We start from the raw sequence: 57,671 nt of genomic DNA, 5'->3' as shown, positions 1-57,671 counted from the left end.
CCGCATACCGAGATGGTTATCCATACCAGGGCCACGGTGGTGACACTTGATAAAGCGCAGGGCGCTGGTTTGCCGTCCATCCCGCTGGCAGAGCAGGTGAAGCTTCTGGGGGACTCCAGGTTCCAGAACCGGTATATCGAATTTATTTTGCCAACTAGCTATACGGAAGTGACGCCTGAACTCGTTGAGTTTGCTTCACAGTATCCTTTTGACGCTGCCGAAGGGATGTATGAATGGGTCAAACAGCTATCTTCGACGATCTTTGAGCAGTTCACGTACGACCCGGAGGCAACGAGCGTGAATACAACGGTTAAAAAAGCATTAAAGCTCAAACGCGGCGTCTGTCAGGATTATGCGCATCTGATGATCGCGGTCTGCCGTAGCGTCGGGTTGCCATCAAGGTATGTGAGCGGATATCATTTTGTTGGGGATTTGCAGGGAGGTAATGCGGATTTTGAACAGGCTTCGCATGCATGGGTAGAGACGCACATTCCGGGTACGGGCTGGCTGGGCTTTGATCCTACTAACGACACTGAAGTGAACTGGAGATACATTAAGCTGGGACACGGAAGAGACTATAAGGATATTGTACCTGTCAAAGGGGTATACCGGGGTAATGCGGGATCTCTAACGGTCAAGGTGGATGTAACTCGCCTGGATAATTAGAAGTAGAGGGGCTGGCCTGATTGTGAAAATCAGGTTAGTCCCTATTTATGTTTGGGATAGATTAGAAGGGGGCACAAATTGTCATTGATGATGCAGAATTACTGTTATCTTAAGAAAGCTAATGTAGATCCGCTAAAAAACATACATGTTCCGCCCGGGATACGTTCGTTCAATCGCTGATCTGACCTGTACATAGCATTTATAATTATATCAACGGGCTATATCCAGTGCTGCGCCCCTTGCTTTCAAAACAGATGCTCTCTCTCTGGAGGAGATTGGCCAAGCCTTGAAGAACAGTGTTATATAGAGGCTCTGAGCGAAACATTCTGGAGAATGCTAATATTGTAGCTTTAACCGTCAAAGGATAAGGTTAAAATAACAGAATAACACAAACATTGGAGGTGTAATATGATTATTAAAGAAGTAACACTTTGGACAGGGAATTTAGAAAAGACTCGCAGCTACTATAGAGACAAGCTGGAACTTGAGATCTCCGCGGAAGCTCCAGGACAGTTTGCCGTACAGATTGGCACTACGAAAGTAACCTTTCATGCAGTAGACATGCCAGAGAAACCCTACTACCATCTGGCATTTAATATACCGGCGCAGCAATTTGCCGAAGCTAAAGCATGGGCCAAGTCAAGGCTTACGCTGAACGAGGTGAAGGGGGAGGATGAGGTGTTCTTTGAAAGCTGGAACGCACATGCCTTTTACTTTGAAGACCCTTCAGGAAATCTGCTGGAATTCATCGCTCGTCATAATCGGGAGCATCCTGCCGAGGTGCCTTTCTCAGCCAGTGCGCTCCTTGGCGTCAGCGAAGTTGGAATAGTCACCGATGAAGTGCTTCCGCTTGTGAGACAGTTAAACGATTTTGGTATTCCGAGCTGGGGAGAGGTGAGTGAAGGCTTCACTCCAGTTGGGGATGAAACCGGCTTGGGCATTGTGGTAAAAAGGGGCCGTCAGTGGTTCTTCTCCAATCTGAACGCCGAATTTTATCCCCTGGAGATGCTGGTAGAAGGCATCGGAAGACTTTCGTTTCCAGAGTTAAATGTTGTGAACAAAAAAACCAACGATATTGATTGAACTAAAAAACTTAACGTAAGGGGAACGGAATGGAGGGGAAGTTTGGAACTGAAGGTGCAAAAGTGACTGCCTAAAAGCTTTTCGTAGAAAAGCTGGCATCGGAAGCAAAGGCTGTCTCCGGATTTTATCCGCGAATAGCGGTACAATCTAAAGAAATCTGGGAACAACATCGGCCGGGAGTTCAAGCGTTTTCCGCAATGACGATCTAACCCTGTGTAAGAACTCTAAGTTCAATCTATATCATACGTATCGAGATTTCGTGTTGGTCATTTGAATTCTTCTTGGTATACTATTTTTAAGCATGACCTGTATCTTTTCGTTGGTGTGAAGGTTATGGGGAACTGGATATCAAGTTTGGAAGGGTAGGTTCTTACAAAGGAAGCGTATACGTGATGAAGAGGCTTGTTAGCGCAAGCGATCACGCCCCCCTTTGTAGGACTTGCCCTCTTTTCTTTTTTTATAATAATTACTCTTGGATTTTAGGGGTCTACCTCAATATCAGTGCTTGCTTAGCCATGTAACGGACACCAGAGACTTTATTGTCTATCGATTCAAGCATTTAGAAAGATAACGGACTCCAGAGACCTAATGGGCAGTAATTAAGCTCAACAACCACGGTTTGGGAGAAAATAGCGTCGCCCGAGTCCTTTGCATATTCCCGGAGCAGCTTCATGTGCAAAATAACGGCTATACGGTCCGTTAGGTCTCATGCGTGAGTTTCAATCTTTTGAAAGCCGTGGTAACAGGCTCGGGAGCAAATCCTCTGAGCAGATGAATAATGATGATATTAACAGATAACGGAGAGATACGATGGAACAACTTCCAATACACCAGGTGCTGCCTGACCTGAAAAATATACTGGCTTCTAGTACAAACGCTATTCTCGTGGCAGAACCGGGAGCGGGTAAAACTACCGGAACGCCCCCGGCTTTTCTAGATGAGCCATGGATGGAGGGCAAAACCATCCTGATGCTGGAGCCCCGCAGACTGGCGGCTCGTTCTGCTGCGACCTACATTGCTTCCCGATTGGGTGAAAGTGTAGGACAGACGGTGGGTTACCGAATGCGCATGGATACTAAAGTCGGCCCTCAGACACGAATCATTGTCGTTACTGAAGGCGTGCTGACCCGGATGCTGCAAAGCGATCCTACACTTGGCGATGTGGGTCTTGTGATCTTCGATGAATTCCACGAACGCAGCCTGCATGCCGATCTGGGGCTGGCTCTGACGCTGGAAGCTCAGACGGTGCTTCGGGAGGATCTTCGCATCCTGATCATGTCGGCGACACTGGAGACGGAGCGGGTATCAGCTCTGCTAGGGGGCGCCCCTGTAGTAGATTGTCCCGGACGGACTTATCCGGTAGAAACGGTCTATTCGCCTGTTCCTGCGGCTTCCCGCATCGAGAAATCCGCGGCAGCGGCTGTGCGGAGGGCCTTAGCTGAGCAGCCGGGGGATGTTCTCGTGTTCCTGCCGGGGGAACAGGAAATCCGCCGGACCCAACGGGAGCTGGAAGCCGCTATTCTGCCGCAAGAAACGATCCTGCGTCCGCTTTATGGACAGCTGCCGCAGGCTGCACAAGACGCTGCGGTTGCTCCAGCGGTGCCGGGCCAACGCAAGGTTGTGCTGGCCACTTCTATCGCCGAGACGAGCTTGACGATTCAAGGCGTACGCACAGTCATTGATACCGGATTGCGGCGTACACAGGTGTTCTCGCCGCGTACGGGGATGCCGCGCCTGGAGACGGTGCCGGTGTCGAAGGCTTCAGCCGACCAGCGGCGCGGCCGGGCGGGCCGTACAGCTCCCGGCGTCTGCTACAGGCTGTGGAGCCAGGAGGAGCACTACCGGCTCCCGGACGAGAACGTGCCGGTGATCAAGGAGGCCGATCTGACGCAGCTCGCCCTTGAACTGGCCGTGTGGGGCGTGCCGGACCCGGCAGCCCTGCCGTGGCTGGACGCGCCGCCCGCCGCGCCTTACGCGCAGGGTGCGGCGCTGCTGCGCCAGCTTGGCGCGCTGGACGCCAGCGGCGCCATCACCCCGCACGGCCGCAGCATGGCCGCGCTGGGTGCGCACCCGCGCATCGCGCACATGCTGCTGCGCGGGCAAGGGCTTGGCGCTGCCCCGCTGGCCTGCCGGCTGGCAGCGCTGCTGCAGGAGCGGGACCTGCTGCGCGGTCCCGCCGGGGGCGATTGCGACCTCACGCTGCGCGTAGAGGCGCTGCTCCGGTTCGAGCGCTCCGCCGGTGCTGACGGCGGCGGAGCTGATCTTGCGGCGCTGCGCACGGTGCAGCGCGAGAGCCGGAACTACCTGGCGCAGCTGAAGGCCTCGCCAGGGGAAGAGCCGGACAGCAGCCAATGCGGACTGCTGCTGTCGTTCGCCTACCCCGACCGGATCGGGCAGAGACGCGGCGAAGGCGCGTTTCTGCTGTCAGGAGGCCGGGGGGCGGCGATGAAAGAAGGGCAGCCGCTGGAACGCTCCGCGTATATTGTGGCTGCCTCTGTGGATGATCAGGGTACGCACAGCCGGATTTTGCTGGCTGCAGAGCTGAGTGAAGTGCAGTTGCTATCCCACCATGGGGACAGCATCGTGGAAGAAGCCGAAGTCTATTGGGACAAAGATAACGGGAGCGTGAAGGCGCGGCGTCGCACGCGACTGGGTGCCCTTATTCTCAAGGAGACGACTCATGAGCGCCCTTCGGCAGAAGAGGCTGCAGAGGGATTACTGGGGGCCATTGCGTCTGAAGGGCTGGAGGTACTGCCCTGGGAGAAGGGGCCGCAGCAGCTTCGCCAGCGGATGATGTTCATGCATGGTCTGCGAGAGGATTGGCCGGATGTATCTGATTCCGCACTTTTGGAGTCACTTGCTGACTGGCTGGGTCCATATCTGCACGGGATGCGTAGCCTGCGCGATCTTCAGCGGCTGCCACTGGCTCGAGCGCTGGAGGATCTGCTGGATTGGAAGCAGCGTCAGACGCTGGAGCAGGAAGCACCCACCCATATTACCGTGCCAAGCGGCTCGCGGTTACCTATAGATTACGGGAATCCGGCAGCTCCAGTGCTCGCGGTGCGACTGCAGGAAATGTTCGGTCAGCAGGATACGCCGAGACTTGGTGGGGGACGGGTGCCGGTTCTGCTGCATCTCTTGTCGCCAGCAAGAAGACCCATGCAGGTTACATCGGATCTTGCGAGCTTTTGGCGTAATACATATTTCGAGGTCAAGAAAGATTTGAAAGGCCGATATCCCAAGCATTATTGGCCGGATGATCCGCTGCAGGCGGTGCCGACGAGCCGCACCCGGCCTGTAAAATAAGGTCTGTGTTTACAGGCGCTGATGATTCTTCTACTGATTTGTCCTTCGCCGATGGGGTAATAACATAGCGAACGATAATAACGAAGGAGGACTTTTCAAATGACGAAGAAAATCGCAGGTGTGTTTGACACAGAACAGGAAGCGACCCGAGCCATTGAAGGACTTCAAAGCCGCGGGTACCGCACGGATGAAATTTCCATAATTACACGTAATCGTGATGAATTTAAGCATATTTCCGACGAGACCGGAACTATGGCACCCGAGGGTGTTGCAACTGGAGTGGCATCGGGCGGAGTCTTAGGAGGAATTGCCGGGCTTCTGGCCGGTATAGGCGCGCTGGCGATTCCGGGCATCGGACCGATTCTGGCGGCAGGCCCGATCGCCGCTACATTGACTGGTGCAGCCGTAGGCGCGGGAGCAGGTGGACTTGTTGGCGGCCTGATCGGACTTGGCATCCCCGAGGAGGAAGCGAGGGAGTATGAAGGCTATGTGGACCGCGGAAAAATCCTTGTGCTGGTGGAGGACCGCGGCCGTGACAGAGAGGTCCATAGCCTTTTCCGGGATAACCGTTCGTTGAATACACATCGTTATGAAGATCAATACAAGGATCATCCTGATGTTTTGCCGGAGGATACCCGAATAGGAAATTCCCAAGAGAATCATTAAAAACGGGAGCCAAAGACTGCATTTTCTACGAACAACCGTAGATATGCAGTCTTTTTCTTACGCCTACCAACCAAATTTCAACATATGAAAAATTCACAATAGAAAAGACCAAAAACCGGTTCCACTCCTCCCATAACTTCTCCAAAGGCAAACGACTACTCTCCTCAAATACTAATCTCATGGAAAAAGTAGACCCCTTGCCTTTATTTCAGGTTGTGAAAGTTGGAAAATAGTGCTTATACTAGATTCATAGCAGGAATAAATAGGATTGGGTATTTACACATCAGGAGGTGTATCTTGGCATGGCTTTTATGATTGCCCAACGGGCTTTTATTAAGGTGTATCTGATAACAATGGTGGAGCAGCATCGCGGATATGGTTATCAGATGCTGGAGGATATGCGACGGGAATTCAAATCACACGGATACTCTCCTCCGCAGAGCGAGATTTACCGTGCGCTGCACGAGCTGGTGCAGCAGGGCATTTTGTACCGTACCAAGCAGTTGAAGGGGAACGATCCCAAGGTTGATTTTCAGGAAATCGTCCTCTATCACTTCACCTCGGATGGTGAGGAGAAAGCCAAACTTTATAAAAAACAGGTAAAGACCGACCTGGACCGTTGTCTCGGAATTCTGAACAAAGCCGTCACCGATAATTTTTAATAGGGAGGTCTTGAATCTGTGCTATTAGGCTCTCTTATCCCTGGATTTGGAAAAGCTTCGACTCGGGGTGGAGATTAGCAACTTTAGTGATATTTTCAGAGGGCCCGCGCCCTGTTATAATGAGTACTGCTGGAATTATTGCAGTATATACTTGGAGGTATTTCAGATGGACGAACATATGAAACGTCGATTAGACAAACAAAGAAAACTATTCAGCCAGTTAGGCATAACGCTTGATGCCCTTACGATACATGAGAAGGAATTCGGCATGAAGCTTCGTGGATATGATGCGGAGGAAGTAGATACATTTTTGGACAGTGTAATTAAGGACTATGAACGTTTCTACGCTACCATAGCTGATCTGATGGACAAATGGCAGGAACAGCAGCTGGAGCTGCGCGATCTCAAAGCCGAAGCCAAAGCCGCCGTTGCTCCGCCAACCATTGTCCGTGGAATTGACCCGATGGATCTGGAGGATGTCATTCTGAAACTGGAAGCCAACATCCGTCAGCTTAAGGACAGAATCCCGCGCACCGAGAGCTACCTGTAATCTCATAATCCACGCTCACCGGAATTCACTAATGTCAGATGTTGATGGGGGTTAAGCCTTTGGTCGATAGACGGGTATGGAACCTGAAGATTCGCGGCAAGATCGCACTGGGGTATTTCATGATCCTGTTAATGCTTGGACTTTTTCTGCTCGTTGTATCTGCAAGGATCAGCAAGCTGGAAGCTGAGACGGTTTTTCTTAGTGATCACGATATGAAGGTTCATGAACTAACCTATCAGATTGAGAAGAATGTGCTGGATATGGAGACAGGTCAGAGAGGTTATGCACTCACCGGGAAGATGGAATATCTGCCTCCGTATAATAACGGACTCGCGGAGTGGCGCATTAATTATGCTAAGCTGAACGGCCTGATTGCCGACAATCCTGCTCAAGTAAAGAATCTGCAGACGATCATGGTCAATATTGAAAAATGGATCGAGGATGCCGGACAATACGTCATCGATCTTAAGCGGAATGGCCAGAATGAAGCCGTGAACCGCTTTTTTCAAGACGATACCGGTAAATCCATTGTTGATTCCATCCGATCCCAGTCTGAATATTTTCTCGACAACGAACGGGCTCTTACCAATGCACGGATCAACACTCTGAAAGAAGGAAACCACAAATTACTGCTGACGATGTACATTTTATGGGGGCTTGTGGCTGTTTTTGCTGCGGTCATTACCGTATTGATTGCAAGAAGTATCGTGAGTCCGCTCAGCCGTGTTATTCTTGCCATTAACAACATTGCCAGCGGAGGTAATTTGTCTGAACGGGTCAGGGTCAGGACACACGATGAGCTGTATGACCTCGGAGATGCCACTAACCGACTGCTTGAGACTGTGGAACGGGATCAATGGGGCAGTGAGCAATTAAGTGTGATGTCTATTCTGCTTCAGGAAACTACAGATTTGACCGTTTTGTGCAGAACCTTTCTGAACAAGCTCGCATCTATTCTGGAACTGCAATACGGTGCTGTGTATGTACTGAATGCGGAAGAAAGCTTTGAGCGGATTTATTCCTATGCGGGTAGCGATGAGAGTGAGAATTCCGTTGGTGTGAACAAGATTAAGTCCGGGGAAGGTCTGGTCGGTCAATGTGCACAGGATATGAAACTTAGGGTCCTGGAGGATCTGCCAGTGGATTACATCAGTATTAACTCCGGCTTAGGCAGAACCGCCCCGCGTTATCTCACCTTGGCCCCGGTCATTTTTGAGAACAAGACGTTAGCCGTAGTTGAGATTGCCTCGTTGACCAAGTGGGCTCCCTTCCATTTTGAACTCCTATCCAAGCTTGTGAATATGCTGGGTGTCACGTTGAATTCGGTCATGACGCGAATGGAAATTCAGAAGCTGTATGGAGAATCACAGGTTATGAATGAAGAGCTTCAGGTACAGTCCGAGGAGCTCCAAGTACAAGCGGAAGAACTGCAGAGCTACACCAAGGAACTGCTGGCATTAAATGGCGAGCTGGAGATTCAGAAGTCGATGGCGGAGCGCTCCGCGGTTGAACTGGAGAAGTATAACGAACAGCTCGAGCAGAGTTCTCGATATAAGTCGGAGTTTCTTGCCAATATGTCGCATGAGCTACGTACACCGCTGAACAGTATGCTTATTCTTTCCCAACTGCTGTCAGAGAATCGCAACGAATCCCTAAATGAGGAAGAACAGAATTATGCAGCAGTGATTCATTCCTCCGGAAGTGAATTGCTCAGCATGATCAACGATATTCTGGACTTGTCCAAGGTTGAAGCTGGAAAGATGCTGGTTGAGGTGGATGCTGTCAATCTAACGGAGTTGCCTGCTCTCCTGCAATCCTATTTTGGAAAAATAGCTGAGCAGCAAAATCTGGAGTTCACCGTAGTTCTGGATGAAAGTGTGCCGGATTTATTCTACACGGATGAGCTGCGACTTCATCAGATCCTGCGCAATCTACTGTCCAATGCCTTTAAGTTCACCCAGCAAGGTAGTGTAAAAGTGGAGGTGTCCAGGCTGGAAGCTTTCCAATCCCTGAGCTATGCATCAGAGGAGCCGGTGCTTGCCTTTGCAGTAACCGACAGCGGTATTGGCATCTCCGATAAGAATAGCCAGTTGATCTTCGAAGCCTTCCGTCAAGCTGACGGTTCAACAGCCCGCAAATTTGGCGGTACAGGACTCGGACTTTCAATTTCCCTTCAGCTCGCCAGACTGTTAGGCGGCCATATTGCGCTGAACAGTATACCCGGGGAGGGAAGCACCTTTACGCTCTATCTGCCTTGCCTGGAAGAGGAAACCGGGGAGAGTTACATTCCGGGAGCACAATGGTCCGAAACGGCAGTATCAAGTGCAGATGAGCGCATTTCAGCGGAGAAACCTACATATCGGCAGAACTCAGATCAGTTCGATAAGCAATATGAACAACTGCATGGCCGGACCGTGCTTATCGTCGATGACGATATGCGCAATATCTTTGCTCTGGAAAAGGGACTGGAACCGTATGACATGGGGATCTTGACCGCTCAAACCGGCTTTGAATGCCTGCAAATGGTGAGAGAGCATGACGACATTGATATTGTTCTGCTGGATATCATGATGCCGAATCTGGATGGCTATGATACGTTAAGCATTATCCGGGAAGAGCTGCTTCTGACGGAGCTACCGATCCTGGCGATCTCAGCCAAGACGATGAAGGAGGACCGGGAGAAGTGCCTCGCAGCAGGGGCTTCCGGTTTTATGAGCAAGCCAGTAGTGCTGCAGGAGGTAGTCTCTCAGATGTGCAGATTGCTCGCGGAGGGTGAAAGCTGAGACTTCCGCCCGACTTGACAATGTGAAAATTACCATTGACGCCTGCCCGGGTATGATTTATTATGAACCTATAAATGATCATTTATAGTTTAGTGGCGTGTTACCGTAAAGGGCATGAGCCAAGGATTGTCTTATTTATTTGAGACTATTCTTGGCTCTTTTTTATACCTTTCACCTGACAATCACTGGAAAGAGGGGAGATCTTGATACGGGAGCACGAGCAATTTCAAGTACAACGCGTAATCGGCAATAACGTGGTTATGGTGCAGGGAAGCAAGAACGGCAAAGAATATGTCATCATCGGCAAAGGGATTGGCTTTGCGGTGAAGGGCACGGGAGTCATTGAAGGCAATGATCACCGGATCGAGAAGCTTTTTCGCCTGGAAGATCGGGATGAATGGAGCCAATATCAAATTTTGCTGGAAGATATCGACCCTAAGGTTATGAAGATCACAGATGAGATCATCAGCGATATCGGGGAGCAGTTTGCCGGGAAGCTGAATGACAAAATCTACTTGGCGCTCCCAAGCCATATCCAGTTCACCATCTACCGTCTGCGCAACGGGATGGATATTGTCAACCCATTTTTACAAGAAACAAAAATGACCTTCCCGAAAGAATATGAGATCGCTTACAAAGCGGCGGAGAAGATCAATGCCGAATTTCAGGTGCAGATTCCTGAGGACGAGATTGGATTTCTAACTTACCACGTCTACTCTGCTGTTAGTAACGTACCGGTAGGGCAGTTGGTGAAGGCTTCCAACATCGTGAGCGAGTTAATGGACCTGATTCGGGAAGAACGAAACATTACCTTCGAGTACGGAAGCATGAATCATGTCCGGCTGATGATTCATCTGCGCTTTTCGATTGAACGCATTTTACAGGGGTCATTAATCGACAATCCCTTTGTGAAGCATATCAAAAAAGAGTATAAGCGGGAGTATATACTTGCAAAGAAGCTCGGAAAAGCAATGCAAAACTCACTGAGCGTAGAAATCCCGGAGGAAGAGTTATGTTTCTTGGCAATGCATTTGTACCGTCTGTTTCAAACGCTTGAGAAAAACAAATAGCAGCATAAGAGGGAGTGGCATCATATGTTTTCCAAATGGAAATCTAAAAAAGAAGAGAAACGTACTGGACATACCGTAACAATTAAGGCTCCTATGAGCGGGCAAGCGGTTCCATTGGAACAAGTTCCGGATGATACTTTTGCCGGTGGTCATATGGGCGGCGGAATCGCCATACAACCTATAGAAGGGAAATTGATCGCCCCTTTCGATGGGAAAGTTGCTCATATTGTGAAGTCGAGCCACGCCGTCATTCTGGAACATTCCTCCGGCATGCAGCTACTGCTACATATTGGAATAGAGACTGTCAGCCTGAAGGGGAACGGGTTCACTAGTTATGTAGCTACCGGGGATACTGTGAAGGCCGGACAGACGTTGATTGAATTTGATCTGGAGGCTATTCGTGCAGCCGGATGTGAGACCATCTCCCCGGTCATAGTAACGAACAATGGTGAGAACGTACCACAGGTAGAAGGTCACTTTGGCCCTGTGACCGCAGGTGAAGACAGTATCCTTACCGTGGTTTTAACGCAATAAGCAAATAGCTTTACTATCTTGCCATTGAAAGGATGAGAGAATATGTTGGCTTTTCTTCAGAAACTGGGCAAGTCACTGATGCTGCCAGTAGCAACGATGCCGGCGGCGGCAATACTTCAAGGGTTTGGATTGATTGACTATGAAAAAGATTTGCATTTGGGCAGCGCGGTAGGGGGCTTCCTGAACCAGTATGTCGCCCCATTCTTGAATGCAGGAGCAGGTGCCATTTTTGGTAACTTGGCTCTAATCTTCGCTATTGGTGTAGCGATTGGATTCGCTGGTGATGCGGTTGCGGCGTTGTCGGCACTGATTGCTTACATGGTGTTAACCAAGATCCTTGCCATAGTTCCATTGCAATTTTCCTTTATTAATGATGATGTCGTCCTGAATATGGGTGTTCTTGGCGGTATTTTCGCCGGTGCGTGGGCTGCATTCCTATACAAAAAATATCATAATATTAAAATGCCGGATTGGCTCGGCTTCTTCGCTGGCAAACGTTTTGTACCGATCATCACTGCTGTCAGCACCATGGTACTTGCCGTTTTGGTAGGTATGATTTGGAGCCCAATTCAAGATGTAATCAGCGACTTCGGTAACTGGGTGGTAGGACTTGGAGCCTTCGGAGCCTTCTTGTTCGGTACTGCGAACCGTCTCCTGATTCCGATCGGGCTTCACCACGTGATCAATACCATTGCCTGGTTCCAAATCGGGGATTTCACCAATGCCGCTGGCGAACTAGTGCACGGTGACCTGACTCGCTTCTTCGCCGGGGACAAAACAGCAGGAATGTTCATGACCGGATTCTTCCCGATTATGATGTTCGCTTTGCCTGGTGCAGCGCTTGCTTTCATTCATACGGCTAAACCAGAGAAACGAAAACTGGTAGCCTCCATCTTCATCGGGTCTGCCATCGCATCATTCCTGACGGGTATCACTGAACCGCTTGAGTTTTCTTTCATGTTCGTTGCGCCGCTCTTGTATCTGGTGCATGCTTTATTAACAGGTCTGTCCATGGCTGTCATGTATATTCTAGACGTCAAGCTGGGCTTTGGCTTCTCTGCCGGCCTAATTGATTACCTGGTTAATCTAAAAATATCTACCCACCCGTGGATCTTGATTCCGGTTGGCCTTGCATTCTTCGTACTCTATTATGTACTGTTCCGCGCCATCATTACCATCTTCAAACTCAAAACACCTGGACGCGAAGATGATATTGAGGATGAGGTTCAGGAAATCTCAGCAGGTAACGGTAATACTATCTCTGCCTCCTCCAGAGCATCCAAAATTCTGGAGAACATCGGAGGTCCGGACAACATTAAGAACATTGATGCGTGTATCACGCGACTGCGTCTCGTAGTGAATGACGAGAAGGCAGTGAAAGATGCGGCACTCAAGCAGCTTGGTGCTTCCGGCGTGATGAGACTCGGTCAAGGGACCGTGCAAATTGTATTTGGTCCACAATCCGAGCAAATCAAGGATGAGATACAGAAATTGCTGTAAAAAGAAAGATTGATTCACTAGAAAATCACATTTAAATTACTTCAAGGACGAAATTTATAAATTTCGTCCTTGTTTAATGGCTATTATTAGGAAACTTCTCTAAAAAGTTCGGCCCTTTCGTCCGATATAATAATGCAGATATAATGCGCTAACATGAAAGGGCGAGTGAGAATGTCGATTTGGATGAAGACGAAAAGTCGAATTATGAATGAATCAAGAACAAATAAGTCCCAAAGTTATAAGGATTATGAGCAAGAGTTGACGCATCAGCGCAACAAGATTATGAGATTTATTTTACTATTTATTACATTAACGGTCATTCCATTGATTGTGTTCAGTCAGGAAATGACGGAAGCTATAACTACGCTCATTGTAGCGATTATCGCGAATGTAGTCTTTTTTGTGCTGGTACGCAAAAAAGTTGCCGTGCAATTGCTGTCTTACATAGTTGTTTTAATAATAAGTGGATTTATGTTTTTTATTAATTATTTGCAACCCAACTTATTTTCGTATTTGAGTCTCGGGATTCTTCTTGTGTTTTACCCAACGTACAAACCTGTTTTAACCTATGCGATCATTAGCTTTATTCAGGTTAATTATTTTATCCTTTATCCAGCTACTACAGAATTCGCAAACTATGAATGGGCAGATAACATTAAGTTATTCATCGCGTTTGCACTCCTGATTATCTTGTCGATCCTTTCACGGCAAATGATGATGAATGCCTATGAAGGTAGGCTTAACTCCGAGTTGGCCAAAAAGAATGTTGAAGAACTTCTGGATCAAATGAAAACATCGATCACCGAAATGGCAACCTTCAACCGTCAACTGCAGAAGAATGTTATGGTTACTGGAGATATTACAGGTGAATTGACCATTGGGTTTACTGAAATGACTAAAGGTATTGAGAGCCAGACGGTCAGTGTCAGCGATATTTCTATGGCGCTCGGCGATGCTAATACTGCGATTCAACTGGTTGCCGATAATTCGGTAGTCATGCGGGAATTATCCAATACTACTGCCGAGTCAGCGGAACGCGGAAATGAGCAGATTGGGGAACTGTCACGCAGCATCACTGATATAAGCTCTGTAATGGATGATATTACAGCAGCGATGCAGGAGCTGAACGAACAGAATCATAATATTGGTACGATTGTAACAACCATTCAGTCTATCGCTTCCGAGACCAATCTACTTGCCCTGAATGCGGCGATTGAAGCTGCACGGGCTGGCGAGCAAGGACGTGGCTTTGCGGTGGTCTCCACACAGGTCAGAAAGCTTGCCGAGAACTCTCATCAGTCTGCTGAAGAGATCTCTGGTCGTTTGGACGGACTTAGAGTTAAGGTGGAGCAGTTGTCCTCTCAATTGGAGCGAGGCAAATCGATGATCGAAACCAGCGAATCGACGGTCAAGCATTCTGAACGTGTATTCCGCGAATTGTCTGAAATTGCGACTCAGGTTATGAAGCAGGCGGAAGAAGTGGAAGAGAAATCGATCGAGGTCCGCAATTCATCCGAGGTTATTGTCGCTGAGGTGGATTCCATCTCTGCAATAACTGAGCAATCCAGTGCGGCATCTGAAGAGATTCTGGCCAGCGTTGAAGAGCAGAAGATGATGGTTGATGAAGTTGTATCCGGCTTCGAGCGCTTGGATCAACTGATCGGTGATCTGGAGAAGCTGTCGGAGAATAAAGCAACAGAATAATTAGTTAGGCAACGTTCGTGCCATACACTCGGTGAGTGAGAGGTACGAACGCTTTTTTTTATTATATAAGCCGAACAAAAGAAATTAATAAAAAGCGAAGATGAACGAACGTGAGGCTTTTGAACTGAAGGCGCAAAGTGCTCGCCTGAAAGCTTTCCAAAGGAAAACTAATACCGGAACAGAGACTGTCGACAGATTTAAACCACTGGAAGAGATATATTCCCTACACCGACTGTTGACAGATTTCAGCCACTAGGGACGTATTACCCTTCACCAGTCGTCTTCCAAGTGGAAAAGAGGGGCTCCCCCCCAACTAACTGCAATTTTGTACCTTAATTTTCTTTAATATAGGAAAATGAGGGAAATAAGATCATTATTGTATCTTATTTTCGAAAAAACATGCTGAAAGGGGTATACTGGAAAATTTAAGGTACAATATTGCACTTAATCTCCATTTAGCCTTAGCTGCAGAGGAATTAAGGTACGAAAATGCCCTTAATTACACTTCGACTTCATTCCTTTCTATATAAACTCTCTTTTTCTTGGTTATGTTTTGGCTATGTTTGTTATTTTAAATCCGTTCTATATAGATACTGTATTTTTTTGGTATAATCACAGTATTATTTATTCATTTATCTGGAGGGTTAAACCTATGAGTAGAGATACGGCATTGTTAATTATTGATGTTCAGGAGGCGATGTTTTCGTACCCGGGACAAGAGCTGTATGACGGACCGCGCGTTATGGACCGGATCATCTCCTTGCTAGGCAAAGCGCGACAGTCAGGCACACCGGTGGTTTATATCCAGCATACAGAAGATGAAGAATTCACAAGGGATTCTCCGACTTGGCAAATTAGCGCCCGTATTAAGCCCCAAGATGGAGAGACGATTATAGAGAAGCCAACCTGGGATGCTTTTCACCGTACAATTTTGCATGAAACGCTACAGCAGATGGGGATCACTCGATTGATTATTGTCGGCATGCAGACCCAATTTTGTGTAGACACCACAACCAGACGTGCTTATAGCTTGGGCTATGAGAGTGTGCTTGTCCAAGATGCCCACAGTACATTTGATACAGAACAATTGAGCGGGAAAGATGTCGTCAGTCACCATAATGACATTTTGGGAGGGAGATTTGCAGAATTGAAGCTGGAGAGTGAGGTTGAGTTTTAACATGAATAGTATAAAGGCATCGATGAAGCCAATCCGCCGCTCCAGGCTGAGATTATTTGTAGGGAAGCGGTATTTTATTTGGAAGAGATATTGGTTATGGTATACCCGGCGAGGCAAGCTTGCTGTACATCGTTCTGCTGACCGACTGCCTTATACAATCATGGAGCATGCAACACCTCTGCTGCGAAGTCTTCGAAATGTAGATATGCAGTTCCAGTATAATAAAATAACGAATCTGCGTCTCGCGGTGGCAAAACTGGATGGGCTGGTGATCCGGCCGGGTGAGACTTTTTCGTACTGGAGAAGTATCGGAAAACCAAGCAAACGAAAAGGCTATGTCGAGGGAATGGTTCTGCACTATGGAGGCTTTCAGGCAGGGATCGGCGGTGGACTCTGTCAGCTATCCAATCTGATCTACTGGATGACACTGCATACGCCGCTTACGGTCAAAGAACGGCATCGTCACAGCTATGATGTCTTTCCGGATGAACAGCGGACACAACCTTTTGGCAGCGGTGCAACTTGTTCTTATAATTATTTGGACCTGCAGCTTACCAACAATACGGATAGTACCTTTCAGTTAATTCTGTGGCTGGATGATACAAACCTCCGGGGAGAATGGAGATGTACGGAGAAGCCGCTTTACACGTATGAGGTGTATGAAAAGGAACATGTGATCAGCCTGGAGCCTTGGGGTGGATATATACGCAGTAACCAGATCAATCGGCGGTTGATGACCCGCAGCGGTGAAATTGCCGGTGATGAGCATATTACCGACAATCATGCGCTTATGATGTATTCACCCTTACTACATGAAACCACCTCGTCATCATGAAAATTTATGAAAAAGGGCTGTATTTTTTCGTGTTTTGCGATACATTAACATATGGAACTTTACAGTAACGGAAAGGATACTCTCACAATATGACTACCAAGAAGCCACCGATTCCTATTCCGTTGTTAATGCTGATCGGAATCATGGCCATATCTTTTTCATCCATCTTCATTAAATGGTCTGATGCGCCGGCTTCGGTGCAAGGGATGTACCGCTTGCTATTCACCTCGCTGTTGATGCTGCCTTTTGCCCGCCCGCATAGCGGTGCTGTTCATAAGCTCCGTACAACCGACTGGGTGCTGCTTATTTTCTCCGGTGTAATGCTGGCACTGCATTTTTTGCTCTGGATGGGTTCGTTGTCGTATACTTCTGTAGCGAGCTCAACGATGATTATGGCATTAGAGCCGGTATTCATCATGCTGGGTGCTTACGTGCTTTATAAGGAAAGGACAGCAGCTTCCGCTATGCTGGGTGTAGCCATTGCCATCGGCGGAGTGTGCTTCATCGGCTGGGGTGACATTGGGGTTTCTGCCGATAACCTGAAGGGGGATTTACTTTCTGTCGGGGGGACTGCTGCAGTCGCTGTACATATGTTGATCAGTCAGAAGCTTGTAGCCCAAATGCCCTCCTATTTGTACAGCCTGATTGTTTTCAGCGTAGCAGCGGTTGTATTTGCGCTCTATAATCTGGTGATGGGCATTCCTTTCTTCGATTATCCGCCGAAGGAGTGGGGAATCTTCTTGCTGCTCGCCGTGGTTCCCACGGTGTTCGGACATCTCCTCTTTAACTGGATGATGCAATATCTCTCCGCAACCACGGTATCGATGAGCATTTTGGCTGAACCGGTTGTAGCCAGTATTCTGGCTTATCTGCTGCTGAGTGAAAATTTGAGTAATCTACAGTGGGCGGGGGGACTGCTCGTAATGATTGGTATGGCAGTTTATTTATGGGCTGAACGAAAGAAAGTAGACTCAGTGCCACCTGCACTGGAGAATGCGTCTTAATATATATAAGACGAACAAAAGAAAGAAATAAAAAGCGAGAAGGAGCGAAGGGGGAAGTTTGGAACTGTAGGAGCGAAGCGCTCGCCTAAAAGCTTTCCGCAGGAAAGCTCGCACCCGTAAGCATAAGCTCGCCAGATTTCAACCGCTATAAGCGGTTTAATCAAAGAAATCTGGGGACAACAGCGACCGGAAGTCCAAACATTCCACCGTAGTGACGACCGAGCCTTATGTTCGGATCTTTAGTTTGTCGTATATAGGAGCTTTTTTTAACATTAGACAAAAGGAGTCACAACTTAATGAATAACCAGCATCAAGAATCGGAACCGGCTGCAGGCGTACAGGCTGGATCGGTCAGCGAAGAATCCTGGAATGAGGACACCTACGCCGCCTGGATAAGCCGGTTCGGAACCCCGGCGGAAGCAGCAGCCAAACTGGCGAAAGATCCGTTAGCCAAGCTGTTCCCGATCTCATCATACTTTGGCGAGATTAGCGGGAAGAAAATAATAAATCTTATGGGCTCCAACGGTATGAAGGCAGTTGCGCTCGCTTTGCTTGGTGCAGAGGTGACGGTGGCCGACTTCTCCGAAGCTAATGCCCGTTATGCCAAGGATCTCGCTTCGGCGGCCGAAGTACAGTTAACCTATCACGTGTCGGATGTACTGAATCTTCCGGCGGAAGTCGCAGAGTCTTCTTATGATATCGTGTTTGCTGAACAGGGGATCGTCCATTACTTCACAGATCTGGCGCCTTTTATGGATACAGCCTATCGTCTGCTCTCACCGGGTGGGCGGTTCGTACTACGTGATTTTCATCCAATAACTACGAAGCTGATCTCATCCAAAGGGTCTACGGCTAAGGTCCGCAAGCATAAGGTGAGCGGCGATTACTTTGACACAGGGCTGGAGGAGAAAATTGTATCATACTCCAAATACCTGCCTGCCTCAGCGGGCGGAATGGGCGAGAAGAAGAGTGTGGTGCACTGGCGTCGCTGGACACTTGGTGAAATCGTCACGGCAGCAGCTGCCAGCGGACTTGTCATCACCATGCTGGTGGAGGAGCCTAATTTATCTTCGGATGTGTATGATAAAGGAATTCCGAAGACTTTTACACTGGTTGCGGAAAAAGCAGGGCAGGCATAAACCTGCTCCTATATAAATGAAGAAAGGGTCTGGTACATGGCTTTCCATGTGCCGGACCCTTTTTTGTATTATTGCGCCACCCTCTGTGCAAAATAGTCCAGAACCGCTTCTTCCAGCGGAGTTAGCAAGTGATCCTTACGCCAAGCGATGAAAAAACCGCCTTTTTCTGGCTGAATGCCCGGCAGGGGAGCGTAACGCAAGCGGTTCTGTGCGACCTCTCTTTGAATTCCCTTTTTGGAATAGATCGCGACACCACCTGCTTCGCTGACTAGACTTTTGATAAGCTCCGGTGAATCTAGTACGGTACGATTCCACAGACGGACGCTATTGAGCTGTGCCCACTTGTCGGCGATCCCGCGCAAAGCGGAACCGGCAGCATGTTGTACCCAAGGTTCGCGCACGGCTAGTTCAGCGGTCAGCTCAGGACTTTCTTCGAACGGATGACCTGGCGCAAATATCAACACAGGCTCGTCTTGTTCGATCCGCTGAAAATGAAAGGTATCATCATTACATTCGCTGGTGTGCAGCAGCGCCAATGGAGTTTCGCGGACTCGCAGCCGCTCTCTCAGCTCCCGGTCTGCATGCACAGACATGGATAACTCTATACCGGGAAAGTCCATCATGAGCTGTGACATCGCCTTAGGGAGCACATAGCTGCCAGGAATATAGCTGGATTCCAGCTTTAGTTGTCCTTGCGAGGGGGAGGAGAACTGTTTGACACTGCGCTCGGCGTCCGCCGCAAGGGCTACGATTTTTACAGCGTATTGATACAGGGTACGACCTGCTTCTGTCAGCAGCACTCGACCGCTACGATATTGAAACAATGGAGTACCGAGTTCGGTTTCGAGATTCTTCATATGGAAGGAAACAGTCGGCTGTTTGACCCCAAGTTCGGCTGCAACTTCTGTAACCTTTTTGTATTTTTCAATTAACACTACGATGTGGAGTTTCATAATATTCATGATGTTCCCCCGGGAAAATGTTGTTAAAAACGGTGAATATTAAGCAGTTGTTTCTTTATTATAGATTATATCTATGTTGCTATACAAATTATGTTGTTATTTTTATCTTTCATTTTACACAACGAGGACCTTTCTCTAACGAACGAGCCCTAGAATAGGAAGAGTCAAAGGCGACACAATGCTGCCAAGGCAATACAACATGACGTCAGCTTTCACTGCATTTTGTGGTGGTCAAGCGTGTGGGAGCAACTGCTCCACAACAACTTTAGGGGGAGACAAACAATAATGCAATTTAGAAAATCTTGGATCATGACACTGGCTTTAACTAGCGTACTGGCACTTTCGGCTTGCGGAGCAAATAATGCAACAACCAATAATGGTGGAGGTAACACTTCAGCAACAAACGCACCAACAGAAACAAGCGGTACCGAATTAAAAGGTTCGGTTCTGGCATCGGGTTCGACAGCATTGCAGCCGCTCGTTGAGCAAGTTGCAGAGAAATTCATGGAGAGCAACAAAGGCGTAGACATTCAAGTTCAAGGCGGCGGTAGCGGTACTGGCTTGACTCAAGTTGCTGAAAAGCAAGTAGATATCGGTAACTCTGATGTATTCGCAGAAGAGAAGCTGAAAGACGCTGACGCTGATAAAGCAGCAGCACTCGTTGACCACCAAGTAGCCGTAGTTGCGATTGCAGCAGTTACAAACAAAGAAGTTGGTGTTAAAGATTTGACCAAACAACAATTGGTTGACATTTTCACTGGCAAAGTAACGAACTGGAAAGAAGTTGGCGGTAAAGACGAGAAGATCCAAATCATCAACCGTCCAGGCAGCTCCGGAACGCGTGCGACTTTCGAGAGTTTCGCATTGGGAACGAAGACTGAAGACCTTCAAGGATCTATTCAAGAAGATTCCTCCGGTACAGTTAAGAAGCTTGTTAGCGAAACACCAGGTGCTATCGGATACCTTGCACTGTCCTACCTTGATGACTCTTTGACAACACTCAGCTATGACGGTGTAGAACCTTCTGTAGACAACGTTATTGCTGGTAAATACCCAGTATGGGCTTACGAGCACATGTACACAAATGGTGAGCCAAACGAAACGGTTAAAGCCTTCCTTGATTACTTCTTGACTGACGAAGTGCAAAGCGGCGATGTAGTAGAGCTTGGATACATCCCGGCTTCCAAAATGCAGGTTGCTCGTGATGTCAAAGGTAATGTAACGACTAAATAAACATCACGATCAAGCATTCTTCAGTAGAAATTCAATGTGATTAGAGGCGGAATATCCTTCTGCCTCTCTTTTCACTTTAGAAAGAGGGAGCATTTCAAGGTGAAAGCAAACAAATCTCGTATTGAAAAGCATCATATAGAAGATTTCATCGGACGCACTTATATGTCCTTTTGCGTAACGCTATTAATTGTCATCATTGTATCAATGGTGTATTTTGTGGCGTCCAAAGGCCTGTCCACCTTTATTAGCGGGACAACAAGCGTATCTGAGTTCTTCTTTGGTACTAAATGGTCGCCGGACGGGGATACACCATCCTTCGGTGCACTTCCGTTTATTTCCGGATCCTTCCTAGTTACTTTGCTCGCAGCACTGATTGCTAGCCCGCTCAGTATCTGTGCAGCATTGTTTATGACCGAAATCGTTCCAGGTTGGGGAAAAAAGCTGCTTCAGCCGGTTATTGAGCTGTTGTCCGGTATTCCTTCCGTGGTATACGGCTTTGTGGGCTTAAGTGTGATTGTGCCCCTGCTTCGCAATATCTTTCCGGGCCAGGGCATCGGGGTGGCTGCAGGCGCACTTGTCTTATCGGTTATGATTCTACCGACAATTACGAGCGTGGCTGCAGATGCATTGTCTTCTTTACCGCAAAATTTGAAGGAATCTTCGTTTGCGCTTGGAGCTACCCGGTGGCAGACGATTTCTCGCGTCATCATTCCTACAACCCTGCCGGCGATTATGACAGGTGTAGTACTGGGGATGGCCCGCGCCTTTGGCGAGGCTCTTGCTGTACAAATGGTTATTGGTAACGCACCGTTCGTTCCGCGCTCGCTGTTCGAATCGGCTTCTACCCTGACGAGTGTTATTACGTTGGGAATGGGCAATACCACTATGGGCTCACCGCACAATAATGCGCTATGGAGCATGGCACTGGTTCTTATGCTGATGACATTTGTATTCGTCTTCCTCGTAAGACTGCTTGAAAGGAGAAATAAAATTTGAAGCCGAGAACCGCTGACAAAATCGCTACCACGCTTATTGTATTTTTCGCTCTACTTATTGTAGGCATCCTGGTTGGCCTATTGGGCTACATACTGATGCGCGGAATCAGTCACATCAGTTGGGATTTCCTGACCTCTGCACCTCAGAAGATCCGGGCAGGCGGAGGAGTAGGGCCACAGCTGTTTAACTCCATATTCTTGCTATTCCTAACGCTTCTGATCACAGTACCGCTGGGTCTTGGTGCCGGAATTTTCATGGCGGAGTATGCACGTCCTGGCAAGCTTACCGCATTTATCCGCTTGATCGTGGAGGTTCTGTCTTCATTCCCGTCGATCGTAGTGGGTTTGTTCGGGCTCTTGCTGATCGTGAACTATTTCAACCTCGGATTCTCTCTGATATCTGGCGCGCTGGCCTTGACGGTATTCAACCTGCCGCTAATGGTGCGAATTACGGAGCAGGCCTTCCGAACGGTTCCGAAGCAGCAGAAAGAAGCAGGGTTTGCGCTTGGATTGTCCAAATGGAAAATCGTAACCTCAGTCCTGTTCCCTGTAGCTTTGCCAACAATCATTACAGGAACGATCCTGTCGGCAGGCCGGGTGTTCGGGGAAGCTGCAGCACTGATGTTCACCGCAGGAATGAGCAGTCCTCGTCTTGATTTCGGGAACTGGAATCCACTCAGCCCGTCTTCACCGCTGAATCCGTTCCGTCCCGCAGAGACGCTTGCAGTGCACATCTGGAAAATAAATAGTGAAGGCTTGGCTCCCGATGCGGTTCAAATCGCTGCCGGGGCTTCGGCTGTGCTGGTTATTACTGTATTGATCTTTAACCTGGCCGCGCGTTACTTCGGCCGCTTTATTTACCGTAAACTCACAGCTTCTAAGCGTATGAACTAGCAGGTATACCAATTAGATCAGAGAATAGTAGGAGGAGTAAGCGATGGGAGCAACAGCAACCGCAAGCAAAAATTCTTTTCAGACCGAACAATTGAGTATTTTCTATGGGACTTATGAAGCCGTTAAAGGGATCAGCCTGCCTTTTCCGGAAAACACGGTAACTGCACTCATCGGTCCTTCGGGTTGCGGTAAATCCACCTTTCTTCGTTCGCTCAACCGGATGAATGACGAGATTTCGGGTTCCACATCCAAAGGCAGCATCTGGATTGACGGCGTAGATATCAATGCCCCTGGTACAGATGTAATCAAGCTGCGGCAAAAAATCGGGATGGTGTGGCAGAAGCCAAATCCATTCTACAAATCCATCTATGACAACATTGCCTTCGGACCAAAGTATCATGGAATCAAAGGTAAACAAGCATTGGATGAGATTGTGGAGAGCAGTCTCCGTCGTGCTGCACTTTGGGATGAAGTAAAAGATCGTCTGAAGGATTCAGCCCTGGCACTATCGGGTGGTCAACAGCAGCGTCTCTGTATCGCGCGGGCATTGTCTGTAAATCCACAAATCCTGCTGCTGGATGAGCCAGCTTCTGCACTGGACCCGGTATCTACAGGTAAGGTTGAGGAATTGATCAAAGAGTTGAGAGAGGATCTGCGGATTGTTATCGTTACACACAACATGCAGCAGGCTGCACGTATTTCGGATTACACCGCTTACTTCTACCTAGGTTCTTTGGTGGAGCATGATAAGACGGAGAAAGTCTTCTCCAACCCTGAGAATCAAATGACACAGGAATACATTATGGGCCGTTTTGGCTGATTTTTATTAAGTGGAAAACACTGCTCTATCTGAGCGGTGTTTTTTTGTTATGCCGCTAGGGGAGAGGGTTATGAAGCAAGGTTATTTGCAAAGTAAGCAAGGATCATGTATGATTAATTGATAATCATTCTCAATAATATTTTGACCAGGAGGAACTATTTATGACGGAATCACAATCGACATCTGCAAATAGCATTGCTGCCATAATCAAGGAACGCCGCTCGATTAAACAATTCAAATCCGACCCACTTCCGGAAGGGCTGCTCGAAGAACTACTGAATGTTGCAGTATGGGCTCCAAACCATGGACTGCGTGAACCATGGCGTTTCATCGCGTTTAAGGGAGAAGGGGCGAAGTTTCTCGGCGATGCAGCTTTTTCTTTGATCAAGCGTGGAGCGGCCGATCCTGACTTTGCGGCTAAACGTAAAGAATACCTCTCGAATATACCGCTCACTCTAATTGTGGTCATGCCTGAAGATCCGCGCCAGCGGGAATGGGATGATGATTATGGTGCAGTCTCTGCCTTAGTACAGAATTTCCAGCTGGCAGCGTGGGAGAAGGGCGTGGGCACGATCTGGAAGACGGACCCTTACATCTACGCACCTGAATTCCGGAACAAACTTGGTGTGAAGCCAGGCGAGAAGATCGTAGCAATGGTCCACGCCGGTTACCCGGAAGTCGTGCCAGCCAGCCGTCCACGGACTGAGGCAGCAGAGCTGCTGCAGGTGGTTGACAGCTATCCGGAGAGTGGAAGCCTGGAGTAGAATTGTGGTAAAAGAATTAATTGTCAGAGTCCACGTTCGAAACTTTGGAGGTTCCCGTTATTCGGATGCCTATAGAGTGAAGTAGAGCGAACGGAGAAGTTTGGAACTGTAGGCGCAAAGCGTTCGCCTGGAAGCTTTCCACACGAGAGCTAGCACCTGGAACATAGAGTGTCGACAGATTTTAACCACGAGAAACGGGATGCTCCCTTTCACCAGTCGTCTTAATAGTGGAAAAGAGAGGTTATCTCCCCAACTAACGGCATTTTTGCACCTTATTTTTCTTTGATATAGGCAAATGAGGGAAATAAGGGCATTATTGTATCTTAATTTTCGAAAAAGCACGCCGAACTGGCAATTCTGGAAGATTTAAGGTACAAAATTGCACTTAATCTCCAATAACCCTTAGCTGCAGAGGATTTAAGGTACGAAAATGCCGTTAATTTTACTTCGATCCTTCTTATATAAGCGCTCTTTTTTCTTTGCTATGTATGTTTTACAATGCGTTCTATATAGACGATGAAAGCCACTTTCAACCCCCTGAAAAAACAGGGGGTCTTTATTTTTATTTTGCCTAGGCCATATGAATGTGGGAGTTCTAGTGGACTATTAATTTATAGTTTTCTAACGTTTATAGTTTTCTAACGTTTATAGTTTTCTAATGTTTCTAGTTTTTGATTATTACAAATTCTTGAGGGTTTAGGCGAATGTATGCGCTAATTTGTTGTAGACTCCCTTGAGACAACGTCAGGAAGCGCTCAAATAAAAGAGTAACAGTGTCTAAAAGTTCATGATCTTGATCCAAGTCTTTAAAAGTGGCGTCACTCCATTGAACACCTAATCTGCGATTTCTTGCTTCAAGAACCTCTTTGGTTTCGTCAAGCAGGGAGATCATGGAAGTATCGCTGAAGAAATGTAGGCCCTCTGTCACACTAGACCAATACCCCGGTGTATCTAGCAAAATGGATATCCAGGCATAATACTCACTGACCGAGTTTTTAGCATGATCGTACAATACCCTAAACATACACAAGGCCTGTTGTCCCTTGGTGAGTTGAGATATTACTTGTGTTTTTACGGACATCTCTTTTCCGCGAATTTGTTGAAAGGTTGGTTCCATGCAAATCCACCCTAGTCGTTCATCATTCAATGAATCGAAATCATGTTGTTTCACTGCTACTAATGTCATTTAATCGCTCCTTTTTTTGACTATCATGAGCGTCAATCATAAGGGTAAAAAAATTACTGCGGTTTTACTACTGCTACAGCCGACTCAATCACTTGCTCTAAAAGTATTTCTAGCTGTTCTTTCATCGTAATCTCCAAAGCCCCTTGTGCGAAGAGATCCTGCTGCAGCTTGTCTAAATAATTTATCCCTTGTGAAACAGCGCCCCAGAACTGCATAGCCATGAGGCTGGCATTCCCCTGACGAATTGTTTTTTGGATGATGCCCTGCTCAACGGCATGGGTTATCGGCTGTAGGAAGCTTTTCATCCATTCGAACGGAGAGAACGGTTCATCTGTATAAAAATAGTGCACATCCATGCTGACCCGCATGTAAAAGCGGGACACCTCAGGTTCCTCCAATACTTGCTTACAGACCATCCGCGCATACTGACTGAACAGTTCAAGTGATGAGCCGTCTTGCTCAAAATGGGACTTTGTAAAACGTTGCGTCTTGTCCATCATGTACTCGTAGAGCTCACGAAACAAGTTTTGTTTGCTTTTGAAATAGTGGTAAACCAGTCCACGCGCTAGACCCGCCCGTTCCGCTACTTCACCAATTTCAGCAGCCACATAACCTTTTTCCGCATAAACATGAATGGCTGCCTGCAAAATCTCTTGTGACCGCTGTTTACGAATCTCTTCATTTTGTTCTTTCGTGCGTGGTGACATGTTGTGTATCCCTCATTTTCGTTGACATTCATGACAATCAAAAATATAAAGGATATTCAAAATATTGTCAATGAGAATCATCAGAAGACGCTTGACGTAGCTCAACAAAGCTCAATGAAGCTCAACAAAGTTCAACGAAGCTCAACAAAGCTCAATGAAGCTCAACAAAGTTCAACGAAGCTCAACAAAGCTCAATGAAGCTCAACAAAGTTCAACATAGCTCAACGAAGCCCACGAAGCTCACGAAGCTCACGAAGCTCACGAAGCCCACGAAGCCCACGAAGCCCACGAAGCCCACGATGCCCACGCAGCCCAACAAAGCCCAACAAAGCCCAACGATGCCCACGATGCCCAACGAAGTTCACGAAGCCGATTAGCTTGCGGGAAGCGAAGCGGCAAATCTTTGCCGTTTTCCAGGGATTTATGTTTGTTCTTGAAAAACTAATTATATTAGTTTATATTATAACTAATATAATTAGTTTTAGGGAGGAATGCACATGAGAGTATTACAAGAGGGACATTTGCTACAATTGACCTGGATGCCATCCTTTTTTCCGGTGAATTGCTTTTTGGTCGAAGAAGAAGACGGATTGACACTGATTGATGCAGCAATGCCGTTTAGTGCTAAAGGGATTATTGGTACAGCAGAGAAGCTGGGGAAGAAGATCAACCGCATTATATTGACCCATGCTCATGATGACCATGTCGGCGCGCTGGATGAGGTAGCGAAACATTATACAGATGCTAAGGTATACATCTCGGAGCGGGATGCTGCCTTACTCCGAGGAGACCGCTCACTCCGGGCTGATGAGCCGCAGACCCCGATCAAGGGAAGTGTACCCAAGAAGATCACCACCAAACCTGATGTTCTGCTGCGGGAAGGGGATATCATTGGCTCGCTACAAGCAATCAGCACACCAGGTCATACCCCGGGTTCAATGTCTTTTATCGATCAGCGTAGCGGTGCTGTTATCGTCGGTGATGCGGTACAGATGTTCAGGGGGTTTGTCGTAGCAGGAACAATAGTGCCACTGTTTCCGTTCCCGGCGCTGGCCACCTGGCATAAGGAGATAGCACTTGCGAGTGCCCGCAAGCTGTTACAGCTCAAGCCCACTCTCATTGCTGCTGGGCATGGTAACTGGCTGAAAGATCCGGCCATTGGGCTTCAGCAGGCAATTCATCGGGCAGAAAAGTCACTAAGAAAGGGGTAAGGGTATGTCTCCAAGAGCAGGATTGGATGTCGATATTCTCGTGCGGGCAGCAGCAGAGATTGCCGATGAGGAGGGCATTGAAGAGGTAACGCTTGCACGGCTGGCAGCCAGGCTGGGTGTTAGGTCGCCTTCACTGTATAATCATATCCATGGATTACAGGGTCTACGGACCCAATTGGCCATTTATGGACTGGGGGAGCTATATACGGCGGTAGCCTCTGCAGCTGAGGGGGTAAGCGGTGACGATGCGATTCAAGCGATGGGCCGCGCCTATGTTGAGTTTGCAAGAAGCCGTCCGGGGCTGTATAAAACGACGCTGTCCTCACCGGATCCGAATAACGCCGAGCTTGTAACGGCTAGCGAGCGTATTTTATCCCTGATTATTAATCTGTTGCAGAGTTATAATTTGGGTAAGGAAGGCGAGATACATGCCGTACGTGGTCTTCGTAGCATCCTGCATGGCTTTGCCTCCATTGAGCAGGAGGGAGGCTTTGGGATGCCGCTGGATTCTAGCGTCAGTCTGTCCCGCCTCATTAATGCGTTCATCACTGGGATTGGACAGATGAACATTCCAGGTAAGCATGAAGCTAGATAACGAGCCCCTATCAGAGAGGTACATTTAAAAGGAGCGTATGAAATGGAAAAAGCCGAGGATCATTCCATGATTACAACATTTGAAGATGCGACAGATTTGCTGAAAAAGGTGGGGATCCTGCCATTGGCTTTCTTGATCCCCGAGCATCCTTCCTTGAATGGTGTTACTAAGACCGAGAACTGGCATAGCGACACTGAGCTTGACCCCTGGAAGTGGCGGGTGAAATTTCCGGGCGAAGGATTGGCAGGCTATGGCAAGTTCATCAAGAAGAAAGCCGTGTTGGTCTCTCGCGAGTGGTTCCCCGCTTATGTGGCTGCCGCCGGCAGCGGTTTGCCGCTGGAAGAACGTTATAACAATGGACTATCCAGTAGAGAGGCGCTGAAGCTGCTCCAGATTATACGGGAGGAGCAGGGGATCGAGACACGCAAGCTGCGGGCTGATGCGGGAATGAAGGCTAAGGAGAACAAGACCTCTTTTGATAACGCAGTTACCGAGCTTCAAGGATTTCTGGACATTGTGATTTCGGGAGTAAAGGAACGAGTGAACGCAGAAGGGGAGAAGAATGGCTGGAACAGCACCTCGTATGAAACGGTTGCTCATTGGATGGAGGAGAACAGAATTACTCCTTTTAACGGCAATCGGAAAGAGGCTATCCAGTGGCTGCATTCCAGAATGGCGGAGGCCTGGACACCGGCGGCAATAGCCTGGATGAACAAAACAATGTCTTGGTGAAAAGCACCTCAGGACTCACCGTATACGTAAAAAACGGCTAGTAACGCTCCATTTCGGAAGCATTATTAGCCGTAAGCGCTTTCTATAGAAAAACGTAAAGACTGCTTCATTACAGCATAGGGCCCAGATAAGCTGCAAGGAAATACAGTAATCCGAACAACAACATGACATAAGCTGTGTATTTGATGGCATTGGAGGCAGTGATACGTGGATCGACAGATTCTTGAACCAGGGCCTGTTCTTGTTCCTTCGCTTCGAAGTCTTCAGACAGCGGGTCTCTCATCATGATAATCTCCTCCTTGGATGTTGAAGCCTTAACTGTATTGTGACATATCTGTGAACTAATTTCAACAAATATGTGGCTATAATTTGAACAAATATTAAAAATTAAGTTATTTATGGGCTTTTGACCGAAAAAAGTTCTTGACACTGGGTGGTTCGCCATCATTTGGGAGGGTCTTACCGCACACGCAAGGCCAACCTTTGCCCCTAAGATTGAACCCATTGGATTATCTGAAATTTACATCATAAGGGTGAAAAAGCACAATAAAAAGCCAGCCGGACACAAATTTGTGTCTGACTGGCTTTTATTATCCTGCGCAAAAAGCGATCTGTGCAAAAAGCGATTATGCCCAGTTGCCGTTACGGAAAATCGGCTCGGCATTGCCGTCATCCGTAATTCCGTCAATATTCATTTCCGGAGAACCCATCATGAAATCGACGTGGGTTAGACTTTGATTCATACCTCTAGCAGACAGTTCTTCCTTCGTCATCTTGATTCCATCTTGTAAGGTAAAGGCATAAGCTGCGCCCAAAGCCAGATGGCAGGAGGCATTCTCGTCATAGAGGGTCGTGTAATACAGAATACCGCTCTCTGAGATCGGGGAATGGAATGGTACAAGTGCCACTTCACCGAGGTAGGAGGCACCTTCATCCATTGCCAATAGCGCAGCAAGCGTTTCTTGACCTTTTTCGGCCGTGAAATCAATGACCTTGCCATTCTCAAGTGTCAGTGTAAAGTTATCGATAATATTGCCGCCGTAGCTGAGAGGTTTCGTGCTGCTCACTGTACCGTTAACACCAGTCTTCAAAGGAGCGGTGAACACTTCTTCAGTAGGAATATTGGCCAGGAACGGCACTCCGCGTCCATTCACTGCGCCAGCCTGACACCAGATATGCCCTTCCGGCAGTTCGATGGTTAGATCTGTTCCTGGGGCAGTATAGTGCAGCTTGCGGTACTTGCGATCATTAAGGAATGTACAACGATCTTTCAAGCCGTCCAGATGCAGGGTCCATGCTTCAACCGGATTCTCCTGATCGGCACGCACTGCTTTGAAGAATGCTTCCCATAATAAGTCGACTTGCTGATCCGCAGGCGCTTCAGGGAACACCTTCGCCGCCCAAGAAGGGGATGGGAAGGCCACTATGCTCCAGCTTGCAAAATTGTTCATCAGCATTTCACGGTACGCCGCCATCGCCTGCCCGCTCGTCCGTTGGTTGTTGGCAATACGCTCTGAATCTACTCCAGCCAGCAAGTCCGGGTCTACAGAGATGATATTCAGGAATGCTGCGCCGTTCTTGGCGAGATCCTCCAGCTCATCGGCCTGCCATTTTGGAGGCACAAGGAAGGATTCCGATGGTGCCAGATCATAACGGGTACGAGTAACTACCTCGTCGCTGTAATTGACCTTTACCAACTGGGCTCCAGCTTCATAAGCGTTGCGTACGACGAGGCGCACCAATTCTGCCGAGGTGATATCGGCATTGACGACCAGCGTTTGTCCCGGCTGGATATTCACCCCGATTTTTACAGCTAGCAGTGCGTAATTCTCCAGCTTTTGTTTGAAACTCAACATGACATCCTGTCCCCTTATCCTTTAAATTCTTTTAAAAAGCCCAGTTACCTTTAAGGAATACAGGTTCCCGAGTGCCGTCTTCAGATATTCCATAAATGTCCATCTCGCCAGAGCCGATCATGAAGTCGACATGCGTAACACTGGAGTTCAGTCCGTGAGCAATTTGTTGTTCTTCGTCCATCTCTTTGCCGCCTTCCAGACAGAAGGCATAAGCCATGCCGATCGCCAAGTGGTTAGAGGCATTCTCGTCAAACAAAGTATTGTAGTAGAGGATATTGGATTCAGAAATTGGAGAGTGATGGGGAACCAATGCCACTTCTCCGAGATATTTGGCGCCTTCATCCATGCTGATTAGATGTTCAAGGGAGTCTTGACCCTTCTCCGCGCTTACGCTAACAATCTTGCCGTTCTCAAAAGTCAGAGAGAAGTTGTCAATAATGTTGCCTCCATGGCTAAGAGGTTTCGTACTGCTAACGACTCCGTTCACACCAGTCTTAAGTGGAGCTGTAAAGACCTCTTCGGTAGGCAGATTGGCGACGAAGCTGTGACCTTTCGCGTTGATGCTGTCACCCTGAGCCCACAGATGACCTTTTGGAAGCTCGATGGTCAGGTCGGTACCAGGTGCTATGTAATGCAGTTTCTTATATTTTTTGGCATTTAGCACATTTGCTTTGTTCTCCAGATTGTTCAGATGCTCATGCCAAGCGGCAATTGGATCTTCCTGGTCAATACGTACGGTATGGAAAATAGCTTCCCACAGCTGTGCTACGCGTTCTTCTGCTGGCAGCTCTGGGAACACTTTGTCTGCCCATGGCTGGGAAGGAACGGCAATAACGTTCCAGCTAATCTTATCCGACATCTGGTAAGCACGGTATTTGGCCAGTGCAGCACCGCGTGTTTTCTGGAAATTAGCAATACGTTCCGGATCAATGCCTTTCAGCGCGTCCGGGTTCTCGGAGATGACTGCCATCACGGCTGCGCCGTTCTCAGCAAACTCGGTCATTTCACCGGCATACCAGGTTGGAGCCTTCGTAAAGGTCTCAGGTGCAGCATGCTCAAAAGTCTGACGGGTAATGCTCTCATCACTCCAGTTAACCTTGACCAGGCTTGCACCTACGCCATAAGCCTTTTCGGCCACGAGACGGACGAATTCCGCTGCGGTGATGGGAGCGTTAATAACCAAGGCCTGCCCTGGTTGAATGTTGACACCAATCTTGACTGCAAGCTCGGCATATTTGTTAAGCTTTGTTTGAAAATCGCTCATGTAGATTTCCTCCATTTACCTTTAATCTAATGCTTTACAAGGGTTGTCTTAAATTATTAACCGCCGGATGAAAAAAGTCAATTATGCCAAGCGAAGGCGGGATTTGCTTTCATTTCAATGTTATACTGGTGTAGTGAAGCAACAATCATTGGAAAGGGTGTTTATTAGGATGACAGCTGAGATTGTAAGCGCGGAAATGCGCCGCAGCGAGGATGGAAGTTTTGTAGGGAGAACGGTGTTTACATTGGAGAACCATACTTCTTCGTATGAGATTACGTTTTATAGTAAGAAGGGGAGCGAGTGGGATTACAGCCTCAGCTTTGCCGGAGAGCCGGGAAGTGAAGAGCAATTCCTTCAGACGGATACCTTGCTGGAAGAGAACGATGAAATCTTCAATCAGCTGTTAGATGCAGCTATCGAAGTTCAGGAAGTATAGGAAGAGTAAAGTCATAACTTGGATGCAGGCGCAGTTATCTATTCTATTTGCGCCGCATCCGCAAGTTAGCACTTATATTTTTTAACCAATAGTAATGTTGCCTTCAGGATAACGGTACAATTCTTTACTCTTCTTCGGCTTCAAGGCGTAGGCGAGTGTGAGTGGTCCGATCCGTCCAACGAACATCAGGATAATGATGAGCATTTTGCCGATCGTGGTTAACTCAGGGGTAAGACCCATCGTGATGCCAGAAGTGCCAAACGCCGATACCGCCTCAAACAGGACAGCTAAGAAGCTCGCTTGCTCTGTCACGGACAGCAGCATCGTTGCCATAACCACAAGCATCAGGGATAGCAGGGTCATGGTAATCGCACGGTAGACATTGTCTTTGGAGATACGGTGGCGGAACATAATGATATCCTCTCTTCCCCGCAAGCGGGCATATACGGCACTGGCTAGGATCGCAAATGTCGTAATCTTGATCCCACCGCCTGTTGATCCCGGAGCCGCACCGATAAACATCAGGAGAATCAGCAGAAAATGCGTGGACTCCCGCAGCAGCGGAATATCGATGGTAGTCACCCCGCCTGAACGTGGTGTTATGGCTTGAAGAAATGAGGCCATCACCTTCCCGCCCGCATGAAGTGGCTTCAGGGTATGGTTCAGTTCCAGCCCGAAAAAGATCACTGCCCCAAGCCCAATTAACACAGCAGAAGTGGTCAATACAACCTTGGAGTGCAGCGTAAGGCGTCTGCGCTTGCGGAAGTCTATCACATCAGCCATGACGATAAATCCAATCCCGCCCAGGAAAATGAGCAGCATCGAGATAATATTGACTATAGGATCTTCTACATACCTGGTCAGCCCACTGAACGGACCGTGGATATCCCCGAAGAGATCAAAGCCTGCATTGTTAAAGATCGAAATGCTATGGAAGATCCCGTAATATACAGCTTTTCCTATTGGCATATCCAGCATAAACCGAGCAGCCAGCAGAACAGCACCAGACAGTTGAATCACGAGTGAGTAGAGAAGGACTCTGCGGATGAGAAGCACAATGCCCTGCATGGAGTTCTGATTCATGGATTCTTGCAGCAACAGTCGTTCCTTCAGGGAAATGCGCTTATTCAGCACCAGCGTAATCAGAGTTGCCATGGTAACGAATCCCAATCCACCGAATTGAAACAGCACCAGTAGAACAATCTGTCCGAATGTGGTCAGTTGTGTTCCTGTATCGATTACAGCAAGTCCTGTTACACAGGTAGCAGAAGTAGCCATGAACAGGGCATCGATGAAGTGAATTCTTCCTGTTGTTGATGAAGCTGGCAAGCAGAGCAGGGTAGTCCCAACTGCGATCAGCAGCAGGAAGCCGAGTGATAATATTTTGGGTGGTGTAAGTTTAGGACTGCCTAAGTTTAGATTGGCCAATGTAATTCTCCTGACGATTCATAATGGAAAGTTGCTGACCAGATTATAACACAACTCTGCAGAGCTTCACTAAGCGCAGGAGGAAAAAGGTGTATTCTAACGAATTGTAAATATATAGGTAATACCCATTCGTCATTTTCAAGGAGGAGTAAAAATGATGATTACACTTAGAGTGCTACATCCCGGCGATGCCGAAGAACTGCTAAACCTGCAACACCGTCTGGATGAGGAATCTTCATTTATGCTGCTTGAGCCAGACGAACGAAGGACCACGGTAGAACAGCTGATGGACATGCTCACGAGTGTGGCGTCTTCAGATACCTCGGTGCTGATCGGGGCTGAAGCAGAGGGTAATTTGGTTGGCTATCTATCCGTGCGAGGAGGGAATGTCCGGCGGAACAGGCATAGTGCCTATATTGTCATCGGTATTCTCCGGCAGTATCAGGGCCTCGGCATTGGGGGCGGATTATTCCGGGAAGTGGACTCTTGGGCTGTGGAGAATGGGATTGTCCGACTGGAGCTGACTGTAATGACCCATAATGACAAAGCGGTGGCGTTGTATCAAAAGAGCGGTTATTCCATTGAGGGAACCAAGCTGAAATCGCTTAAAGTGGACGGGCAATGGGTGGATGAATATTATATGAGCAAGCTTTTAATAAATGTGTGAATTAATAATAACAATTAATTGGAAAAGGGTTGAGCAGAAGAATGATCTGCCCAACCCTTTTTATATCATCAATAGTTAATTACATAAATTATAATGACTCTTGTTCCTCAGACGATGGTGTCTCAATGATGATCTCCACCTTACGAATCCGGTGTTTGTTCATCTCCCGTACAATCAGGGTCGCATGTTCTAATGCCACACTTTTACCAACAGCGGGATCGTTCAAGTGACTGTAGAGCCAGCCTCCAATGGTAGTTACTTCTTCATAACCGAAGTCGATACCCGTAATCTCTTTTACTTCCAGGAGAGAGACCTTACCGTCGAACAGATAGTCATTGTCAGACAGCTTTTCCACATTCTTGCGTTCGTCACCGTCGAATTCATCGCGAATCTCCCCGACAATCTCCTCAAGAATATCCTCGATCGTGATAAGTCCGGAAGTACCGCCGTATTCATCAAGCAGAAGCGCAATATGCACACGTTCGACCTGCATACGAGTCAGAAGCGTCTTGACCGGAGTGACTTCGGACACAGTCAGCACTGGCTGAATGAGACCCTTAAAGTCAAAGTCAGGATTATTATCATACTGTAAGAAAAGCTGCTTCGTATTGATCATACCGATAATATTATCCTTATTGCCTTCCGCCACAGGAAAACGGGTATACTGTTCCTTACGGATAATATCCAAATTCTCCAGCAGAGAATGATTGGTGAACAAGCACACCATATCTGTCCGGGGAACCATGATCTCACGGGCTAACATTTCGTCAAAAGCGAAGATCCGGTTAACATAACCGTATTCTGCTTTGTTGATCTTGCCACTTTCGTAGCTCTCCGAGAGGATAAGACGAATCTCTTCCTCCGAATGGGCGTCGCCATGTTCGCTGGCCGGCTTCATACCGAACAAACGGACCAAAAGATTAGCGGAACCGTTCATGAGCCAAATCAACGGGTACAAAATTCTGTAGAACCAAATAATCAGTGGGGCTGTAATTTGTGCAATTTTCTCCGGAACATTAATAGCAGCAGTCTTTGGCGCAAGTTCGCCGACAACGACGTGCAGGAATGTCGCCACCAAGAAGGCGAGTGCAAAGGCAAGCGGTTTACTCACACTCTCACTGAGACCGAGCCAGTGGAATATTGGGAACAGCAGATGCTCAAAAGCAGGTTCTGCGAGTGCCCCGATACCCAGTGCGGTGATTGTAATCCCGAGCTGACAGGCGGACAAATATCCGTCAAGATTGGCAGCGACCTTTTGTACGGCGAGAGCATTCTTGCGTCCCTCAATCACCATTTGGCTGATCTGGCTGCCTCTCAGTCTTACCATTGCAAATTCCGTTGCTACAAAAAAAGCGGTGAAAATAATCAAAATAGCCACCAACGTCAAACTAAGTCCTATACCCATATAATCTTTACCATCCCTTTCGTTCCTTAAATAGGTTATACTCATATTATGAGTTCTTATGAACCAATTTTACGAACTTTTCGCTGAAATATCAAATGTAAGTGATTTACATTATTTCTGAAGGGAAACAAGGAGGGATACTGACATGGAGTCATTCACATTGACCCGTATCGAAATGTCCTGTCTTCTGCTCTCGCTCACCGGTGTTTCATCGCAGAAACCGCTGAATATCCTGCAGGAAGCCTGGACTAAATTTCATCATGATGAGGTCCGGACCGGCACGACGCTGCCGGCCTTTTTGTCTACCGACATTCCGCCTATCCTGCATAAGATCATCAAAGGAGGGGCCGTTAAGGGCTTATCTCTTGGTGAGATCGCAGCACTGGGTCATCTGGTTGAGTATTCGAACCTTTCGGTTACAGCGATGCAGAACTGGGTGAAGCGCGACTTCAAGGAATATTTGGGTTCTCCACAAGCAGGGAAGAAGTATTCATTTAACCAGGCAGCGCTGCTGTTTATGATAGATGATTTGAAGTCGGCACTTGATTTTGAGAGTATTCGTCAGCTTTTTCAGCTGCTATTTCTGAAGCCGGAGCGCGATGATGATGATCTCATTGAGCCTGCGCAGATGTACTCTTCCTATGCCGGTCTTTTTGAAGAGATCAAGAGTAACCCTGTACTGCATACCCAAAGAATCGGTGGACGCGACCTGCATAAGAATACCTGGAAGGACAGCTCGCTCGCCAGAGCAACAGAAGGCATCCTGACCCGGTTGAATCATCTAAGCAAGGCCCAGCGGGAAATGGTGCAGAATGCGCTGCTGGTAGCCGCTATTTCTGTACAGACCTGTTACTTCCAATCGCTGGCCAAACAGTATTTTAATGCGGTGTTATTCCTTGATTTTTGAACACTTCGATTCTAAAATGTGTATGAGCAATAATCAGGGTAAGATTTAACAGTCGAGAGGCTTAGAAAGTGGGGACTTGAACGTGAATCAAATGACGCTGCTGCGGAATCCGAAGCAACGAAAGCTACTGTTCAGCGCGGGGCTAAGCTGGATGTTCGACGCGATGGACGTGGGGATGATTTCTTTTGTCGTTGCGGCATTGGCTAAGGAATGGAAGCTCGGGCCGGAGCAGATTGGATTATTAACTAGTATTAACTCTATTGGAATGGCTGTCGGAGCAGCGGCAGCGGGAATTTTGGCGGACCGCTTTGGACGTAAATCGGTGCTTTTGTGGACATTGTTGATTTTCTCTGCGGCGAGCGGACTGTCCGCTTTTGCCACCGGATTTACTATCCTGTGTGTTCTCCGGTTCGTTGCCGGATTTGGGCTTGGCGGGGAGCTGCCGGTAGCCTCTACTTTGGTATCGGAGAGTATGCCAGCTAAGGAGAGAGGCCGTGCCGTAGTGCTGCTGGAGAGCTTCTGGGCACTAGGCTGGATTCTTTCTGCACTGATTGCCTTCTTCGTAATTCCTGATTACGGTTGGCGTGTAGCCTTTGCAATTGGGGCCGTTCCGGCGCTCTATGCTCTTTATCTTCGCCGGGCGATTGATGACTCTCCGCGCTTTGCAGAAATCAAGAAAGCTCCGGTCTCTCTGAAGAACCGTATCGCTACAGTCTGGTCCTCGGAATATCGTCGTTCGACGATCATGCTCTGGATCTTATGGTTTACAGTCGTCTTCTCTTATTACGGTATGTTCCTGTGGCTGCCTACTGTTATGGTGCTTAAGGGCTTTAGTCTGGTCAAAAGCTTCGAGTATGTCCTGATCATGACCTTGGCTCAATTGCCTGGCTATTTCACTGCCGCTTACTTTATTGAGAAATTCGGCCGTAAGTTCGTACTGGTGATTTATCTGCTGTTTACGGCAGTCAGTGCTGCCTGGTTCGGCAATGCTACTACGGAAGGAATGTTGATGGCAGCGGGTATTTGCCTATCATTCTTTAACCTTGGCGCTTGGGGCGGCATGTATGCTTACACGCCGGAGCTGTATCCAACGTCTATTCGTTCGACAGGAGCAGGTTTAGCAACTTCCTTTGGACGGATCGGGGGGATTATCGCCCCGCTGCTGGTCGGGATGCTGGTAGCACGATCCGTGGAGATCAGCTCTATCTTTATGCTGTTCTTCGCAACCATCATCGTAGGTGCTGTTGCGGTGTTGTTGCTAGGTAAAGAAACCAAAGGAATAGAGCTGGATTAAAGCAGGATGCGCTAAGCGCATTGCAAGAAGACCTTGAGTACGCATGGAGACGGTTCTTTCACGATAGTGAACAGGGCCGTTTTTTCTAATATTAGCCAAGGCAAGAGGAGGGAGGAGATCATATGAGCAACGGAAAGAAGCCGCATTTCTCGGAATGGGTATGGGAAAGCACGGAGCAGAATATAGCTATTCCACCACGGGATGCCTCAGCGGCAGCGGCCTCTGTACCGGAACGATCTGCCGTGACGAAGCCGCAGCGCTCTGCCTCGAAGGAGAAAAAACAGAAATTGCCGGAGACTGCCGAACAACTGCAGCTTTGGGATGCAGAAACTGAGGAGCCAGTGACCACGACAGAGAGTGAATTCGTGCAGCGGGCAAGGCAACTTGCAGAGGTTAAGGGAGACGCGGCACTCTTCGTGCCGTTCAAGAGCTATTGGCCGAATTATGGTCATATGACGGGGGCACAGAGCAAATGGTATTTCTTCTGGCGCGGTGAAGTCCGTGAGGGAAGATATCCGGCTACGGATTTATCTTATGTTTTTCTGCATGTGTATGAATTGATTAATGGTGTTGGCTGGGATGATCCGCAAGATGGATATGCGCAGTTATGCCGAATATGGGAAGCGTATCGGGATAAGTTCAAGCGACTGGATCAGTATATGGGTGGCTGGATTGCTGATTTTTCCTTCGTACATAAACTGGAGATTCCACTGTCGCTGATTGTAGCCCGTTCCCGGGGACTGGCAGGAGACCTTGCCGAACTGGAACTAATGCGCTGTCTCTCTTCGGCCAGGGAACAGTTGAGCTTTGCTGTGCTTACCTTCATGTCAGACTATGACATCAGCAAGTCCAAGTTCTTCACCGGCGAAGGCCAGGAAGCTGCTGAATTATATATCCCCAAGGTTGTATCATTAATCGATGCCTATGTGATGCGCAAGCATGGACAGTCGCTGGTGGAAATGTTCCCCCCTGGGGCGCCAGTGCTAAGAGAACGCTATCTGTTCCGCAGTGCGGTATATGATATTTCACTGTACGGTTACTCCGTGCTCGTTCCGGTGGTTCGGATCAGCAAGTCTCTTCCGCTGCGTAGTCTTGTAACACGTCTGTTCCGGTTAACTGAGAACAAACTGCGTGAGCTGATGGGCTTCCGGGGCAGGTTGAAGGGTGTGAAGCTGGATGCTGACATGGAAGAGTTGGTCTCCCAGTACCTTCAGCGGGAGTTTCATAGAGCCCAGCAGGAAGAAATGGGACCCGCAGTTGTCATTGACGCAGAGAAGCTGGAACGGCTTCAGGCAGACTCTGACGTTGTGCGCACTCTGCTCACCGTCCAGGATTTGGGGTATACTGAAGAGGTAGAGGCTGTAGCCTGGTCTGAGCCGGGGGTAGTAGATGCCCACAAGAAAGTTCTGGAAGGCAGCGAGAAGATTAATGACGGGTCGAAGATCGTTAAGGCGAATGTGGACGAGGGTTATGACCAGAGTGCTAAGTTACATGAATACGAGAGCAATGATCTGAGTGATAAGACCGGGAACGATCATGAAGCTTCGGTCACTGCTGGTTTTACTGCACCCGATCACATAATAAATCCTGTAAGTAAGGCTGCCCCGGAAGAGGGAACCTTGCGACTTGAAGAGACAGCCGATGATTCGGAATGGGTGTCTTTTGCTGCGGCATTAACACCTCTCCAGCGGAATGCAGCGCTGGCCTTGGCCGGTGACGATGGTTGGAACGAGGTGCAAAAGCTGGCCGCGGCGAATGGAACAATGGCTGAACTGCTAATGGACGAAATTAACGATATCGCGATGGACATGCTTGGCGATCTACTGATCGATGGAGAAGAGGTTATGGCTGAGTATGTGCCTATGCTTTCATATTTGAAGAGGTGAATCACTGGATGAATGAGCTGAAAATACCGAAACGGATGACGACGGCACTCGTCAACTCTCTGACCGCAGGGGTTGTGCCACGGATCGGGCTGGAGCATATTGCCGTTGGCCGCAGGCCGGAGATCGAAGCGATCCTGCGTGATATGGATAACATTGCTGAAGGCGGTGCCGCCTTCAAGCTGATCACGGGCAAGTTTGGTAGCGGCAAAAGCTTTTTACTGCAAATGATCCGCAATTACGCGATGGATCGGGATTTTGTTGTAGCAGATGCTGACCTCTCCCCGGAACGGCGCCTGGTCGGAACAAAAGGACAGGGTTTGGCTACCTATCGTGAGCTGATGAGCCATTTATCGACCCGCACCCGGCCGGATGGTGGCGCGCTGGAGATTGTGCTGCAGAAGTGGATTCTCTCGCTTCAGCAGACTGTGATGCGGGAACAGGGCTACGGCCCTGAGCATGCCGGTCTTGGCGAAGCTGTGGAGAAGCAGATTTATGCTGTGGCTTCCGAGATGAGGGGGCTGGTCCACGGCTTTGATTTTGCCAAGATACTAGCTTCCTACTGGAATGGCCATAAGCTGGCCGATGATGATCTGAAGCAGGACGCACTCCGCTGGCTGCGCGGTGAATTCGCTACAAAGACCGAAGCAAGAAAAGCGCTCGGTGTTGGTGTCATCATTGACGACGACAACTGGTACGACTACATGAAGCTGTGGGCGGAATTCACAGCGGCTATCGGGTACAAGGGGCTGCTTCTCTTTATTGACGAGGGTGTCAACTTGTACAAGATTACGAATAGTATTTCACGGCAGAGCAATTATGAGAAGCTGCTCACGATGTTCAATGATACGATGCAGGGGAAGGCGGAGCATCTGGGGATTTTCCTTGGCGGGACCCCACAATTCGTTGAGGACGGCCGGCGGGGTTTGTTCAGCTATGAGGCTCTGCGTTCCCGGCTCGTGGCTGGGCGGTATGCCGCAACAGGGCTGAACACCTTTACTGGGCCGATCATCGGTCTGGAGATGCTTTCACCGGAAGAGATCCTTGTTCTGCTGGAGCGGCTGCGCGATATTCATGCCCTGCATTACGGATATGAGTCGACGCTGAGCCGGGAGCAACTTGTACACTTCATGGAGGAAGCCGTCGGCAGACTAGGTGCGGACGAGCTGTTGACACCACGGGAGATCGTACGTGACTTCATGGATCTGCTGCATTCGCTGCACCAGCATCCGGAGCTGTCCTTTGAGAAGCTGGTGGGTGAAACGAAGGCTAAGGGTGACGAGACCGAGCAAAGCGAGATGGATTCGTTATTAGCGGAGTTTGAGCTATGAGCGAGAACCCTTTTTATCGGCTGGCTCCATTTATTAAGGAATTTATATATAAAAATCGTTGGGAGACTCTGCGCGAAGCTCAGGTTGACGCCTGCCGGGTACTGTTCGAAACGCCGAATCATTTGCTGATTGCTTCTGGTACAGCATCGGGCAAAACGGAGGCGGCTTTCTTTCCGGCACTGACCGAGTTGTACGAGCGTCCCTCAGATTCTGTTGGGATTTTATATATCGCGCCGCTCAAAGCGTTGATCAACGATCAATTTACAAGGTTGAACGACCTGCTGCGTGAGGGCGGCATCCCGGTGTGGCATTGGCATGGAGACGTTCCCCAGGCTGAGAAGACGAAGCTGATGCAAAAGCCGTCCGGTGTGCTCCAGATTACCCCCGAATCGCTGGAAGGGCTACTGATGAACCGGCCGAATGCTATTCCGGCCTTGTTCAATGATCTGCGCTTCATCGTTATTGATGAAGTGCATGCGTTTATGGGCGGCGATCGCGGCATCCAGGTCCTCAGCCAGCTGGCGCGAATTTCGCGCATGGCAGGCTGTTCGCCGCGGAGGATCGGACTCTCGGCGACGCTCAGCGACTACGAGTCCGTGACGAAGTGGCTGGCGGCGGGAACCCGCCAGCCCGTCGAGATCTCGGCGCCGCAGGGCGGGCGGAAGCTCCGCCTAAGCGTCGAGCATTTCTCGTTCCCGGACGCCAGGGACGAGAAGGGGGCCGAGCAGCTTGAGCTGGCTCGGCAGTCGTATTTTGATTACATCTACGACTACACCCACCTGAAGAAAGCGCTGATCTTCACCAACAGCCGTACCGATGCTGAATCGGCGATTCTGGAGATGCGGCGGATCGCCGCGAAGCGGGGGGAACGGGATGTTTTTCACGTTCACCATGGCAGTATTTCAGCGCTGCTTCGGGAGGAGACCGAAGCAGCGCTCAGACAGGGTCCGGGCCCGGCGGTGGCCGCCGCAACCTTGACCCTGGAGCTTGGTATTGACCTGGGCGAGCTGGAGCGGGTAATCCAGCTCGGTGCGCCTTACAGCTGCGCGAGCTTCGTGCAGCGGCTGGGGCGTTCCGGTCGGCGGGGCGACGCCGCCTCCGAGATGATTTTTGTCACGCCAGAGGAAGAAGACGAAGAGGCACAGCTGCCCGCCCGTATGCCCTGGAGCCTGCTGCGGGCCATCGCTGTAATCGAGCTGTACGTGCGGGAGAAATGGGTGGAGCCGCTGGCGGTGCGGAAGCTGCCGGTAGGGCTGTTATACCATCAGACGATGAGCATTTTGAAGAGCATGGGCGAGGCTGAGCCGGATGATCTAAAAGAAGCGGTGCTGAGTCTGCCATCCTTCAGGGAGGTTGCTCCCGAGGATTATGATGACTTTCTTACCTACTTGCTGGGTATGGGGCAGATCGAAAAGATGGAAGAGGGCAGCCTGCTGATTGGGCTGGCTGGTGAGAAAATCGTCAACAACTTCCGTTTCTACGCAGTATTCAAGGACGATGAAGAGCATGTCGTCTATAACGGAACGGAAGAGATCGGCTCTATTACGACGGTGCCGCCGCCGGGGTACTGCTTCACGCTCGCTGGCAAGCTGTGGAAGGTGGAGGAGGTAGACAATCGGCACAAGGCCGTGTACGTCAAAACCTCACGCGGCAAGGTGGACACGCTCTGGCTCGGTGCCGGCGGTGATGTGCATACCCGGATCATGACCAAGATCCGGGAGGTGCTGGGGGATACAGCGCTGTATCCATATTTGGCACCTAGTGCGGCAGCCAGACTGGAACGAGCACGCCGTCTGGCCAAGGAAAGCGGCCTGCTGGAACGCTCGGTACTCCCGGCTGGCGGGGATTCGATGTTCATCCTGCCATGGGCCGGCAGCCGGCAGTTCCGTACCCTTGAACGACTGTTGAAGAACAACCTCAAAGGCAAGCTTAACCTTCGTTCCATAGTGCCAATGGAGCCTTATTACATGGTGGTTGCCGGAAAGACGGATGCCGAAACCTTGGAAGCAGAAATCCTTGCTGAAAGCGCCGCTACAGCAGACCCGCTCGGACTGTTAGCCCCGGACGAGGCTCCGTATCTGGGTAAGTACGACGAGTTCATCCGGCATGATCTGCTGCGCAAAGCATTTTCGCTGGATGGTCTGGATCTCTCAGGTCTGCTTGAAGTCCTGAAGCAGTGGCGGCGTCCGCGATAAATATACTGGTGAGAATTTGACCGGGATAAATGCAAGGAAAACAGGAACAGTCCCAGCATGGGACTGCTCCTGTTTATGTATGACTAAGTTTTATACAAGTGGCCGGAAAAGAATAGTACGAAGATTAGTTGGTCCAGTGTACCAAGGTGATGCAGGGCACTAGTCCGAGCGACTCGGCAAGCCGGATAGAGGTATGGTTGGTTTCAAGCACATGATATCGCGGGATTCGTCCGTCCCGGTGAAGATAGAAGAGTGCTGTTTGCACGACCTTCTTCGCTAATCCCTTGCCTCTCGCTGATTCCACTGTATAGACCGCACCGATCTCCCACACTTGTTCTTCATTACGGAAGGCTAGACAAGTGCTTAGCGGTGTCTCTCCCTCAAAAATAGATACAGAGAATGCACCACTTCGGAAATACTCTTCTATTTCCTCCAGGCTATAGTGATTTCCCTCCCATAACGGCAAGAGGCGGTTATCCAGCAGTTCTAACTGGACAGCCTCCTGTGCGGGTAACATATGCAGATTGGCAGGAGTAGTGTACGTGATATATCCCCGGGCTTTGGTCAATGAAAAATGCTTGGACAATACTGCGTAGTAAGCCTCGTCCTGAAGCTTGAACACAAGTTTGGCGTCTTTTGGCACCAAGGCAAGAAGATGGGGGAACACTGCGGGACTGCTGTATTCCATAAATACAATAAGCTCAGCTTCCGGGTATGTTCGATGATCGTAAGCATAGGCTTCGGCTGGCAACAACAGCAGGACTCCCCGTCCCTCCGGACACTCCACGTAGTGGCAGTTCATCACATGGCTGAAATACGTCACCATTTTGAGCAAGGTGATGTTCCTGAGCGGCTGCTCACGCAAATACTTTAGAATAGTATCCCTCTGGTCCATTGTTGTCAGGCTCCCCTCTTCATATATGGCTGCCTGTATAGTTACTTCTTGACATAATCCCCGGCATATTTCCCTTCATAGAAAAAGCCGTCTAGTTCCGCAGCAATAGCAACATCAGTCTCAACATTTCTGACTTTGTACACCTTTGTTCCTACTTCAAAGTGATTGGAAAAGACATCCGAAGTGAATTTGTGCGACTTTTCATTAGAGATCTCCTCCACTGTTCCGAGTTCTTTTTCAATCTCTGCAGTTGTCTTGAGATCAAACGAATACAGCTTGCCGTCCCATACAATAAATCTGGAAGTCCAGTCGGGGCTGCCTACGTATTGTTTTTTTGTTGCCGAGGAACAGCCAACCACCGTAATTATAAGCAGTGCTGTTACAAGTACCAAAAATATTTTTTTCATGTCTATTTCCTCCTCAGCAGTATTTTGAAATTTATCTTTAATTTTATGCTTCTTTTTTTCAGAAAGCTACTGAAAATTCTCATTCTGTTTTTTTAGCCTCCCTCATTGCGTTTTTCCAACCGGTATTCACTTGGCGACATCCCGCTCCATTTGCGGAATTGCTTGGAGAAATACAGTGCATCGTTAAAACCGACAGAAGAAGCCACTTGATCAATTGCCAGATGTCCGCGAAGCAATTCTTCGGCTTTGTTCATACGGACTTTCATCAAATATTGCTTAGGAGACATCCCGGTTCTGACCTTGAAGGCTTTGGATAAGTGAGCCCGGTGATAGCCAAGGGAGGAGGCCATATGATCAATGTTGACCTGCTGATGATACTCAAAGGTAATCCAGCGTATGGCCTGATCGATCTGCCGGTCGATGATGCTGGGCATCGCTTGAGACGGAACAGAGAGAGTACTGCGATTGTCATAACCAAACTGATGAAGGAGGAGACGCAGCCAGCCGGAAGCCTCCAGACTTTCCAATTGAGGATACGGCGATTGTTGAAAGGAAAGCCGTGTCTTCTCATACAGAAATCTTAGTTCCGACAAATGTTCGGAGTGAATGACTGGCTGCTCTTTCGTGATACCGACTCTGCTGAGCAGTGCCGGGACAGCATCGCCCCTAAGACCGACCCATGCATAAGACCATGGCTTGGGCGTGTCGGCCTGATAGCAGAACAAAGCGCCTGGAAAGATAATAAAGGTATCTCCTGAACTGCAGGGATGAATCTTCCCGCTTCCGCTCTGAAAGGTGCCTTCTCCATCAAAGACCGTATGAATCAGATAATAGTCGTGGACAGACGGACCGACCTTATGACCGGGAACCGGTGAAGCTTCACCGCTGAATAATACGGTCAAATCTGGTTCGTCCGGTATCAGGTTAAAGCCGGATGTATAAGATGAATGTTCTGGACTCATAACGTAAAGCCGCCTCCTGGACAATTGAAAATAGAACCGGAGACCATTATAGCAAATTTAGATCCATGCAACAAAAATCCATATGTCTCTTGTATTTCTCCATATTCAATCGAAGCGTGCTAATTTATAGTGGATATTGAAAAGAGCGACGCTGAATGCCTGCTGTTAGTGCATTTTAAGGCGGATTACTCCTTGTGATGCAACAGGATTTATAATTAATGCAGTCTTCAGTGTATACATTCGAAGGAGGATTTCACATGTCCAAAATTACATTTATCGGTGCAGGCAGCACCGTGTTTGCCAAGAACGTACTGGGTGACTGCATGAGAACACCTGCCCTGCAAGGTTTTGAGCTGGCCTTGTTTGATATTGATCCGGTTCGTCTTGCTGATTCGGAGAACATGCTGAATAATATTAAATCTTCCCATGGATCGACTTGTCTAGTCAAAGCCTACACTGACCGCAAAGAAGCACTGCGCGGTGCCAAATATGTAATTAATGCGATTCAGGTCGGTGGTTACGATCCGTGCACAATTACTGATTTCGAAATTCCGAAGAAATATGGTCTTCGCCAGACCATTGCAGACACAGTCGGCATCGGCGGAATTTTCCGCAATCTCCGCACGATTCCTGTCATGCTGGATTTCGCTGCAGATATCCGGGAAGTCTGTCCGGATGCCCTGTTCATGAACTATACGAACCCAATGGCAGTGCTGACGAATGTCATGAGTACGTACGGAGGCGTTAAGACGGTTGGCCTGTGTCACAGCGTGCAGCACTGCGTTCAGGATTTGTTCAGGGATCTTGGCATGGATCATAAGGGTGTTCAGGGCAAGATTGCCGGTATCAACCATATGGCTTGGTTATTGGAAGTGACCAAGGATGGTGAGGATCTGTACCCGGAAATTAAACGCCGGGCGGCAGAGAAGCAGAAGGAGCATCACCATGACATGGTCCGTTATGAGATGATGCTGAAATTCGGTTACTATATCACCGAGTCTTCCGAGCACAATGCAGAGTATCACCCTTACTTTATCAAACGTAACTATCCAGAGCTGATCGAGCGCTTCCAGATTCCACTGGACGAGTATCCGCGCCGGTGCGTGGAGCAGATTGGAAACTGGAAAAATATGCGTGAAGATCTGGTCAATAACCCGGGCCTTCAGCATGAACGCTCCGCTGAATATGCATCTTACATCATGGAGGCTATTGAGACGAATGTGCCGTTCAAAATCGGCGGCAACGTCATGAATACTGGCCTAATTACCAACTTGCCTAAAGAAGCCTGTGTTGAGGTGCCGTGTCTGGTTGATGCCAGCGGTATTACGCCAACATTTGTAGGCGATCTTCCGCCACAATGCGCAGCCCTGAACCGTACCAATATCAATACCCAATTGCTGACGATTGAAGCAGCGATCACACGCAAGAAGGAGCATATTTATCACGCGGCTATGCTGGACCCGCATACATCTGCGGAGCTGTCGATGGATGATATCATCGCGATGTGTGATGATCTGATCGAAGCCCATGGAGATTGGTTGCCGCAGTACAACTAATATTCAGGAATAAGAATGGAAGAAGGACAGGATACTATTCCCAGAAGGGAAATATCCTGTCCTTTTTGTATACTGCATTCGTATTCCATGTGAAGGAGGTATTGCCATGAGTAAATCAGTCCTGGTGATTGATGACGAGGAACGGATATCTAGGCTGCTTCAGCTCGAGCTATCCCATGAAGGTTATGAGGTTGAGATTGCCCATGATGGAAGAGAAGGTCTGGAGCTGGCGCTCGGACAGTCTTGGGATATCATCATTCTGGACATCATGATGCCAGGCCTGAATGGAGTAGAAGTCCTGCGCAGATTGCGCAAAGCGGATGAGACTACACCAGTTATTCTTGTTACTGCTCGAAATACGACGCCTGATATTGTATCTGGATTGGATCAGGGAGCCAATGACTATATTACGAAACCTTTTGAGATTGAAGAACTGCTGGCAAGAATTAGGGCGCATATTCGCACGCCTGCCGTGAATCCGCAGCCACAGGGAGAAGAGAGCCCTGTTATCGAAGCAGACAATTTGACTATCAATAAACAGACCAGAGATGTCACTAGAGGAGAGCAACGGATTGAGCTAACGCCCAAGGAGTTCGACTTGCTTGTGTATATGATCGAACACAAGAATCACGTCTTGAGCAGGGAGCAGATCATCAAGGATGTCTGGGATTTTGAGTTCGTGGGAGACACGAATGTAGTGGATGTGTACATCCGTTACTTGCGGCAGAAGATCGATAAGGGCCACAAGAAGAAGCTGATCAAGACCAGCCGGGGTATAGGATACAGCATTCGGGAGGAAGACGATTGAAGATCGGTACCCGAATTAATCTTCTCACTTCCTTGGTCCTCATTGGTATTCTCCTGTTTGTCGATATCACTGTATACTGCCTATACATCACGAATGCTACCCGTAACGCAAATGAGCTGATCCTGAGTAAATGGGAGCCGATTGTGAACAAGGCTGCTGCCCTCCCGGAGGCAGAACAGGAGCTCCTGCTCCGAAGTTCCCTGACACAAAGTACCTATATACGTATATCCGATTTCCTTAACAATAAAGTCTATGAAATAACGCATGGAAAAGATATGAATTTGAGCGGTATTTCCTTCAAGTATGCCAGGCACCGGAAGTGGCTCCTTCTGGAGCGGGAAAATGAGTTAGTTATGGTCGTACATATTCCGGTCATGGTAGAGAATAAAGTGACCAGCGGTTATGAGATCGCTGCGAAGCTGGATGGTCTGAAGGCAAGCATTCAAAATCTTCTAACCATCCTTAGCATTTCGTCATTGATCGCTGTCCTCTTATGTCTGGCAGCAGGTAAGCTGGTGTCCCGGACCATTTTGAAGCCCATCACTAAAAGCATCCAGACTATGCGGAAGAATGAAGAGAGCCTGACCTTTAACACCATTCCTCTACAAGGTTCCGCTCGTGATGAGCTTTATGATCTGACAGAGACCTTCAACCGAATGATTGGACGATTGGAAGAAAGCTTTTGGAAGCAGCAGCAATTTGTATCCGATGCCTCTCATGAACTGAATACGATGTTGACGATTATTGAGGGTTATGCCAATATGCTGAAGCGATGGGGGAACGAGGATCAGGCGGTGCAGGAAGAGGCGATTCAGTCGATCTATGAGGAAACTAAGCGTATGCGTAAGATGACCCGGCAGCTGCTTATGCTGGCCTCTTCGCAGCAAAGCACAAAGCTGAATCTGGAGTCAGTGAATATGGTGGAGGTCTGCCAGCAGGTGATTGCCCGCTTCCATTTGATTAACGAGCGTACAATTCGGCTACATGCCAGTCCCGAGGCGAAGGATATTGAAGCAGACCGCAATAAAATTGAGCAGCTGCTGATTATCTTGGTGGACAATGCGCAGAAATACAGTTCTCAAGTGGTAGATATTTTTATCTCCGAAAAAGATGGAGAAGTTACGGTTGCTGTGAAGGATCAAGGAATCGGAATTCCGCAGCACGAGATCAAACACGTCTTCGAGCGGTTCTATCGCGTGGACAATTCACGGCACCGCAAGACGGGAGGGACCGGTCTGGGTCTTCCGATTGCCAAATCTATTGTGCAGGAGCATGACGGCTTAATCTGGATTGAAAGCGTGGAGGGCGAGGGAACCACTGTAAGTGTCAGGCTGCCTGTAACATCAACTCCACATCCGGCAAAAGATTCGGGAGAGACCAGATGTTAATCTCCTATAGACGAGCCGCGGCAAAGCCACACCCAAAGTTATCGGATGTGGCTGTAGTATTATAGTGGTCTATTTTTCAAAATTAAAGTATCCAAAAAGATCTTGTGACGCATTATCGCCGTTATTGCTATTACTGCTGCTACTGCTGTTATCGTCGTTATTGCTGTTATCCATCGCTGAATGGGAGACAGCTTGTCCGCTTGATGGCAGAACACGACGCGCTGTTGTGTAATGCGAATCCCACCAGCCGGAATTCAGATTCGTGACGGTGACACCGCCTTTGCCGTAGGTATGCAGTATCTTGCCGTCGCCCATATAAATAGCTACATGGTGAATAGGGGAGTAGAAGAAGACGAGATCACCCGGTTGCAGCTGACTTCTTGATACATAAGTGCCCGCAGTAGATTGTTGGGTTGATGTACGTGGAAGGGTAACGCCGTTCTGCTTGAATACGTATTGAGTGAAGGACGAGCAGTCGAAGGAACTTGTATTTCCTGTCTTAGCTCCAAATTTATAAGGAGTTCCCTGGAATTTTAACCCGGTTGCAATGATGCTATCTGCTACAGAAGAAGTCTGACTCGATGCGGCATAGGCTGTACTGGAACCGTCCAAGATAGCAACACCTGAAGTCATCAGGGCAAGCCCTAAGCTGACACCGACACAAAGCTTGCGGATACGTTGTTTGTTATGGATACTCATACATTACCTCCTATGGTTTTGTGCGGGCTGATTACCCTGAGAACACCATAGCATAGATAAAATAACCATAACTTACCATGCAACCTTGGATCTCGCTTGTGCCAACCGGTGTGGAGAGTTTATTAGAGTACGCTGAGAAATTTCACATCTTTTTCTTATTGACACACTTATAGAATGGAGACTTGGGGACTTCATAGCTGCGGCGGTGGGGTCTTTTTGCTGTTTTGTCCAACCCCCTGCAAAGAAACAAGCATAAAAATATAGTGTTATTTCTGCATCACAGCAGGGCGAAATCATCAGGAGGTGGGAAACGGTGATCGTGAAAAAACATAGTTTAGCACCGGGTTCAGCCTATAACACACCTTATCATGTTATCAGAGGAAGCCAGCGGGGACCGGTCTTTATGATTGTCGCGGGGATACACGGAAATGAAACGGCCAGCATGAAAGCAGCACAGCGGATAGTGGATCAACTTCGTCATGGAAGTAGGGGTATTCAGCGAGGGACCTTGATTATCGTGCCGATTCTGAATAAACAAGCATACCGTAAGCGGATTCGTGGAATGCCTGACCTTAACCGCACATTCCCTATGCAGAAAAATGAAGCAGCGAGCCATCCACTGGCTTCATCTTTGTGCCGGTTGATGCGGAGCTACCGCCCATCCTGGTATCTGGATCTTCACGAAGCCAATGGGTTGTCCCAGCGGAGCGAGCATGTGCTGGGTCAAAGCCTGGTCGTCAGCCCGGGGAATCCGGCAGTGCCTGCTGTCCGCCATGTTCTTAAAGGCATCAACGGGACTATAGGAGTAGAATCCCTGCGTTTCAACATTCGTCTGCGCTCCCGGTCCGGCACTTCAAGGATGGCGGCCTCCCGGTTGTTTGGTGCGAAGGCAGTGACCGTTGAGACCTGCTGGAGTCTAAATCATACTGACCGGGTGCATTATCAAATGGATATCATTTATCGATTCCTGCGTTACGCGGAGTTAATGTCTTGATTACTCGTCTATATAAGATGAACTTCAGATTCGAACGTAAGGCTCTGTCGTCACTACGGTGGAATGTTTGGACTTCCGGCCGCTGTTGTCTCCTGATTTCTTTTAATTGTACTGATGCTGCGGTTGAAATCCGGAGAGCTTATGCTTCCGATGTGAGCTTTCCTGCGGAAAGCTTTCAGGCGGTCGCTATCGCTCCTACAGTTCCAAACTTCCCCCTTCGTTCCTCCTCGCTTTTTGTTACTTTCATTGTTCATTTTATTGAAAATACACTCCCGTATCTTCCCTTATACACGGGATCTCCGAAGTCCTTAACCCACTCATTGTAAAGCTTGCGGGAGACGCCGTTATGGACAATGACATAATCGGGATGATCGGCTTTGACAATCTCCGGCAAGTATTCTGAGAACCCGTACATGGAGCGTTCAAAAGCTGTCCAGCCCAAGGCACCTATAGATTCTTTGGTGATAAAAGGGTCCTGTCTTCCGTCACAGAGGATATCCCCGCCACGGAACATCACGTAACCGGATGAGCCGTAGCGGGAGAATACCCGTGGGCGCACACCGTCCGGAGTTTTGTCAAGAATATAGGTCATCTCATCGACGGGATAGCTTTTGGCATCTACCACGGGCGGAACGAGAAAGATGTAGGCGGTATTGATTGCCAGGCCCAGCGTTAAGCAGAGCAGAATCGTTTTTCGTGCGGGCACATACGCGAACTTGCGGAAACGGGATACCTTCGGAAGCGCCTCGAAGAACACGGCGGCAAAGTATGGGATGAATAGCCACATGAACAAATTTTGTTTGAAGTTGGACACCCCCAGATACAGAATCCCGAGCATCATAAAGAACCGGAACGGCTTACGTTGCAAGGCAAAAGGCAATGTAGCGGCGAAAAATAGCAGGAGCAGCAGAATCGGAAGATTCAATAGCTTGTTAAATTGAAGCGGCTGCCATTCGTTAATCAGCAGATTGAAGTTCTTCTGGGTGACGGCCAGGATGAACAGCAGGCTTTTTAATCCGCCGGGGTTGGCTAGGCCAGCAAGCCAAGTAAGCACATAAACGATGATATGGCGTCTGGTCCATGTTTTGGCAATCAGTGCTTCCAGGAACGTCATTCCCGTGAACACAGCGATGACGAGCCACACGCCCGCGTGAAAGTTGGCGATAGCACAGGACAGGAGGATCATCGCGGCTGCGTATCGTTTTTTGGCAACCATCTGAAATTCACGCATGTAAACAAAAAACCACACAATCATAAACGCGGAGATCATTTGTGGCCGGCCTTTGAAGTAATTATAATAAATCCAGCAACTGATCAGCAGCACAAAGGGCAACAGCAGTGGATGGTTCTCTGATAGACCCAGCTCTTTGCGTGAAACCCGTCCTAACCGTAGCAACCCTAGAATAAGTAACAATAGACACACAGCAGTCAATATGTATATCCCCGGCCAGCCGAACGCTTGATATAGCGGCGCAACGAGTAGCTGGAATCCGAATTCATGCGGTACATAAGGCAGTTCATCCCCGTAAAATGTATGTATAGCGTGATGCAGCACCTGACCGTGCTCAATCATATAACGCCCCACTTCGATATGCCAAAAAGTATCCGGATCATTATACGAATATTTGGGTATCATTACCAAGATGAATCCTATAATTAGTACACAATATAAGATATGGATAGCTTTTGGCTTCATTAGATCAGTTCCTTCTCCAGTTTTCTCCTACTATACAGTGACTTCCCTAAGGAATGGTTAATATTCTGACATTTTACATACGGTATTTATAGTCCGTTTATGATTAAGGTTTACAGTGGAGAGGAGCCTATACCAAAAAGGAGACTTCTTATGAAAATAAATCCGGTTGTCCTCATCGTATCCTCCGCTTTTGGCGACGGTCATGCCAAGACAGCGCAAGCGCTGCAGCAGTCTTTTATGGCGCGCGGGGTAGAGCAGGTGTATATTGTTGATTTGTTTGCGGAAGTTCACCCTTTTCTGAATGCAGTTTCCCGTACCTTTTATTTGAAAAGCACGGCTTACGCTCCCGGTCTGTACGGCATGCTGTACGATATGACAAGTCGAATGAAGCCGGGCCAGCCGCTCAGCCGTTTTTTACATTCCATGGGGAAGCGTAAGGTCGAAGAAGTTCTGAAGCGTCTGAAACCAGATGTTATTATTCATACGTTTCCTTATTTGGCTGCCTCCGAGCTTAGTGAGAAAGTCGGTATGCAAGTGCCGATATTTACCGTGTTGACAGATTATGTCCTGCATGGGCGGTGGATTCATCCTTCGACTTGGAAATACTTTGCACCTTCGGATAGTGTAAAAGAAGCCCTTTTGGCATCAGGAGTACCTCCACAGGCGATCACAGTCAGCGGCATCCCGATTCGTGAAGCATTCCAGAAGATTCCGGATCGAACGGAGCTGCTGCGCAAGCACGGGTTAAATGCAAGCAGACGTTATATTCTTCTCTCTGCAGGAGCTTACGGTGTTTTGGGTAATGTCCAGCGGATTATCCGAACCATTTTGGAGCAATCCGAGTTCGACGTGATCGTACTGTGCGGAAATAACCATAAGCTGCGCCTGAATCTCGAACGTCGTCACCAGTGGAATGATCGGGTGCATATTCAGGGGTACACCGATCAGATTCATGAGCTGATGTCACTCTCGTCCGGGCTCTTGACCAAAGCAGGAGCAATCACTTTGACTGAGGCCTTTTCCCAGTCCTTGCCGGTGATCGTCTACCGCCCTTTACCGGGACAGGAGAAGGGCAATGCCCGCAGTCTGTCTGGGCAAAAAGCGATCTATACCGCGTATAACGAGAAGCAACTGGCCGATTATCTCCACCAGCTTCAGATTAAAAGCGGTCAGGAAGAAGTAGAGTTGTCCATGCATGCCCTCTCTCGTAAGGAATCCTCCCAAGTCATCGTCTCAGAAGTGCTGGATGCATTGGAAGCGGCTTATGATAGACAGATGGTTAGTGAGCCTCACTAATGCTGAGATTACAATACACATTTATCGTTTGACTTCCAGGATATTCTTAATTAATATGGTTGTAGATGAATCGGGCGATGGAGTTCGCCATTAACCGTCTCTTGCAGACTAATGACTCCTACCAGTGAGGTTTTGGCTGGTAGGAGTCTGTTTTGTTATCGGATAAATCTGGGGCATGGGAGTATGGACACGATGAACGATTGGCGAGAACGATGGAGGGCTTATGCGGGAGAGAGGAGCCACTTGGCTATCTGGACCACTGTTGTAAAATGGATCATTCTCGGGAGCTGCATCGGTATTTTAACCGGGACAGCCTCGGCATTGTTCCTAAAAAGTCTGGATTATGTTACGACGCTGCGCATGGAGCATTCATGGCTGCTATTTTTACTTCCGCTTGGGGGTGCGCTGGTCAGCTATTTATATTATCGATATGGTAAGGATAGTATCAAGGGCAATAATCTGATCATAGAAAATATTCAGGGCGGAGAAGCGCCGATTCCACTGCGTATGGCGCCGCTTGTGCTGTTCGGAACGCTCGTCACCCATCTGTTCGGCGGTTCTGCCGGGCGAGAGGGGACTGCGGTACAGATGGGAGGCAGTCTCGCCGACAGCTTCGGCAGATGGATTCGGATCAGCCCGCTGGATCGTAAAATCCTGTTAATGTGCGGGATCAGCGGGGGCTTTGGTTCTATTTTTGGCACACCGCTGGCTGGAACATTGTTTGGGCTTGAAGTGATTGCGCTTGGATTGATCGGCCACCAGGCGCTCCTGCCTTGCTTTGCAGCCAGTTTTGTTGGTGATCTGGTTGCCACGAAGCTGTGGAAGGTGCATCATATTCATTATGCCGTCAGTGAGTTTCCTGCACTGGACTTCCTGGTTGTGCTAAAGGTGCTGATGGCATCCGTGATCTTCGGGCTGGTCGGTATGCTTTTCAGTCAACTTACTCATTTTTTGAAAGTGCACTTTACAATGTTGATCAAGAATCCGATGGTAAAAAGTGCGCTGGGCGGGTTCATTATTATTGCCTTGGTGTACCTCGTCGGGACTAGGGAGTATCTGGGTCTTGGCCTCCCGCTAATCGCGGATTCTTTTCAAGGAGAAGTCTCTCCATTCGCATTTCTCTGGAAACTGATCTTCACCTCGCTTACTCTGGGTACGGGTTTTCAGGGGGGAGAGGTAACGCCGCTGTTCGCCATTGGCGCGACTCTTGGCCATACTTTGGCTGGGCTGCTGCACATGTATGGTCCTTTTCTGGCTTCTCTCGGCTTTATCGCAGTGTTCTGCGGTGCGACGAATACACCGATCGCTTGCTTCCTGATGGGGATTGAGTTGTTTGGATCTGGCGGAGCCATCTATATGTTTATGGCCTGTGTCGTAAGCTATCTCTTCTCTGGTCATACGGGTATTTATACCTCACAGCTGATTGGGATCTCGAAGAGTCATCTAATCTCAATACCGCAAGGGACTACTCTTGCTTCGGTTAAAGAATTGGGTAAGGTGAAGCTCGAGAAGCGGGATGAAGATTAGTCTTCAATTAATTTTCCAATAAGGTAAAAAATGTTATAATCGTGAAGAGGACGGTGATGATAATCATGAGTGTTCTTTTAGTGATTGGTGTTATCATTGCATTTGTTGGTCCATTAGCCTGGTCTTTTGTTGCTGTTGGAAAACGTATATCCGCTGAAGAGAAGAAGGAAGGGAGAGATCTTACGAATGAGATCAATCCTTTTACAGGCGGAAAATAACTTATAAGCCCTGCTCAAGTAGCGGGGCTTTTTGTTATGGAAAAAATGGAGGGACTATGAAGAAAACATTAGAAACTGCCTGACACTAGGTGATGTGGGAAGAATAAGCGGAATGGTGAGGGAGGAATTAGCTGCTCTACGATCTGATGTGGTAACATTTGTTGGAGATTCTCAAAAGATCGGCAGAGCAGCCATCAAAATAATTAATGAAATAGAGCTTCAGTTAGGTAAGGCAAAGCCTAAATATTAGTCCGTATCGAGCAACTCGAGCTTTTCAAGAATTTTAATCGTTGTTAGAGCGGACAACCTAACCGCTAGTTCTACATTACCTGTTAGTACGCCTTCATTTTCCAAAGCTTCTTTATTCTTTGAAAATACCTCTTCAGTTACCTCATTCACAAGATTAACTACGATATCTTTATTCAATTGAATACCTTCCTTCTTGATATTTTACCGACACTTTATATTTCGTCAGAATACAGGAATTTTATTTAGGTCTATAGGTTCAAAATTAAGAATGATAGCGTTACCATGGATATCTGTTGTATTTTATAGTCTTTTTTTCAATAAGAAATTTTTCAATTTTATATACCTGCTGCTGATCAAAGGGGGATTATTAGCTACCCTAACCCACCATCAACAACGCTTACAAAACCCTGTACTGGCAAGCATTATCCCAACCCACCTTATCCTTATGATAGATATAATCTATTTAAATAATAGAATCGATAATATTGATAAATGATAGACCTAGCACTTACAATCGAAGGGTAGCAAAACACATACGAGGAGGAGTTTCATCATGTCGACAAGTATTGCAGACATTAAAATTCCGGATAGCAAATTAGCTCTTGGAGCCGCAGAATTGTTGCGAGATCATGGGGACGAGCTGCTGTGGAATCACTCTCATCGCGTCTTTTTATTCGGGGCCTTGCAAGGAAAGAATGCGGGACTGAAATTTGATTCTGAACTACTATACATTAGCGCTTTGTTTCATGATTTAGGGTTGACCAAGCAGTATAGCAGCCCGGACAAGCGCTTTGAGGTAGATGGTGCGAATGCCGCTCGCGGCTACCTTCAGCAGAATGGGGTTCCCGACGAGTCCAGTCGGCTCGTCTGGGATGCGATTGCGCTGCATACCACCATCGGGGTGGCTCAGTACAAGGAGCCGGAAGTAGCTTTAATTTATTCCGGGGTTGGTTATGATGTGATGGGCGAGAATTTTGAGGCCCTGACAGAGGAAGTGCGAAATCAGGTGACGACAGCCTATCCGCGTAATAACTTCAAAAACCGAATCCTGCCGGCTTTCTTGGAAGGGTTCAAGCATAAACCGGAGACAACCTTCGGCAATATCAAGGCCGATGTTTGTGGTCTGCTGTTACCCGGCTTCAAGCCGACGAACTTCTGCGATTGTGTGCTGCATTCGCCTTGGCAGGAATAATAACAACAGGGGTGTCTCCTCGGCCGGTAATATGGCTGAGCGAGGCACCCCTGTTAAGTTACATTCTTCTGAGATATTATTTCATCATTTGAGTTTAGTAGCTAAGTAACTGGTTATAAAGTAACAATTCCATATTCAGCACAAACCTAAAGTACAAACCTAAAGCACAAATCTAAAGCACAAATCTAAAGCACAAATCTAAAGCACAAATCTAAAGCGCAAATCTAAAGCACAAATCTAAAGCACAAACCCAAACCCAAACCCAAACCCAAACCCAAACCCAAACCCAAACCCAAACCCAAACCCAAACCCAAACCCAAACCCAAACCCAAACCCAAAC

At 48.4% G+C, this 57,671-nt stretch carries 52 protein-coding genes, 1 pseudogene and 1 riboswitch (1 of these 54 running past the window's edge); of the genes and pseudogenes, 39 read left to right on the top strand and 14 right to left on the bottom strand.

Going from position 1 to position 57,671, the window contains the following annotated elements:
- From ACFRAM_RS11645 to ACFRAM_RS11575, 15 genes are all read left to right on the top strand, one after another.
- A protein-coding gene (locus ACFRAM_RS11645; protein ID WP_379465994.1) for a transglutaminase family protein crosses the window boundary here: on the top strand, nucleotides 1–666 show its 3' portion. It extends 201 nt beyond the left edge of the window; only the last 666 of its 867 coding nucleotides appear in the window; the start codon falls outside the window, past its left edge; the stop codon is at nucleotides 664–666.
- Between the two features lie 408 nt (nucleotides 667–1,074).
- Nucleotides 1,075–1,749, top strand: coding sequence for a VOC family protein (locus ACFRAM_RS11640; RefSeq protein WP_379465993.1), 675 nt, complete (start codon nucleotides 1,075–1,077; stop codon nucleotides 1,747–1,749).
- Nucleotides 1,750–2,559: 810 nt separating this feature from the next.
- Entirely contained in the window at nucleotides 2,560–5,055 is a 2,496-nt protein-coding gene (gene hrpB / locus ACFRAM_RS11635) for an ATP-dependent helicase HrpB (protein ID WP_379465992.1), read from the top strand.
- A 99-nt stretch (nucleotides 5,056–5,154) separates the two neighbouring features.
- Entirely contained in the window at nucleotides 5,155–5,721 is a 567-nt protein-coding gene (locus tag ACFRAM_RS11630) for a general stress protein (protein ID WP_379465991.1), read from the top strand.
- 302 nt (nucleotides 5,722–6,023) lie between these two features.
- Nucleotides 6,024–6,383 carry a replication termination protein gene (locus tag ACFRAM_RS11625; protein ID WP_379465990.1) on the top strand — a complete coding sequence of 120 codons (360 nt, stop codon included), beginning with the start codon at nucleotides 6,024–6,026 and terminating at the stop codon, nucleotides 6,381–6,383.
- A gap of 166 nt (nucleotides 6,384–6,549) precedes the next feature.
- Nucleotides 6,550–6,933, top strand: a complete 384-nt coding sequence (locus ACFRAM_RS11620) for a DivIVA domain-containing protein (RefSeq protein ID WP_379465989.1) — start codon at nucleotides 6,550–6,552, stop codon at nucleotides 6,931–6,933.
- Nucleotides 6,934–6,992: 59 nt separating this feature from the next.
- The gene (locus ACFRAM_RS11615; protein WP_379465988.1) at nucleotides 6,993–9,716 is read left to right on the top strand and encodes a CHASE3 domain-containing protein; all 2,724 of its coding nucleotides are present in this window, start codon (nucleotides 6,993–6,995) and stop codon (nucleotides 9,714–9,716) included.
- A 203-nt stretch (nucleotides 9,717–9,919) separates the two neighbouring features.
- On the top strand, nucleotides 9,920–10,786 hold the full coding sequence (locus ACFRAM_RS11610; RefSeq protein WP_379465987.1) for a PRD domain-containing protein: 867 nt from the start codon (nucleotides 9,920–9,922) through the stop codon (nucleotides 10,784–10,786).
- 24 nt (nucleotides 10,787–10,810) lie between these two features.
- A complete protein-coding gene (locus tag ACFRAM_RS11605; protein ID WP_379465986.1) occupies nucleotides 10,811–11,320 on the top strand; it encodes a PTS sugar transporter subunit IIA in 510 nt (169 codons plus the stop codon).
- A 42-nt stretch (nucleotides 11,321–11,362) separates the two neighbouring features.
- Complete coding sequence (gene nagE, locus ACFRAM_RS11600; RefSeq protein WP_379465985.1) at nucleotides 11,363–12,820, top strand: N-acetylglucosamine-specific PTS transporter subunit IIBC; 1,458 nt, start codon at nucleotides 11,363–11,365, stop codon at nucleotides 12,818–12,820.
- Nucleotides 12,821–12,991: 171 nt separating this feature from the next.
- Nucleotides 12,992–14,524 carry a methyl-accepting chemotaxis protein gene (locus ACFRAM_RS11595; protein WP_379465984.1) on the top strand — a complete coding sequence of 511 codons (1,533 nt, stop codon included), beginning with the start codon at nucleotides 12,992–12,994 and terminating at the stop codon, nucleotides 14,522–14,524.
- A 652-nt stretch (nucleotides 14,525–15,176) separates the two neighbouring features.
- Complete coding sequence (locus ACFRAM_RS11590) at nucleotides 15,177–15,701, top strand: cysteine hydrolase family protein (RefSeq protein ID WP_379465983.1); 525 nt, start codon at nucleotides 15,177–15,179, stop codon at nucleotides 15,699–15,701.
- Nucleotide 15,702: 1 nt separating this feature from the next.
- Nucleotides 15,703–16,536, top strand: coding sequence for a VanW family protein (locus tag ACFRAM_RS11585; protein ID WP_379465982.1), 834 nt, complete (start codon nucleotides 15,703–15,705; stop codon nucleotides 16,534–16,536).
- An 89-nt stretch (nucleotides 16,537–16,625) separates the two neighbouring features.
- Nucleotides 16,626–17,540 carry a DMT family transporter gene (locus ACFRAM_RS11580; RefSeq protein ID WP_379465981.1) on the top strand — a complete coding sequence of 305 codons (915 nt, stop codon included), beginning with the start codon at nucleotides 16,626–16,628 and terminating at the stop codon, nucleotides 17,538–17,540.
- A 296-nt stretch (nucleotides 17,541–17,836) separates the two neighbouring features.
- The gene (locus tag ACFRAM_RS11575; protein ID WP_379465980.1) at nucleotides 17,837–18,679 is read left to right on the top strand and encodes a class I SAM-dependent methyltransferase; all 843 of its coding nucleotides are present in this window, start codon (nucleotides 17,837–17,839) and stop codon (nucleotides 18,677–18,679) included.
- Between the two features lie 68 nt (nucleotides 18,680–18,747).
- Here ACFRAM_RS11575 and ACFRAM_RS11570 read toward each other — a convergent pair whose 3' ends face one another.
- Nucleotides 18,748–19,641, bottom strand: a complete 894-nt coding sequence (locus ACFRAM_RS11570) for a LysR family transcriptional regulator (protein ID WP_379465979.1) — start codon at nucleotides 19,639–19,641, stop codon at nucleotides 18,748–18,750.
- Nucleotides 19,642–19,950: 309 nt separating this feature from the next.
- On the opposite strand from ACFRAM_RS11570, the gene ACFRAM_RS11565 reads away from it, so the two are divergent.
- The 5 genes from ACFRAM_RS11565 (at nucleotide 19,951) to ACFRAM_RS11545 (ending at nucleotide 24,347) form a co-directional block, all read left to right on the top strand.
- Complete coding sequence (locus ACFRAM_RS11565; RefSeq protein ID WP_379465978.1) at nucleotides 19,951–20,874, top strand: phosphate ABC transporter substrate-binding protein; 924 nt, start codon at nucleotides 19,951–19,953, stop codon at nucleotides 20,872–20,874.
- A gap of 99 nt (nucleotides 20,875–20,973) precedes the next feature.
- Nucleotides 20,974–21,870 (top strand): phosphate ABC transporter permease subunit PstC, encoded by an 897-nt coding sequence (gene pstC, locus ACFRAM_RS11560; RefSeq protein WP_066369576.1) that lies wholly within the window; start codon nucleotides 20,974–20,976, stop codon nucleotides 21,868–21,870.
- On the top strand, nucleotides 21,867–22,763 hold the full coding sequence (gene pstA / locus ACFRAM_RS11555) for a phosphate ABC transporter permease PstA (protein ID WP_175372620.1): 897 nt from the start codon (nucleotides 21,867–21,869) through the stop codon (nucleotides 22,761–22,763). Before pstC ends, pstA begins: the two co-directional genes overlap by 4 nt.
- A 43-nt stretch (nucleotides 22,764–22,806) precedes the next feature.
- A complete protein-coding gene (pstB, locus tag ACFRAM_RS11550; RefSeq protein ID WP_175372621.1) occupies nucleotides 22,807–23,583 on the top strand; it encodes a phosphate ABC transporter ATP-binding protein PstB in 777 nt (258 codons plus the stop codon).
- A 161-nt stretch (nucleotides 23,584–23,744) separates the two neighbouring features.
- Nucleotides 23,745–24,347, top strand: coding sequence for a nitroreductase family protein (locus tag ACFRAM_RS11545; RefSeq protein WP_379465977.1), 603 nt, complete (start codon nucleotides 23,745–23,747; stop codon nucleotides 24,345–24,347).
- Between the two features lie 664 nt (nucleotides 24,348–25,011).
- On the opposite strand, the gene ACFRAM_RS11540 is transcribed toward ACFRAM_RS11545, so the two are convergent.
- A complete protein-coding gene (locus ACFRAM_RS11540; protein WP_379465976.1) occupies nucleotides 25,012–25,533 on the bottom strand; it encodes a hypothetical protein in 522 nt (173 codons plus the stop codon).
- A 53-nt stretch (nucleotides 25,534–25,586) separates the two neighbouring features.
- Nucleotides 25,587–26,240 carry a TetR/AcrR family transcriptional regulator gene (locus tag ACFRAM_RS11535; protein WP_379465975.1) on the bottom strand — a complete coding sequence of 218 codons (654 nt, stop codon included), beginning with the start codon at nucleotides 26,238–26,240 and terminating at the stop codon, nucleotides 25,587–25,589.
- A 497-nt stretch (nucleotides 26,241–26,737) separates the two neighbouring features.
- Here ACFRAM_RS11535 and ACFRAM_RS11530 point away from each other — a divergent pair, with 497 nt between their 5' ends.
- Genes ACFRAM_RS11530 through ACFRAM_RS11520 form a run of 3 tightly spaced genes read left to right on the top strand, consistent with a single transcriptional unit; the run spans nucleotide 26,738 to nucleotide 28,778 of the window.
- The gene (locus tag ACFRAM_RS11530; protein ID WP_379465974.1) at nucleotides 26,738–27,451 is read left to right on the top strand and encodes an MBL fold metallo-hydrolase; all 714 of its coding nucleotides are present in this window, start codon (nucleotides 26,738–26,740) and stop codon (nucleotides 27,449–27,451) included.
- Between the two features lie 4 nt (nucleotides 27,452–27,455).
- Entirely contained in the window at nucleotides 27,456–28,046 is a 591-nt protein-coding gene (locus tag ACFRAM_RS11525) for a TetR/AcrR family transcriptional regulator (protein ID WP_379465973.1), read from the top strand.
- Nucleotides 28,047–28,088: 42 nt separating this feature from the next.
- Nucleotides 28,089–28,778 carry an AlkZ-related protein gene (locus ACFRAM_RS11520; protein WP_379465972.1) on the top strand — a complete coding sequence of 230 codons (690 nt, stop codon included), beginning with the start codon at nucleotides 28,089–28,091 and terminating at the stop codon, nucleotides 28,776–28,778.
- 109 nt (nucleotides 28,779–28,887) lie between these two features.
- Here ACFRAM_RS11520 and ACFRAM_RS11515 read toward each other — a convergent pair whose 3' ends face one another.
- The 3 genes from ACFRAM_RS11515 to ACFRAM_RS11505 all read right to left on the bottom strand — a co-directional run bounded on the left by ACFRAM_RS11515 (nucleotide 28,888) and on the right by ACFRAM_RS11505 (nucleotide 31,898).
- Nucleotides 28,888–29,064: a hypothetical protein gene (locus ACFRAM_RS11515; RefSeq protein ID WP_175406410.1), complete on the bottom strand. Its 177-nt coding sequence runs from the start codon at nucleotides 29,062–29,064 to the stop codon at nucleotides 28,888–28,890.
- Nucleotides 29,065–29,404: 340 nt separating this feature from the next.
- Entirely contained in the window at nucleotides 29,405–30,634 is a 1,230-nt protein-coding gene (locus ACFRAM_RS11510; protein WP_379465971.1) for an aminopeptidase, read from the bottom strand.
- A gap of 31 nt (nucleotides 30,635–30,665) precedes the next feature.
- Nucleotides 30,666–31,898 carry an aminopeptidase gene (locus ACFRAM_RS11505; protein WP_379465970.1) on the bottom strand — a complete coding sequence of 411 codons (1,233 nt, stop codon included), beginning with the start codon at nucleotides 31,896–31,898 and terminating at the stop codon, nucleotides 30,666–30,668.
- 169 nt (nucleotides 31,899–32,067) lie between these two features.
- Here ACFRAM_RS11505 and ACFRAM_RS11500 point away from each other — a divergent pair, with 169 nt between their 5' ends.
- A complete protein-coding gene (locus tag ACFRAM_RS11500; RefSeq protein WP_175372632.1) occupies nucleotides 32,068–32,334 on the top strand; it encodes a hypothetical protein in 267 nt (88 codons plus the stop codon).
- Between the two features lie 81 nt (nucleotides 32,335–32,415).
- On the opposite strand, the gene ACFRAM_RS11495 is transcribed toward ACFRAM_RS11500, so the two are convergent.
- Nucleotides 32,416–33,762: a TrkH family potassium uptake protein gene (locus ACFRAM_RS11495; RefSeq protein WP_379465969.1), complete on the bottom strand. Its 1,347-nt coding sequence runs from the start codon at nucleotides 33,760–33,762 to the stop codon at nucleotides 32,416–32,418.
- A gap of 154 nt (nucleotides 33,763–33,916) precedes the next feature.
- Here ACFRAM_RS11495 and ACFRAM_RS11490 point away from each other — a divergent pair, with 154 nt between their 5' ends.
- Nucleotides 33,917–34,429, top strand: coding sequence for a GNAT family N-acetyltransferase (locus tag ACFRAM_RS11490; protein WP_379465968.1), 513 nt, complete (start codon nucleotides 33,917–33,919; stop codon nucleotides 34,427–34,429).
- 88 nt (nucleotides 34,430–34,517) lie between these two features.
- Here the strand turns inward: ACFRAM_RS11490 and ACFRAM_RS11485 are convergent, their stop codons facing one another.
- Nucleotides 34,518–35,834, bottom strand: a complete 1,317-nt coding sequence (locus ACFRAM_RS11485) for a hemolysin family protein (protein ID WP_379465967.1) — start codon at nucleotides 35,832–35,834, stop codon at nucleotides 34,518–34,520.
- A gap of 145 nt (nucleotides 35,835–35,979) precedes the next feature.
- Here ACFRAM_RS11485 and ACFRAM_RS11480 point away from each other — a divergent pair, with 145 nt between their 5' ends.
- From ACFRAM_RS11480 to ACFRAM_RS11460, 5 genes are all read left to right on the top strand, one after another.
- Nucleotides 35,980–36,741 (top strand): DUF1836 domain-containing protein, encoded by a 762-nt coding sequence (locus ACFRAM_RS11480; protein ID WP_379465966.1) that lies wholly within the window; start codon nucleotides 35,980–35,982, stop codon nucleotides 36,739–36,741.
- Between the two features lie 91 nt (nucleotides 36,742–36,832).
- Nucleotides 36,833–38,035 carry an MFS transporter gene (locus tag ACFRAM_RS11475; RefSeq protein ID WP_379466372.1) on the top strand — a complete coding sequence of 401 codons (1,203 nt, stop codon included), beginning with the start codon at nucleotides 36,833–36,835 and terminating at the stop codon, nucleotides 38,033–38,035.
- 122 nt (nucleotides 38,036–38,157) lie between these two features.
- Nucleotides 38,158–39,921 (top strand): TerB N-terminal domain-containing protein, encoded by a 1,764-nt coding sequence (locus tag ACFRAM_RS11470; RefSeq protein ID WP_379465965.1) that lies wholly within the window; start codon nucleotides 38,158–38,160, stop codon nucleotides 39,919–39,921.
- Between the two features lie 8 nt (nucleotides 39,922–39,929).
- Entirely contained in the window at nucleotides 39,930–41,249 is a 1,320-nt protein-coding gene (locus tag ACFRAM_RS11465) for an ATP-binding protein (protein WP_379465964.1), read from the top strand.
- Nucleotides 41,246–43,444, top strand: coding sequence for a DEAD/DEAH box helicase (locus ACFRAM_RS11460; RefSeq protein WP_379465963.1), 2,199 nt, complete (start codon nucleotides 41,246–41,248; stop codon nucleotides 43,442–43,444). Before ACFRAM_RS11465 ends, ACFRAM_RS11460 begins: the two co-directional genes overlap by 4 nt.
- Nucleotides 43,445–43,568: 124 nt before the next feature.
- Here the strand turns inward: ACFRAM_RS11460 and ACFRAM_RS11455 are convergent, their stop codons facing one another.
- The 3 genes from ACFRAM_RS11455 to ACFRAM_RS11445 form a co-directional block, all read right to left on the bottom strand.
- On the bottom strand, nucleotides 43,569–44,339 hold the full coding sequence (locus ACFRAM_RS11455; RefSeq protein WP_379465962.1) for a GNAT family N-acetyltransferase: 771 nt from the start codon (nucleotides 44,337–44,339) through the stop codon (nucleotides 43,569–43,571).
- 41 nt (nucleotides 44,340–44,380) lie between these two features.
- On the bottom strand, nucleotides 44,381–44,746 hold the full coding sequence (locus ACFRAM_RS11450) for a hypothetical protein (protein ID WP_379465961.1): 366 nt from the start codon (nucleotides 44,744–44,746) through the stop codon (nucleotides 44,381–44,383).
- A gap of 92 nt (nucleotides 44,747–44,838) precedes the next feature.
- Nucleotides 44,839–45,708 (bottom strand): helix-turn-helix transcriptional regulator, encoded by an 870-nt coding sequence (locus ACFRAM_RS11445; RefSeq protein ID WP_379465960.1) that lies wholly within the window; start codon nucleotides 45,706–45,708, stop codon nucleotides 44,839–44,841.
- Nucleotides 45,709–45,965: 257 nt separating this feature from the next.
- Between ACFRAM_RS11445 and melA the strand changes: the two genes are divergently transcribed.
- The 3 genes from melA to ACFRAM_RS11430 all read left to right on the top strand — a co-directional run bounded on the left by melA (nucleotide 45,966) and on the right by ACFRAM_RS11430 (nucleotide 49,460).
- Nucleotides 45,966–47,264, top strand: a complete 1,299-nt coding sequence (gene melA, locus ACFRAM_RS11440; RefSeq protein WP_379465959.1) for an alpha-glucosidase/alpha-galactosidase — start codon at nucleotides 45,966–45,968, stop codon at nucleotides 47,262–47,264.
- Nucleotides 47,265–47,370: 106 nt separating this feature from the next.
- Complete coding sequence (locus ACFRAM_RS11435; protein WP_379465958.1) at nucleotides 47,371–48,072, top strand: response regulator transcription factor; 702 nt, start codon at nucleotides 47,371–47,373, stop codon at nucleotides 48,070–48,072.
- A complete protein-coding gene (locus ACFRAM_RS11430; RefSeq protein ID WP_379465957.1) occupies nucleotides 48,069–49,460 on the top strand; it encodes a sensor histidine kinase in 1,392 nt (463 codons plus the stop codon). Before ACFRAM_RS11435 ends, ACFRAM_RS11430 begins: the two co-directional genes overlap by 4 nt.
- 207 nt (nucleotides 49,461–49,667) lie before the next feature.
- Here ACFRAM_RS11430 and ACFRAM_RS11425 read toward each other — a convergent pair.
- Nucleotides 49,668–50,093, bottom strand: a pseudogene (locus tag ACFRAM_RS11425) (C40 family peptidase); the annotation flags it as partial.
- Between the two features lie 379 nt (nucleotides 50,094–50,472).
- Here ACFRAM_RS11425 and ACFRAM_RS11420 point away from each other — a divergent pair.
- Nucleotides 50,473–51,153 (top strand): succinylglutamate desuccinylase/aspartoacylase family protein, encoded by a 681-nt coding sequence (locus ACFRAM_RS11420; protein WP_379465956.1) that lies wholly within the window; start codon nucleotides 50,473–50,475, stop codon nucleotides 51,151–51,153.
- A 250-nt stretch (nucleotides 51,154–51,403) separates the two neighbouring features.
- On the opposite strand, the gene ACFRAM_RS11415 is transcribed toward ACFRAM_RS11420, so the two are convergent.
- Nucleotides 51,404–52,789, bottom strand: coding sequence for a hypothetical protein (locus ACFRAM_RS11415; RefSeq protein ID WP_379465955.1), 1,386 nt, complete (start codon nucleotides 52,787–52,789; stop codon nucleotides 51,404–51,406).
- Nucleotides 52,790–52,999: 210 nt separating this feature from the next.
- On the opposite strand from ACFRAM_RS11415, the gene ACFRAM_RS11410 reads away from it, so the two are divergent.
- The 4 genes from ACFRAM_RS11410 to ACFRAM_RS11395 all read left to right on the top strand — a co-directional run bounded on the left by ACFRAM_RS11410 (nucleotide 53,000) and on the right by ACFRAM_RS11395 (nucleotide 56,140).
- A complete protein-coding gene (locus ACFRAM_RS11410; RefSeq protein ID WP_379465954.1) occupies nucleotides 53,000–54,145 on the top strand; it encodes an MGDG synthase family glycosyltransferase in 1,146 nt (381 codons plus the stop codon).
- A gap of 64 nt (nucleotides 54,146–54,209) precedes the next feature.
- A riboswitch (Fluoride riboswitch) is annotated at nucleotides 54,210–54,273 on the top strand.
- Nucleotides 54,274–54,337: 64 nt separating this feature from the next.
- On the top strand, nucleotides 54,338–55,672 hold the full coding sequence (locus tag ACFRAM_RS11405) for a voltage-gated chloride channel family protein (RefSeq protein WP_379465953.1): 1,335 nt from the start codon (nucleotides 54,338–54,340) through the stop codon (nucleotides 55,670–55,672).
- Nucleotides 55,673–55,737: 65 nt separating this feature from the next.
- Nucleotides 55,738–55,890, top strand: coding sequence for a hypothetical protein (locus tag ACFRAM_RS11400; RefSeq protein WP_379465952.1), 153 nt, complete (start codon nucleotides 55,738–55,740; stop codon nucleotides 55,888–55,890).
- 31 nt (nucleotides 55,891–55,921) lie between these two features.
- A complete protein-coding gene (locus tag ACFRAM_RS11395; RefSeq protein ID WP_379465951.1) occupies nucleotides 55,922–56,140 on the top strand; it encodes a hypothetical protein in 219 nt (72 codons plus the stop codon).
- Here ACFRAM_RS11395 and ACFRAM_RS11390 read toward each other — a convergent pair.
- Nucleotides 56,137–56,316, bottom strand: a complete 180-nt coding sequence (locus tag ACFRAM_RS11390; RefSeq protein WP_066369436.1) for a hypothetical protein — start codon at nucleotides 56,314–56,316, stop codon at nucleotides 56,137–56,139. The two genes, ACFRAM_RS11395 and ACFRAM_RS11390, sit on opposite strands and share 4 nt — an antisense overlap.
- A gap of 376 nt (nucleotides 56,317–56,692) precedes the next feature.
- On the opposite strand from ACFRAM_RS11390, the gene ACFRAM_RS11385 reads away from it, so the two are divergent.
- Complete coding sequence (locus ACFRAM_RS11385; protein ID WP_379465950.1) at nucleotides 56,693–57,331, top strand: HD domain-containing protein; 639 nt, start codon at nucleotides 56,693–56,695, stop codon at nucleotides 57,329–57,331.
- Nucleotides 57,332–57,671: the final 340 nt, after the last annotated feature.

Origin of the sequence: Paenibacillus sp. NPDC056722, from assembly GCF_042790635.1 — a bacterium.
Classification (GTDB): Bacteria; Bacillota; Bacilli; order Paenibacillales; family Paenibacillaceae; genus Paenibacillus_AQ; species Paenibacillus_AQ agri.
Note: the sequence above shows the minus strand (reverse complement) of the source record. Positions and strands in the feature narration are given on the sequence as shown.

Coding starts and splice junctions, on each gene's coding strand:
- ACFRAM_RS11640 (WP_379465993.1), top strand. CDS start 1,075: ATGATTATTAAAGAAGTAACACTTTGGACAGGGAATTTAGAAAAGACT.
- hrpB (WP_379465992.1), top strand. CDS start 2,560: ATGGAACAACTTCCAATACACCAGGTGCTGCCTGACCTGAAAAATATA.
- ACFRAM_RS11630 (WP_379465991.1), top strand. CDS start 5,155: ATGACGAAGAAAATCGCAGGTGTGTTTGACACAGAACAGGAAGCGACC.
- ACFRAM_RS11625 (WP_379465990.1), top strand. CDS start 6,024: ATGGCTTTTATGATTGCCCAACGGGCTTTTATTAAGGTGTATCTGATA.
- ACFRAM_RS11620 (WP_379465989.1), top strand. CDS start 6,550: ATGGACGAACATATGAAACGTCGATTAGACAAACAAAGAAAACTATTC.
- ACFRAM_RS11605 (WP_379465986.1), top strand. CDS start 10,811: ATGTTTTCCAAATGGAAATCTAAAAAAGAAGAGAAACGTACTGGACAT.
- nagE (WP_379465985.1), top strand. CDS start 11,363: ATGTTGGCTTTTCTTCAGAAACTGGGCAAGTCACTGATGCTGCCAGTA.
- ACFRAM_RS11595 (WP_379465984.1), top strand. CDS start 12,992: ATGTCGATTTGGATGAAGACGAAAAGTCGAATTATGAATGAATCAAGA.
- ACFRAM_RS11590 (WP_379465983.1), top strand. CDS start 15,177: ATGAGTAGAGATACGGCATTGTTAATTATTGATGTTCAGGAGGCGATG.
- ACFRAM_RS11585 (WP_379465982.1), top strand. CDS start 15,703: ATGAATAGTATAAAGGCATCGATGAAGCCAATCCGCCGCTCCAGGCTG.
- ACFRAM_RS11580 (WP_379465981.1), top strand. CDS start 16,626: ATGACTACCAAGAAGCCACCGATTCCTATTCCGTTGTTAATGCTGATC.
- ACFRAM_RS11575 (WP_379465980.1), top strand. CDS start 17,837: ATGAATAACCAGCATCAAGAATCGGAACCGGCTGCAGGCGTACAGGCT.
- ACFRAM_RS11570 (WP_379465979.1), bottom strand. CDS start 19,641: ATGAATATTATGAAACTCCACATCGTAGTGTTAATTGAAAAATACAAA.
- ACFRAM_RS11565 (WP_379465978.1), top strand. CDS start 19,951: ATGACACTGGCTTTAACTAGCGTACTGGCACTTTCGGCTTGCGGAGCA.
- pstB (WP_175372621.1), top strand. CDS start 22,807: ATGGGAGCAACAGCAACCGCAAGCAAAAATTCTTTTCAGACCGAACAA.
- ACFRAM_RS11545 (WP_379465977.1), top strand. CDS start 23,745: ATGACGGAATCACAATCGACATCTGCAAATAGCATTGCTGCCATAATC.
- ACFRAM_RS11540 (WP_379465976.1), bottom strand. CDS start 25,533: ATGACATTAGTAGCAGTGAAACAACATGATTTCGATTCATTGAATGAT.
- ACFRAM_RS11535 (WP_379465975.1), bottom strand. CDS start 26,240: ATGTCACCACGCACGAAAGAACAAAATGAAGAGATTCGTAAACAGCGG.
- ACFRAM_RS11530 (WP_379465974.1), top strand. CDS start 26,738: ATGAGAGTATTACAAGAGGGACATTTGCTACAATTGACCTGGATGCCA.
- ACFRAM_RS11525 (WP_379465973.1), top strand. CDS start 27,456: ATGTCTCCAAGAGCAGGATTGGATGTCGATATTCTCGTGCGGGCAGCA.
- ACFRAM_RS11520 (WP_379465972.1), top strand. CDS start 28,089: ATGGAAAAAGCCGAGGATCATTCCATGATTACAACATTTGAAGATGCG.
- ACFRAM_RS11515 (WP_175406410.1), bottom strand. CDS start 29,064: ATGATGAGAGACCCGCTGTCTGAAGACTTCGAAGCGAAGGAACAAGAA.
- ACFRAM_RS11510 (WP_379465971.1), bottom strand. CDS start 30,634: ATGTTGAGTTTCAAACAAAAGCTGGAGAATTACGCACTGCTAGCTGTA.
- ACFRAM_RS11505 (WP_379465970.1), bottom strand. CDS start 31,898: ATGAGCGATTTTCAAACAAAGCTTAACAAATATGCCGAGCTTGCAGTC.
- ACFRAM_RS11500 (WP_175372632.1), top strand. CDS start 32,068: ATGACAGCTGAGATTGTAAGCGCGGAAATGCGCCGCAGCGAGGATGGA.
- ACFRAM_RS11490 (WP_379465968.1), top strand. CDS start 33,917: ATGATGATTACACTTAGAGTGCTACATCCCGGCGATGCCGAAGAACTG.
- ACFRAM_RS11485 (WP_379465967.1), bottom strand. CDS start 35,834: ATGGGTATAGGACTTAGTTTGACGTTGGTGGCTATTTTGATTATTTTC.
- ACFRAM_RS11480 (WP_379465966.1), top strand. CDS start 35,980: ATGGAGTCATTCACATTGACCCGTATCGAAATGTCCTGTCTTCTGCTC.
- ACFRAM_RS11475 (WP_379466372.1), top strand. CDS start 36,833: ATGACGCTGCTGCGGAATCCGAAGCAACGAAAGCTACTGTTCAGCGCG.
- ACFRAM_RS11470 (WP_379465965.1), top strand. CDS start 38,158: ATGAGCAACGGAAAGAAGCCGCATTTCTCGGAATGGGTATGGGAAAGC.
- ACFRAM_RS11465 (WP_379465964.1), top strand. CDS start 39,930: ATGAATGAGCTGAAAATACCGAAACGGATGACGACGGCACTCGTCAAC.
- ACFRAM_RS11460 (WP_379465963.1), top strand. CDS start 41,246: ATGAGCGAGAACCCTTTTTATCGGCTGGCTCCATTTATTAAGGAATTT.
- ACFRAM_RS11455 (WP_379465962.1), bottom strand. CDS start 44,339: ATGGACCAGAGGGATACTATTCTAAAGTATTTGCGTGAGCAGCCGCTC.
- ACFRAM_RS11450 (WP_379465961.1), bottom strand. CDS start 44,746: ATGAAAAAAATATTTTTGGTACTTGTAACAGCACTGCTTATAATTACG.
- ACFRAM_RS11445 (WP_379465960.1), bottom strand. CDS start 45,708: ATGAGTCCAGAACATTCATCTTATACATCCGGCTTTAACCTGATACCG.
- melA (WP_379465959.1), top strand. CDS start 45,966: ATGTCCAAAATTACATTTATCGGTGCAGGCAGCACCGTGTTTGCCAAG.
- ACFRAM_RS11435 (WP_379465958.1), top strand. CDS start 47,371: ATGAGTAAATCAGTCCTGGTGATTGATGACGAGGAACGGATATCTAGG.
- ACFRAM_RS11415 (WP_379465955.1), bottom strand. CDS start 52,789: ATGATACCCAAATATTCGTATAATGATCCGGATACTTTTTGGCATATC.
- ACFRAM_RS11410 (WP_379465954.1), top strand. CDS start 53,000: ATGAAAATAAATCCGGTTGTCCTCATCGTATCCTCCGCTTTTGGCGAC.
- ACFRAM_RS11405 (WP_379465953.1), top strand. CDS start 54,338: ATGAACGATTGGCGAGAACGATGGAGGGCTTATGCGGGAGAGAGGAGC.
- ACFRAM_RS11400 (WP_379465952.1), top strand. CDS start 55,738: ATGAGTGTTCTTTTAGTGATTGGTGTTATCATTGCATTTGTTGGTCCA.
- ACFRAM_RS11385 (WP_379465950.1), top strand. CDS start 56,693: ATGTCGACAAGTATTGCAGACATTAAAATTCCGGATAGCAAATTAGCT.